The organism is Streptomyces similanensis, assembly GCF_039543625.1.
Lineage (GTDB): Bacteria > Actinomycetota > Actinomycetes > Streptomycetales > Streptomycetaceae > Streptomyces > Streptomyces similanensis.
This window is the reverse complement of sequence record NZ_BAABKC010000011.1, coordinates 114,215-170,659: the sequence shown is the minus strand read 5'-3', so window position 1 is coordinate 170,659 and position 56,445 is coordinate 114,215. Positions and strand designations below refer to the sequence as shown.

Sequence of the window (56,445 nt, the reverse complement as noted above, 5' to 3'; positions counted from 1 at the left end):
TGCCGGCCGACGTCGGCGATCACCCGGCGGCAGCCCGGGTCCCCGTCCCGGGCCAGCCGTACGACACCCTCCATGGTCAGGTCGGTGCCGTGACTGGGCTGGAGCAGCGGCAGGACGTAGCGGGCGGCGGTGAACGTCTCCAGGCAGCCGCGGTTGCCGCAGCGGCAGACCGGGCCGGACTCGTCGAGCGTGATGTGCCCGATCTCGCCCGCCGTGCCGCCGGGGCCGCGGTAGATCTTGCCGTTGATCACCAGACCGGCGCCCACGCCGCTGGCGATCTTGATGTAGGCCAGGTCGCGCACCCCGCGTCCGCTGCCCCAGACCAGCTCGCCGAGGGCGCCGAGGTTGGCGTCGTTGTCCACGTGCACCGGTACGCCGAGGCGCCCCCGCAGCTCCTCGGCGGGCTTGATCCCGCCCCAGCCCGGCAGGATGGCGGTGGAGCCGAGCGTGCCGGACTCCACGTCGATCGGGCCGGGCACGCCGAGACCGACGCCCGCGACCTTGGACCGGTCCACCCCGGTGGCCGAGATCAGGCGGTTGACCAGCTCCTCCGCCCGGTCGAAGCCCTGTACCCAGGAGGCGTCGACGTCCAGCGGCTCGGACTCCTCCGCCAGTACCTGGTGGGCCAGGTTCCCGATCGCGACCCGCAGGTGCGCGTGCCCGAAATCGACCCCGATCACGATGCCGGCGTCCCCGCTCAGGGAGACGCTGCGCGCCCGGCGGCCGCCCGCGGACGTGGGCGTGACCTGGACTGTTCCGCCGTCCTTCAGCTCCCGCACGATATTGGAGACGGTCGCCGCTGACAGACCGGTGGTCCGTGCGATCTCCGCCTGCGTGAGGGATCCGGCAAGGCGCACGGCACGTACGACCCGCTCCAGGTTGGCTCGGTGCAGCGATGACTGCGACCCTGGAGTCTCCACGACGACCTCCTGAGCGCGGGGCCGCTTCGGCGAGGCCCCGTCCATGTCCAACAAGTGAACTCTAAGATGAGCCGTTCGGGTTGCCTCCCGTCAAGAGGTTGAACCGTTTCGGGGCACACGGACCTGCCCGGACCCACCCGCGCGGGTGTGCTACGGACCCCTCGCCGACGGGCCCGTCGGCGCCCGGACCCGCCGTCGGCGGACCGCACGCACGCCGCAGCCGCCCCCGGCGGACCGGGGGCGGCTGCTGACGCACGAAGGGCGAAAAGGGCTGAAACGGTTCGGCGGGGCCGCCGCCGGTCCGGGCCGCTACTTCAGCGCGCCCGCCGTCAGACCCTGTACGACCTGCCGCTGGAAGATGATGTAGGCCGCCAGGACCGGCAGCATCGCCATCACCAGACCGGCGAAGAGTCCGGACCAGTCGCCCTTGTACCCCTGGCTGACGGCCAGCTGGACCAGCCCCTGGGTGAGCACGTGCTTGTCCGGATCGGTGTTGAGCACGGTGGGCAGCATGTACTGGTTCCACTGCCCCAGGAAGTTGAAGATCCCCACGCTGATCAGGCCGGGCTTGGCCATCGGCAGCATGATCTGGAAGAACGTCCGGGTGTGCGAGGCCCCGTCCACGAACGCCGCCTCCGCCACCGAGGCCGGCAGGGTGCGGAAGAACGCGGTCAGGAAGAAGACCGTGAAGGGCAGCGAGTAGGCGATGTACACCAGGATCAGGCCGTGGATGGTGTTCAGCAGCCCCATGTTGTTCACGACGTAGAACAACGGCACCAGCGCCAGCATCACCGGGAAGCTCATGCCGCCGACGAAGAGGTAGTAGATGAAGCGGTTGCCCGGGAAGTCGAAGCGGGCCAGCACGTACGCCGCCATCGACCCGAGCACCAGGGTGCCGATGAGCGAGCCGCCCACCACCAGGACGGTGTTGAGGAAGTAGTCGCTCATGTGGGCGTCGGTCCAGGCCCGCGCCCAGTTGTCGAAGTGCAGCTTGTCGGGCAGCGCCCAGGGCGAGCCGAAGATCGCCCCGTCGCTCTTGAAGGACGTCATCACCGCCCACACCAGCGGCATGACCACCATGATCGCCCAGATGATCAGGATGCCGTGCGAGAAGGCGTTGAGGACACCGCCCTCCTTCGCCTTGCGGGGCGCGGCGCCGGACGGCGGGCCGGCCTTGGCGACGGCGGTCCCGGACTCGGCCGGTACGGGGGCGGGGGGCTCGGTCGTTTTCATGCTCAGAACTCCAGCCGCTCGCGCCGGCCCAGCCGCATCACCACGGCCGCGAAGGCCAGGGTGACGAGCAGCAGGGCGACGCCGATCGTGGTGGCGTAGGCGGCCTGACCGTCACGGAACGCCTTCTGGTACACGTACAGGACCATGACGGTGGTCGAGTAGTCGGGACCGCCCGGGCCGGTCGTCATGATCTGTACGACCGCGAACGACTCCGCGCCGAGGGCGAGGATGCCCATGTAGACCCAGCCGGACTGCACGGTGTCCCACAGCAGCGGCAGGGTGATCCGGAAGAAGGTGGTGGCCCGCCCCGCGCCGTCCAGCAGCGCGGCCTCGTACAGGTCGGCCGGGATGGAGGCCATCCCGGCGGAGAAGAGGACCACGAAGAAGCCGACCTGGGACCAGACGAGCACGGCCATCACGCACCACAGGGCCAGGCTGGGGTCGCCCAGCCAGAGCGGCTGCACGCCGTCGAGGCCGAGCCCGCGCAGCAGCGAGTTGATCGCTCCGCTGTCCGGGTTGTACGCGAAAGCGAACAGCAGGGCGACGATCGCGATCGACAGCACCTGCGGGAAGAAGTAGACGATCTTGTAGAAGCCGGAGCCGCGGACACCGGTGATCACCGGTCCGCCCTTCCGGCGCCGGCCGCCGACGTTGATCATGAAGGCGAAGAACAGCGCCAGGCTGAGCGTCACCACCGGCAGCACCGCGGCGAACAGCAGACTGTGCTGGAGCGACTTCCAGAAGATCTCGTCGTCCCACAACCTCTGGTAGTTGTCGAAGCCGACCATCTTGAAGTCGGGACTCAGGCCGGTCCAGTCCGTGAAGGAGTAGTAGATGGACTGGATGAACGGCCAGACGACGAAGAGCGCGTACAGCCCCAGGGGCAGGGCCAGGAACCCCACGATGAACCGGTATTTGCCGTGCTGCATTGCTGGTGACCCCGATCTGAAGGGCGGACGGCGCCGCCAGGGACCGCCCGGCGCCGGCCGGACGGTCCCTGGCGGCGGACCCTCACTGGTGCTTGTAGTGCTTGATCGACGTGTCCTTGGCCGCCTCGTCGGCGAAGCCCTGGATCTTCTTGATGGTCTCCGCCGGGGTGGCGCGGCCGGCCATCATCTCGCCCAGACCGGACACACCGATCTTCTCCTTCTGGAGCTGCACGTACCAGTCCTGCATGCGCGGGTTCAGCACATTGGAGCCGGCCTTCTCCAGCGCCGCCACGCCCGACTTCAGACCGGGGGTCAGGTCGATGCCGTCGGTGCCGCCGTTGTAGGCGGACAGCGACTTCACCTTGGCGGTGAAGTTCTTGGAGGATGCCTCGCTGAGCATGACGCGCAGCTGCTCCATGCCGCCGGCCTGGTTGGCGGCCTTGGCCGGGACGATGAAGGGCTCGCCGCCGGAGGCCCAGATGGTGCCGAAGGGCATCTTGTCGGAGCCGTCCAGACCGGTGGGGGCCGAGACGGCGAGGTCGAAGTCGGCCGGGATGACGTTGGCGGACTCGTTCTCCACCCAGGAGCCGTTCGGGATGAACAGCGCCTTGCCCTTGGCCCAGGCGGTCTGCGACTGGATGTGGTCCAGGCCCGGGGTGCCCTTGAGGATGTAGCCCTTCTTGTACAGCTCGTAGTAGGCCTCGAAACAAGCCTTGACCGCCGGGTGCTTCCAGGCGTTCGGCTCCAGGTTGTCGATGGCGTCCAGGACCTGGCGGCCGCCGACCTTGCCGATCATCGGGTAGAGCGAGAAGGGGATGTAGTACGGGTACTTTCCGGCGTAGGTCCAGCCGGCCATGCCCTTCTTCTTGGCCTTCTCGCACAGCGCGAGCATCTGGTCCCAGGTCTCGGGGTACGTCGCGTCCAGCGAGTCCAGGGCCTTCTGCGAGTACCAGGTGCCGTAGACCGTGTAGGCGTAGTAGAGGATCCACACCGGCCGGCCGTCGAACTGGCCCATCTCCACGATGCCCGGCCGCAGCGTGTCCCGGACCTTCTTCTTCGGGTCGTCGTAGGAGGGCGCGTCCAGCAGCGGGGTGAGGTCGGCGAGCTGGTTCTTGCCGACCAGGACGCCCATGTCCATCTGCTCGGCGCCGGAGTTGTCGATGAGGTCCGGCGGGTTGCCCTGATTGAAGCGGGGCTGGAGCGTGGACTGGATCTTCTGGGTGGCGGCGAACTTCACCTTCGCCTTGGGGAAGTCCTTCTGATAGATCTTCGTGGCGTCCTCGGCGTACTCCTTGCCGAAACCGCCGTCGAACAGGACGAATTCCATCTGCGCGCTGTCATTGACACCGAGCGGATTCTTCGCGGTCTTCTTGCCCGCCTTGGCCTTGTCCTGCCCGTCGCCGCCACCGCTGGCGCACGCGGACAGGAGGCTCATCGCAGGTACGGAGATCAGCCCCAGGGCCGCGGACCTCTTGATCAGGTCGCGGCGGCCGACGCCCCCGTGGTGTGCGGCGGAAGTGGATCCCATGCGCAAGTCCTCGCCTTCTCCAGGACTCAGGCGGTGAACCGGATCCTCCCCGGCACCGCGGTAGGCCAAGCTGGGTCGTGCAGGAAGTACTTCGTGCGTCATCCACCGGGATCGCGGAGAAAACAAGGAGGCCGGCGCGTTTCGCACGCCGAACCACCTTTCCGGCTCCCCCCGGCACCGCACGCCGTCAGGTAGAACGGCTTCGCGGACGCCGACAGGTATAGTCCACTTTCGGGCGGCGGAGCAAGATCGAACACAAGGTTCCCCGTCGGTCTTTTCCGAGTTGAGACCTCGCGGAAATATGAGCCGCCTGTGGGCCTCCGCACGGAAATATCCATGACTTCACGCCCGAATGCCGCACCCAACACCCTTGACACCACTGGTCACTTGACTCCCTACTGGAGCTTGCGCCGAATCTGACAACGTTGTCCGGCACGTTGTCCGGTGCCTCGGGACCAGGGAGGGTGCCCTCGTATGCAACGCAGAGCACGGCACAGATGGAGTCCGGCGGTCGTCCTCACGGCCGCCTTCGTCATGGCCGCAGCATCCCAGGGGGCGGCGATCGCCCTGCCCGGCAAGGCCCCGGCGGCCGGCCGGGAGTTCAGCTCCTCGTTCGAGACGGGCGATCCGGCCCCCGACTGGCTGAGCACCGTCGACACCGCGCCCGGCGGCGCCAAGCGGGCCTCCGGCGTGGACGGCGGCTACAGCAGCGGCATCCCGGGCAATGTGGACGACCACGTCACCGACCTGCGGGCCAGCAACGAGAACACCAGCGGCGGCGAGGTCAAGGAGAACCTGGTCGACGGCGAGTCGGGCACCAAGTGGCTCACCTTCGAGTCCACCGGCTGGGTCGAGTTCGACTTCGACAAACCCGTCAAGATCACCCGATACGCCCTCACCTCCGCCAACGACTACGCCGAACGGGACCCCAAGGACTGGACCCTCCAGGCCTCCGCGGACGGCAAGGACTGGAAGAGCGTCGACTCCCGCACCGGCGAGACCTTCGCCGAGCGGTTCCAGACGAAGACGTACGACCTGGCCGCACCGGCCGAGTACCAGCACTTCCGGCTGGAGGTCACCCGGAACAACGGCGCCTCGGGCATACTCCAGCTCGCCGACGTCCAGTTCTCCACGGGCGACGGCGACGGCTCGGTTCCGAAGGACATGCTCTCGCTGGTCGACCGCGGCCCGAGCGGCTCGCCGACCGCGAAGTCGGGCGCCGGCTACACCGGCAAGCGCGCCCTGCGCTACGCCGGCCGGCACACCGCCCAGGGCCGGGCCTACTCGTACAACAAGATCTTCGACGTGAACGTCAAGGTCGACCGCGACACGGCCCTGTCCTACCGCCTCTACCCGTCGATGGCCGACGGCGAGCGCGACTACGACGCCACGAACGTCGCCGTCGACCTCGTCTTCACCGACGGCACCTCTCTGAGCCGGCTGGGCGCCACCGACCAGCACGGCTTCGGGCTCACCCCGCAGGCGCAGGGCGCGGCCAAGACGCTTTACGTCAACCAGTGGAACAACGTCGTCTCGCGCATCGGCTCGGTCGCGGCCGGCAAGACCGTCGACCGGATCCTGCTCGCCTACGACTCCCCCGCCGGCCCCGCGAAGTTCCGCGGCTGGCTGGACGACGTGACGATCCGGCACGCCGCCCCCGACAAGCCCAAGGCGCACCTGTCCGACTACGCGCTCACCACCCGCGGCACCAACTCCAGCGGCAGCTTCTCGCGCGGCAACAACTTCCCCGCCACCGCCCTGCCGCACGGCTTCAACTTCTGGACGCCGGTGACCAACGCGTCCTCGCTGAGCTGGCTGTACGAATACGCGCGTGCGAACAACACGGACAACCTGCCGACGATCCAGGCGTTCAGCGCGAGCCACGAGCCGAGCCCCTGGATGGGCGACCGGCAGACCTTCCAGCTGATGCCGTCCGCCGCCTCCGGAACGCCGACCACCGACCGCACCGCCCGCGCCCTCGCCTTCCGGCACGAGAACGAGACCGCGCGCCCCTACTACTACGGCGTCACGTTCGAGAACGGCCTCAAGGCCGAGATGACCCCGACCGACCACGCCGCCGCCCTGCGCTTCACCTATCCGGGCGATGACGCGAGCGTGCTGTTCGACAACGTCACCGAGCAGGCCGGCCTCACCCTGGACAAGGAGCACGGCGTCGTCACCGGCTACTCCGACGTGAAGTCCGGGCTGTCCACCGGAGCCACCCGGCTGTTCGTCTACGGCGTCTTCGACAAGCCCGTGACGGACGGCTCGGCTTCCGGCGTCAAGGGCTACCTGCGCTTCGCCGCGGGCCAGGACCGCACCGTCACGCTGCGCCTGGCCACCTCGCTGATCAGCGTCGACCAGGCCAAGGACAACCTGGCCCAGGAGATCCCGGCCGGCGCCTCCTTCGACACCGTCAAGGCGCGCGCCCAGCGCACCTGGGACAAGCTGCTGGGCAAGGTCGAGGTCCAGGGCGCCACGCCCGACCAGCTGACCACGCTCTACTCCAGCATGTACCGGCTGTACCTGTACCCGAACTCCGGCTCCGAGAAGGTCGGCGGCAAGGACCGGTACGCCTCCCCGTTCTCGGCGATGACGAGCCAGGACACCCCCACCCACACCGGCGCGAAGATCGTCGACGGCAAGGTGTACGTCAACAACGGCTTCTGGGACACCTACCGCACCACCTGGCCGGCGTACTCGCTGCTGACGCCGTCCCAGGCCGGGGAGATGGCCGACGGGTTCGTGCAGGGCTACAAGGACGGCGGCTGGACCTCGCGCTGGTCCTCCCCCGGCTACGCCGACCTGATGACCGGCACCTCCTCGGACGTGGCCTTCGCCGACGCCTACGTCAAGGGCGTCCCGATGGACGCGAAGGCGGCGTACGAGGCGGCCCTGAAGAACGCGACCGTGGTGCCGCCGTCCTCCGGCGTCGGCCGCAAGGGCATGAGCACCTCCCCCTTCCTCGGCTACACCAGCACCGCCACCGGCGAGGGCCTGTCGTGGGCGATGGAGGGCTACGTCAACGACTACGGCATCGCGAAGATGGGCGAGGCCCTCTACAAGAAGACGGGCCAGAAGCACTACCAGGACGAGTCGCAGTACTTCCTCAACCGCGCCCAGGACTACGTCAAGCTGTTCGACCCGAAGGCGGGCTTCTTCCAGGGCAAGGACGCGCAGGGCAACTGGCGCGTGGACTCCGCGAAGTACGACCCGCGCGTGTGGGGCTACGACTACACGGAGACCGACGGCTGGGGCTACGCCTTCACCGCCCCGCAGGACAGCCGGGGCCTGGCCAACCTGTACGGCGGCCAGAAGGCCCTCGGTGACAAGCTCGACGCCTACTTCGCCACCCCGGAGACCGCCTCTCCGGAGTTCGTCGGCTCCTACGGCGGCGTCATCCACGAGATGACCGAGGCGCGGGACGTGCGGATGGGCCAGTACGGTCACTCCAACCAGGTCGCGCACCACGTCACCTACATGTACGACGCGGCCGGCGAGCCCGCCAAGGCGCAGCAGAAGGTCCGCGAGGTGCTCTCCCGGCTCTACGTCGGCAGCGAGATCGGCCAGGGCTACCACGGCGACGAGGACAACGGCGAGCAGTCCGCCTGGTACCTGTTCTCCTCGCTCGGCTTCTACCCGCTGGTCATGGGCAGCGGCGAGTACGCCATCGGCTCCCCGCTGTTCACCAAGGCGACCGTGCACCTGGAGAACGGCCACGACCTGGTGATCAAGGCCCCGAGGAACAGCGCGAAGAACATCTACGTGCAGGGGGTGCGGTTCAACGGCCGGGCGTGGAACTCCACCAACCTGCCGCACTCGCTGCTGTCCAAGGGCGGCGTGCTGGAGTTCGCCATGGGCTCTGGGCCCTCGAAGTGGGGCACGGGCAAGAACGCCGCGCCGGTGTCGATCACGACCGGCGACAAGGCGCCGACGCCCCGGGCGGACGTGCTGAAGGGCGACGGCGCGCTGTTCGACGACACTTCGGCGACCCAGGCGGCGGTGAGCACGGTGGACCTGCCGGTGACCGGCTCCGCCAAGGCCGTCCAGTACACGCTGACCTCGCCGGCCGACCACTCCCAGGCGCCGACGGGCTGGACGCTCCAGGCGTCCTCGGACGGCACCCACTGGAGGACACTGGACCGGCGCTCGGGCGAGTCGTTCGCCTGGGACAAGCAGACCCGGCCGTTCACTATCGCCTCGCCGGGCGGCTACACCAAGTACCGGCTGGTGTTCGACGGCGCCGCCACGCTGGCGGAGGTGGAACTGCTGGCCTGACGCGCGCTCCCGAGTGACGAAGGGGCGGGTCCGCACCGGGACCCGCCCCTTCGGCGTGCTCAGCCGCTTCGGCCGCTCGGTGTGCCGGTCACTTCACCGCGAGGGCGAAGACGTGCAGGTCGGTGTCGGCCGGCAGCTTCACCGACGCGATCCGCTTGCCCGCCGGCGCATCGAAGGGCTGGGTGGCGAACACGTAGGTGGCCACCGGGTCCTTGTCGGCCCCGGCGACGTTGCGGTACGCCGCCTTGGCGACGACCCGGTTGCCGTACTGGACGGCGCCGCCGCCTCCGCCGACGGTCCAGTCGGTGAAGGCGAGCACGGCCTCGGCGGTGCTGCCGTCGGTGTAGGTGACGGTGGCCTTCGCCTGCTGGTCGCCGTTGACCGCGCTGCCGACGAAGGAGAGCGCGGCGGCCGGTGCGGGCAGCGTGACGCTCTGCCCGGCGGCGGAGGCGTTGTCCGGGCGGCCGGCCGGCGCGTCGGGCCAGGTGAAGGCGAGGCCGTCCACCGTGCCCTGCCCGCCCGGGGTGAGGCCGGCGGCGGCGAGGGCCTGGCGGGAGTAGCTCCAGCCGCCGCCGTCGTAGTCGGCCTCGTCGTGGTCGCCCTCGTCGTCGGAGACGCCGGTGTTGTCGCGGGCGGCGAGCAGGGTGCCGGGGGCCGCGACGGTCAGGGCGACGGGCTGCTCGTAGGACTGGGCGCCGGAGGTCACCGTGACCTTGACGTCGTAGTAGCCCTGGGCCGCGTCCGGTGCGGCGGCGAGGGTGATCTCCTGGGCGCCGCCGGTCACCGTGCCCTCGGCCGGGGTCGCCGTGACGCCGGCCGGCGCCTGGACGCGGAAGCGCACCTCGGGGCCCTGCCCGCCGCTCAGCGACAGGGCGCGGACGTCGAGCCTGGTGCGGTCGCCGGGCGCGAGCGTCGCCGTGGTCGGGCCCACGCCGATCTGGTACGGCTGCTCGCCCTGCCGGAAGGACGGCGGCGCGGCGGACGGGGCGCTGCCCCAGGCGGTGTCGGGGGTCGCGGAGAGGGTGTAGTCGAGCCGGCCGCCGTCGCGCACGAACGACGCGGGAAGCCATGGACGGTCACTGGTACGGCCGTTCACCTTCAGCGACTGGACGTACGGCGCACCGGCCGCCGCGCCGGTGGCGTGCACGGAGATGTCGTTGCCGCCCGGCCGCCGGATCTCGGCGCGCTCGAACAGCGGTGAGGCGAGGACGAGTTCGGAGCGCGAGGGCACCTGCGGGTACATGCCGAGCGCCGAGAAGACGTACCAGGCGGACATGGCGCCGAGGTCGTCGTTGCCGGGGATGCCGCCCGGCTCGGTGCTCCACAGCTGCCGCATGGCCGCGCGGACGGTCTCCTGCGTCTTGTAGGGCGCGCCCGCGTAGGCGTAGAGGTAGGGCACGTTGATCGAGGGCTCGTTGTCCAGGGCCGCCTTGTCGCCGCCGGCGCCGGTGAACGCCCAACTCCCGTCACTGTCGTGGAAGAAGGCGTCGAGACGGGCGAGCGCCTTGTCGCGGCCGCCCATCGCGGCGAACAGCCCGGCCGGGTCGTGCTGGACCATCCAGGTGTACTGGGCCGCGGTGCCCTCGACGAAGCCGTTGCCGGTGTCCGGGGTGAAGCCGGTGACCCAGCTGCCGTCGGCCTTGCGGTTGGCGATGTAGCCGCCGCTGCGGTCCGCGGCGATGTTGAAGTTGTTCTGCCACCACTGGGCGCGCTCGGCGAAGGTCGCGGCGGTCTTCTTCTGGCCCGCCGCCGTGGCGAGTTGGGAGAGGGAGAAGTCGGCGGTCGACATCTCCAGGGTCTCGGCCGCGCCGCCCCAGGCGTTGGAGACGGACGGCATGTAGTGCAGCTTCAGGTACTTGTCGAGGGAGGGCCGCTGGCCGGCCGACAGCACCGGCTTGCCCGCCGCCGACAGGTCCGCCGCGGTGGGCACGGTGGCCGCCTTCACCAGGGAGGCCAGCGCCCCCTTCAGGTCGAAGCCGGTGCCGCCGAAGGCGCGGATGCCGGCCAGGGCGGTGGGCGAGGGGTCGCCGTTCATGACGTGGGTGCCGCTCGCGCCGTGCAGCCAGCGGTCCCAGACACCGCCGTTCTGCCCGGCCAGCTCGTACAGCGACTGGGCGATGTCGGAGCCGGTGCGCGGACTGAGCAGGGTCAGCAGCTGCACCTGGTCGCGGTAGACGTCCCAGCCGGAGAAGGTGCCGTACTGCGCCTGGTGGCCGCGGGAGACGGTGTGCACCTCGCCGTCGGGGCCGCGGTAGCGGCGGTCGGCGTCGCTGATGACATTGGGGTGCAGCAGGGCGTGGTAGAGCGCGGTGTAGAAGGTGGTGCGGTCCTCGTCGGCGCCGCCGCCGACCCGGATGGCGGCCAGCCGGTCGCGCCAGGCGCGGCGGGCCGCCTTCTCGACGGACTCGAAGGTGCGCCGGGGCGGGTTCTCGGCGGCGAGGTTGGCCGCGGCGCCGGCCTGGCTGACGTAGGAGACGCCGACCTTGACGCCGACCGGGCCGGTGCCGGGCGCGAACTCGACGTAGCCGCCGGCGCCCTTGCCCGCCACCGGCCGTCCGCCCTGCGCGAAGCCGCCGGTGCCGCCGGTGGCGGAGGTGGAGCCGGGGCTCAGCCGGTCGTCCTGCCAGGTGCCGGTGGCCTGGAAGGGACGGTCGAAGCGGGCGGTGAAGTACAGGGTGTAGTAAGCGCGTTGGCCCTCGGGGTCGAGGTAGCCGCAGAAGTTGCCGGAGGTGACGGAGCCGGAGACGGTGCGGGTCTTCGGGTCGATGGTGACCGACGACGTGGTGGAGCCGACCTCGGAGTTGGCGGTGCGGATGAGCAGCGAGGCGGGTGTGCCGGCCGGGTAGGTGAAGCGGGCCGAGCCGGTGCGGGCGGTGGCGGTGAGGTCGGCGGTGACGCCGGAGGCGAGGCCGACCTTGTAGTGGCCGGGCTCGGCCGTCTCGTCGGCGTGCCGGAAGTCGGAGGCGTAGACGGCGTCCTTGGTGTCGGCGGCCGGGGAGGTGGTGACCTGTCCGGCGTAGGGGAAGAGCGGGATGTCGCCGCTGCCGCCCGCGCAGCCGGTGCCGGACATGTGGGTGAGGCTGAAGCCGCGGATGCGGGTGGCGTCGTACTGGTAGCCGCCGGGCGCGGTGGTCCGGGTGGCGTCGCCGCGGGTGTTCTCGGGGCTGAAGGAGAACATGCCGAACGGCGTGACGGCGCCGGGGAAGGTGTCGCCGCCGTTCTTGGTGCCGATCAGCGGGTCGACGTACGGGGTCGGGTCGTTCACCAGCGCGGGGCCGGCTCTGTCGGGCGCGGCGGGCGCCGCGAGGGCGGGGGTGGCTCCGCCGGCCGCGAGCACCGCGGCGAGCAGCAGGGACGTCGGACGGAAACGCATGGGAGGCGGCCCCTCCTTAGGGGACGGGTCGCGCACCACGGGTCGCACAAGCCTCGGAGACGGTAGCGCGCCTCGGGGGCACGCCGGAAGACCGCGTACCGCGGACGTACCGGAGCGGGAGCGCGTCCCACCCACATGGGTGGGACGGGGCCCAAGTGGGTTGACATCGTTGTCCGTTGGCGCGGTAGAGTCATGCACAGGCCATCAGACAACGTTGTCGCGCACCATGGTCGTCACAAGCCGGCACCACCCCGGACAGGCGTCTTCCCCCCTTCGCCCGCCCGGCTCGCGGACCCGGCGGCCACCCGCTCGTGGGGCCGCCGGGTCCGCCCCGAGCCCCCGTTCCCCCGTGGCCGGGACGCCCCTCCGCGCCGTGCGCGGCACGCGGGCGACGCGAGGCGGGAACGTCCGGACGGGGGGTTCCGGTCCACCGCCATTGGGAGCGCTCCCACCTCGCCGGTCGAACCTAGCGCGACCCGTGACCGCTGTAAACGCCTGGGACGGAAAACGGAGGGGCCGCATCCCCGTCGCCGGAGATGCGGCCCCACTGCCGTGTGCTGATCCCTACTTGCGGATCAGGCTGCGCAGCACGTACTGGAGGATGCCGCCGTTGCGGTAGTAGTCCGCCTCACCGGGGGTGTCGATGCGGACGACCGCGTCGAACTCGACACCGGTGTCGGTGGTGACCTTCAGCGTGCGCGGGGTGGTGCCGTCGTTCAGCTCGGTGACGCCGGTGATGGAGAAGGTCTCCTCGCCGGTCAGACCGAGGGCGAGCGCGGACTGGCCCTCCGGGAACTGGAGCGGCAGCACGCCCATGCCGATCAGGTTCGAGCGGTGGATGCGCTCGTAGGACTCGGCGATGACGGCCTTCACGCCGAGCAGCGCGGTGCCCTTGGCGGCCCAGTCGCGGGACGAGCCGGAGCCGTACTCCTTGCCGGCCAGGACGACCAGCGGCACGCCGGCCGCCTGGTAGTTCTGCGAGGCGTCGTAGATGAAGGAGACCGGCGCACCCCCGTCACCTTCGGCGGCCCGGGTGAAGTCGCGGGTGTAGCCGCCCTCGGTGCCCGGCGCGATCTGGTTGCGCAGCCGGATGTTGGCGAACGTGCCGCGGATCATGACCTCGTGGTTGCCGCGGCGCGAGCCGTAGCTGTTGAAGTCACGGCGCTCGATGCCGTGCTCGGTGAGGTACTGGCCGGCCGGGGTGTCGGCCTTGATCGCACCGGCCGGGGAGATGTGGTCGGTGGTGACCGAGTCGCCGAGCTTGGCCAGCACCCGGGCGCCGGTGATGTCCTCGACCGCGGACGGCTCCATGGCCATGCCCTCGAAGTACGGGGGCTTGCGGACGTAGGTGGACTCGCCGTCCCACTCGAAGGTGTCGCCGGTCGGGATCGGCAGCGACTGCCACTGGGCGTCGCCGGCGAACACGTCGGCGTAGGACTTGGAGAACATGTCCTCGCCGATGGCGTTGGCGACGACGTCGTTGACCTCGGACTCCGAGGGCCAGATGTCCTTCAGGTAGACCGGGTTGCCGTCCTGGTCGGCGCCGAGGGCGTCCTTGGTGATGTCCACCTTCATGGAGCCGGCGATCGCGTAGGCGACGACCAGCGGCGGGGACGCCAGGTAGTTCATCTTGACGTCGGGGTTGATCCGGCCCTCGAAGTTGCGGTTGCCGGAGAGCACCGAGGTGACGGCGAGGTCGTGGTCGTTGACCGCCTTGGAGACCTCCTCCGGCAGCGGGCCGGAGTTGCCGATGCAGGTGGTGCAGCCGTAACCGACCAGGTTGAAGCCGACCTTGTCCAGGTACGGGGTCAGGCCCGCCTTGTCGAAGTAGTCGGTGACGACCTTGGAGCCCGGGGCGAGGGTGGTCTTGACCCACGGCTTGCGGGTCAGGCCCTTCTCCACCGCCTTCTTGGCCACCAGCGCGGCGGCGACCATGACGTACGGGTTGGAGGTGTTGGTGCAGGAGGTGATGGCCGCGACGGTGACCGCGCCGTGGTCCAGCTCGTAGGTCGTGCCGTCGGGGGCGGTGACCTGGACCGGGTTGGAGGGGGCGCCGTTGGGGGCGACGGCCGGGGCGTCGGAGGCCGGGAAGGACTCCTTGCCCGCCTCGTCCACCACGTCCACGTAGTTGAGGACGTCGGACGCGAACTGCTGGGCGGCCTCGGCCAGGACGATGCGGTCCTGCGGGCGCTTCGGGCCGGCGATGGACGGCACGACCGTGGACAGGTCCAGCTCGAGCTTCTCGGAGAAGTCCGGCTCGGCCTGCGGGTCCAGCCAGAGACCCTGCTCCTTGGCGTACGCCTCGACCAGCGCGAGCTGCTGCTCCGGGCGGCCGGTCAGGCGCATGTAGTTGATGGTCTCGTCGTCGATCGGGAAGATCGCGGCGGTGGAGCCGAACTCCGGCGACATGTTGCCGATGGTGGCGCGGTTGGCCAGCGAGGTGGCGGCGACGCCCTCGCCGTAGAACTCCACGAACTTGCCGACCACACCGTGCTTGCGCAGCATCTCGGTGATGGTGAGCACCAGGTCGGTGGCGGTGGTGCCGGTGGGCAGCTCGCCGGTCAGCTTGAAGCCGACGACGCGCGGGATCAGCATGGAGACCGGCTGGCCGAGCATGGCCGCCTCGGCCTCGATGCCGCCGACGCCCCAGCCGAGGACGCCGAGGCCGTTGACCATGGTGGTGTGCGAGTCGGTGCCGACCAGGGTGTCGGGGTACGCCTTGCCGTCGCGGACCATGACGACGCGGGCCAGGTGCTCGATGTTGACCTGGTGGACGATGCCGGTGCCGGGCGGGACGACCTTGAACTCGTCGAAGGCGGTCTGGCCCCAGCGCAGGAACTGGTAGCGCTCGCGGTTGCGGCCGTACTCCAGCTCGACGTTCTGCTTGAAGGCGTCGTTGGTGCCGAACTTGTCGGCGATGACGGAGTGGTCGATGACCAGCTCGGCCGGGGCGAGCGGGTTGATCTTCGCCGGGTCGCCGCCCAGCTCCTTGACGGCCTCGCGCATGGTGGCGAGGTCGACGACACAGGGCACGCCGGTGAAGTCCTGCATGATCACGCGGGCCGGCGTGAACTGGATCTCCTGCGACGGCTGGGCCTGGGAGTCCCAGTCGCCGAGGGCACGGATGTGGTCGGCGGTGATGTTCGCGCCGTCCTCGGTGCGGAGCAGGTTCTCCAGCAGGACCTTCAGGCTGTAAGGCAGTCGGGCCGAGCCCTCGACCTTGTCAAGCCGGAAGATCTCGTACGACTCGTCGCCCACCTGCAGCGTGCTGCGGGCGTCGAAGCTGTTCGCCGACACGACAGTCTCCTTCATTGATGTGCGCGTACCACCACACCGCAAACCCTATGCGGCGACCACCGCATAGTGCCGCCACGGCGCTCGCCCCATCAGCTAAGGTAGGGCTAAGTTAGGTAACCCTTACCGGGGTGCGGCTGCGGTGCTCCTCGGCAGATATCTCGATGTCGAGATAACTCTAATACATGGGGGCCGGATGGTCATGCCCGGCCCGGCCCCGTCGCGCCCTCGCGCGGTCGCGGGTGACGCGTCCGCTCGGTCGCGGTGAGGCGCCCGCGCCGTGCGGCGCCCGGCTCGCCTCATCGAACCACGGGGCGGTGGGCGGCGCAGGGCCGGCCGCGGTCCGCGCGGCCCCGTGGAACCCCGGGCGGCGATCGCCTCTCTCACCGTCCGACGGGGGCAACGGAACAGGGGGCACACGCATGAAGATCACGACCCGGTACGCGTGCGTCGCGGCGGCGCTGGCCTGCTGCTGCCTCCCGCTGACCGCCTGCGGCGCGGAGCGGGCGGGGGCGGGGGCGGGGGCCGCGGGAGCGGGGGCCGCGGAGGCGGGGGCCGCCGCGACGGCGGGCGCGGGAAACACAGGAGACACGGAGGACTCGTCCGGGGCAGGCGACCCGGGCGGCACGGAGGACGCGGACACGACGAGCGACGACCAGGGCGAACTGCCCGACGCGACCAGCGACGACCAGCAGGACGCGGACGGCTCCCTCACGGACGAGACCACGGACGAGACCACGGACGACACGACCGACGGCGCGACCGATCGGACGACGGACGACACGACGGGCGACACGACCAACGACGGCTGGGACGAGGGCGTGCCGACGACCGGGCCGCACCGCTGGTTCCCGATGCTCCGCGAGTTCCGCGCGTACCTGAGGACGAGCGCGCCGAGGAAGTCGGACGCCGCCATCGCCGCCCACGTGACGAGCGTACGGACCCGCACGCTCCCGGGCGGTGCCCGGGTCGTGGCCGAGGTCCACGCCGACTACGGGGTGTGGGAGACGGACGAACTGGACCGCGCCGCCGAGGTCTTCGCCCACTGGCGGAGGTCCGTGTACGGCGACCACGGCCATGTGGCCGTACTGGCCCCGGCGAAGATGACGGCCGAGAAGGACTGGTGACGGACCCGCACCGGCCCGGCGGGCGACACGCCGGGCCGGGGGCCGGGGGCCGGGGGCCGGGAGCCGGTGAATCCGAGGGTCAACTCGGGGTATCCGAAGGGGACATGGACGCGTCCAGCAGCGTTCGGAAGGAGGCGCGACATGCCGCTCACATTCCGCAAGAGTTTCCGGATCCTGCCGGGAGTGCGCTTGAACATCAACCGGCATTCCTGGTCCCTCACCACCGGTGGGAAAAACGGCCCGCGACACACCCACAGCAGCACCGGACGTCATACGACATCGGTAGATTTGCCCGGACCTTTCGGGTGGCGTCGGACCCGTCGCTCCGGGGGGCATTGACAGCTCATCACCCGAATGGCCCCCCTCAAGAGGTGCCATCTCATATCTGAGATAACCTCAACCTCATGGCAGACGACTACCTCGTACGCATCGGCAAGCTCATCCGTGACGCCCGGCAGCACCGCGGCTGGACGCAGGCGCAGCTCGCCGAGGCGCTCGGCACCAGTCAGAGCGCCGTCAACCGGATCGAGCGCGGCAACCAGAACATCAGCCTTGAGATGATCGCCCGGATCGGCGAAGCCCTGGACAGTGAGATCGTGTCGCTGGGCTACGCGGGCCCGATGCACCTGAGGGTGGTCGGCGGCCGTCGCCTGTCCGGCGCGATCGACGTCAAGACGAGCAAGAACGCGTGTGTCGCGCTGCTGTGCGCGTCGCTGCTCAACCGGGGGCGCACGGTGCTGCGCCGGGTGGCGCGGATCGAGGAGGTCTACCGTCTGCTGGAGGTGCTGGGCTCGATCGGCGTCCGCACCCGCTGGATCAACGACGGCACGGATCTGGAGATCGTGCCGCCGGCCGACCTGGACCTGGACGCCATCGACGCCGAGGCGGCCGTCCGCACCCGCTCCATCATCATGTTCCTCGGCCCGCTGCTGCACCGCATGGACCGCTTCAAGCTGCCGTACGCCGGCGGCTGCGACCTCGGCACGCGCACCATCGAGCCGCACATGATCGCGCTGCGCCGGTTCGGGCTGGACGTGGCGGCGACCGAGGGGCAGTACCACGCCGTGGTGGACCGGGCGGTGCGCCCGGACCGTCCGATCGTGCTGACCGAGCGCGGCGACACGGTGACCGAGAACGCGCTGCTGGCGGCGGCGCGCCACGACGGCGTGACCGTCATCCGCAACGCCTCCAGCAACTACATGGTCCAGGACCTGTGCTTCTTCCTGGAGGCGCTGGGGGTGCGGGTGGAGGGCATCGGCACCACCACGCTCACCGTGCACGGCGTGCCGGTCATCGACGTGGACGTGGACTACTCCCCCTCCGAGGACCCGGTGGAGGCGATGAGCCTGGTGGCGGCTGCGGTCGTCACCGAGTCGGAGCTGACGGTGCGCCGGGTGCCGATCGAGTTCCTGGAGATCGAGCTGGCGGTCCTGGAGGAGATGGGCCTCGACCACGACCGCAGCCCCGAGTACTTCGCGGACAACGGCCGCACCCGGCTGACGGACCTCACGGTCCGGCCCTCCAAGCTGGAGGCGCCGATCGACAAGATCCACCCGATGCCGTTCCCCGGCCTGAACATCGACAACGTCCCGTTCTTCGCGGCCATCGCGGCCACCGCGCAGGGCCAGACGCTGATCCACGACTGGGTCTACGACAACCGCGCGATCTACCTGACCGACCTCAACCGCCTCGGCGGCCGCCTCCAGCTCCTCGACCCGCACCGGGTCCTGGTCGAGGGCCCGACCCGCTGGCGCGCCGCCGAGATGATGTGCCCGCCGGCCCTGCGCCCCGCGGTCGTCGTCCTCCTGGCGATGATGGCCGCCGAGGGCACGTCGGTCCTGCGCAACGTCTACGTCATCAACCGCGGCTACGAGGACTTGGCGGAGCGCCTGAACTCGATCGGCGCACAGATCGAGATCTTCCGGGACATCTGACCAACGGCTGCCGCCGCACCCTATGTGACCTGCACGAATGCGGGTCTGGAAGGGGTGCGGCGGCGCCTCTGGGACTTCGGGCCTGGCAGCGGACCGCGAGCCACGCTCCACGGGCTGGACCACGCGAAGAGGCACAGGGCGTGGAAGCCGTGTTCCCTGGACGCTCCCACTCGCGAGCACCGTCGGTACTGCCCCGCACGCAGCACGATCAGCCGAACGGGGGCGGGGATCGTCAGGGGGACTGTCGGCGGTCCGCCAACCGCGCCGGAGGGTACCGAGACCTGTGTGTACGGAATCGGACCCGCCGGGATCAACCCCGTCTGCAGCTGCCGTGACGGCCTCCATTTCGGTGGTCACGATCGGCTTCGGCGGGCGGACGTAGCTGCCCCGGCCCAGGACGGAGTAGATCAGCCCTTCGTCCTTGCGGAGCCGCAGGGCGTTTTGGGCTGCGGAGCTGCCGATGCCGAAGCGTCGTCGCAGCTCACGCGCGGCGGGGAGCCGTTCGCCTGGGCTCAGCTCGCCGAGGTGTCCACCCTCACCCGGGACTTCAACACGCTGCTCCACCAAGCCATACTCCGCTGCATCCGGGAGATCTCGGAGTTGCATCGCCAAATCTCCCCGAAGGCGCATTGCCTTCACGGAATCGAGCACATACATGTTTCTGGCGGAGGATTCTCCGCCCAACACGAATGGACGCTTCGGAATAAGGCGAAGCCCATCCTCAATCGAACCGTTCAGACTTTGCCACTCATGCGCTACAGGAAATCCAGTCAGAAACTCGTGGTCGCCTACCCATGCGGCCTTCAGCCGTAAAGTGCTCACTTACGCCCTGAACCCCGAGCGCTGGCCCCGCAAGCGAGATCAGCTTGTCCAATCGACTACCCATCAGTCACACACCACTATTCGCACCTTCGTCCCGTCAGGGAGGCCGCTGCAGTGGTTTCCTATTACGGAGCCTGCGCCTCGATTATCTCCAGGAGTGACAGGCCGCACGCTGGCGCCAGTTCCACCCTCCTGGAAAATTGCTGACGGGTACTCATCCCGGTCCTTGCTGGGCACCCGCGGATTGCCGCGCATCGAGTCCCTGCGGTTTGCTTTTGCGCCCCCACGGTCAATGGTCAATTCGGACGGGTGTCCCGCCACATAGTACGTGTGGAGTCGGTCGACCGTGAGGTTGTAGGTCACCGAGGTTCGGTGGTAGTTGCGTACGGCGGTGATGGTGCGGGTGGTGCCGTTGAGCTGGCGGAGGTGTTCGCCGGCCTTGAGGTCGGCTGCGTTGAGCACTGGTGGCGGGTGGTGTCCCAGTAGGGGTGGTGCTGGGTGGACGTGATGGTGCCGTCGCCGGTCTTGGTGCGGACGGTGAGGTCGGTGAAGTCCTTGTCCGTCTTGGTGACGATGACGTCGGTGACTTTCTCGGGCTCCGTCGTCCCCGAGACAGGGTCCGTGGCGAGGACCCGATCGCCGACCTTGACTTGTGCGATGTCTGTCTTCGTGCCGTCGGCGAGGAGCACATCGGCTGCGGGAAGGAAGCTGTTGCACGCGGAGCGTGCGGCGCGCACGGCCAGCTTTTCGGCGGCCAGTTCAGCCCCCATTGCGAAGGTGGCGCCCTCTGCGATCGCCTGGCCCTGTTCCTTCAGGGAATCGCTCGTGCTCGCTCCACCGCTCAGCCATTCCTGGGTGAGCGTGCCGGCGTCCGCGGCAGCGGCACCGCACAGGCCCACTCCGACCAGACTGGCTCCGCCCGATTCCGGGGCACCGGCGATCCGTTTCCGCTTCGGTGGCCGGTGCCGCTGGTCGAATCGCTGGGGTGGTCAGGAACGTGGTGGTAGCCGCCACCGCCGCCGCGAATGTCCTCCACCTTGGAGATGAAGCGGCCGAGAGTGGGGTCGTAGTCGCGGGCGCCGAGGTGGGTGAGGTTGGTGGTCTGGTCCTGGGTTCCGCCGACGAAGCCCTTGTCGCCGGGCCGGGTGGCGGGCTGGTTGCCGCAGGGGTCGAAGAGGCGGAAGGTCGGTGTCTGGGCGGTGGAGTTGAGGCTGGTGGTGCCGGTCGCCTGGTCGTTGGGGGCGACGTAGTTGTAGCCGGACCAGATCATGGCCGACAAGGCCTACAGTTCCCGCGACTTCCGCGCCTACCTCCGCCGCCGGGCCATCGCGTACGCCATCCCCGCGGAGAGCGATCAGCAGCGCCACCGCCGCAACCGAGGCCGTCGCGGCGTCCGGCCTCCCGCCTTCGACCGGCAGCTCTACCGTCGCCGCAACACCGTCGAGCGCTGCTTCAACCGGCTCAGAGGCTTCCCCGGCATCGCCGCCAGACGCACCCCAGTGGCACGCGGACGGGCCGGGACGGGATTCGCTCCCGTCCCGGCCCGTCGCGCGTCGCACCGCCGCTCCGCGGCCAGATCGGGAAACGGAGCGGCGGTGCGGGGTCAGTGGAGAACCTCGGGAAGGCCTTCGACCGCCAGCAGGCGGTTCTTGTACTCCCTGACTCCCGTGATCTCCGCTCCGAACCAGTCGGGGGGCGTGAAGGCCCGCGCCGCGTCTTCCGTCGCGAACTCCACCTCGACCGTGCGGAGCCCGGCCAGCTCATGGGCGTAGACGTCCACGGAGGCGACCAGGTCGCGGACGGGCACGGAGTAGCGCGTCTTCACCAGTCGCCGCCCCGCCGTGGCGGGCCAGAGCTCCTCGAACTCGGCATCCGTGAGCGGGCACTCCACCTCGGTGCGGGAGAGCCCGCCGTGACCGTGCTTGACCCCCAGGACGCACTGGCCCGCGATGCGTCGCAGGCGCACCTCCACACCCTCCTCGGTGACGGCCAGGTAGCCCTGCTCGATCGGTTCCGTGGCGGTGGTGGGCGGGAGTTCTCCCGGAACGAGCAGGAACTTGCGCTCGATCTCCAGCGGCACCGCTCACCCCCCGGCCTTCTGCTGCGCAAGCAGCTCAGGGAGCAGGCGCATGTCCGTCAGGACGACCGTGGCGAGCCCGGTCAGCCAGGAAGCAGGGGTGAGGCCCCCCGCGTAGCCGACGGAGCGCATTCCCGCGGAGTCGGCCGCCTGGACGCCGAACCTGCTGTCCTCCACCACGGCACAGCGTGCGGGGCTGACGCCCATCTGCCGTGCGGCGTGCAGGAAGAGGTCGGGGGCGGGCTTTCCGCGCTCGACCTCATGAGCACTGAAGATCCGGCCCTCGAAGCGCTCATACAGGCCCACCCTGCCGAGGGTGTGGCGCATCTTCTCGTGGTTGCCGCTGGATGCGATGCACCACTGCTCCGGAGCGATTCCGGCACGCTCGAGGCCGTCCAGGGCCTCGACGATGCCGTCCACCGGTGCCAGCTCCTCGTCCACGGCGGCCGCGTGCATCTCACGGAACCTCTTGTCCCACACGCGCGCGGTCTCGTCCCCCAGGCGCTCGGCGATCTGCTCGCCGATGGACGTGGTCGAGCGTCCGACGAAACGGTCCATGACGTCCGACTCGCTGAGTGTCCAGCCCAGTTCGGTGCCGAGGGCGACATGGGTGCGCACGGCGATGGGTTCGCTGTCCACCAGGACGCCGTCGCAGTCGAAGATGACCAGGTCGACCGGTTCGTGAGTGAAGTCGACGGCCGTCAACGGATGCAGCCCTGGCTGATGAGGAGCTGCCTGATCTCCTCCACACGCTCGGCCCCGAGGCGCCGGCGGGCCTGGTCCTCGGGCTTCTCGTTCTTCTGCCCGTACTGCCACCACGCCTCACCGCTGTCGCGGTTCATCACGACGAAGCGGTCCTTCTCGGAGGGACCGCGCACGATGAGGGACGTGGTGTTCGGCTCGGAGCTGACGGTGTGCACCATGGTGTGCCGGATGACGTAGCCCGTGCCCGCGACCTCGTCGCGCACCAGGGCGGGGCTTCCGATGCGGGTGTCGGTGTCCAGCTCCTCGTAGTCACCGAAGAGGTGGTGCTGGTAGCTGCCGTGCAGGATGCGCGAGCCGAAGCTCCAGCGGTGGTTGTGCGGACGGTCGAAGTCGCTGCCGGTGAAGACGTGCAGGCGGACCCGGACGTCACTGTCCTTGTCGTTGACGAGGACGACCCGGTCGAGCTCCTGGAGCCGCTCGCACTGGTTGAGCAGCTCCGGGGTGGCCAGGACGTGGTCGAAGGCGTCGTTGAGCCACGTGGGGTGCGACACCAGCTCTTCGAGGAGCTCCTCCATCGGCCGGTGCAGCGCGGGCATGTCGGACCAGTCGAGGGCGGCGAGCCTGGCCGGGTCGATCAGGGGCAACGGAGCGGTGGTCGTCATGGGTTGGACTTCTCCAGTTCTCGGGCGGCCAGCCACTTGCGGGCCTTCTCATGGTGTTTGGGAAGCATCTCCGGGGCGTCCAGGAAACGGGGCAGCAGGTGCGGCTCCGTGGTGAGTGCCCTGAGCATGTATCCGATGGTCACTCCGTGGCCGGGACGCCTGATCACCTCGATCGCATCCCCGGCGCCGACCGAGCCCTCCTGCAGGGTGCGCAGGTACGCACCGGGGGCGCCGTGCGCGATGAAGCGCTTGACCAGGTCGGGGACGTCCCAGAACCCAGCGAAGACCCGACAGGGTTTGCGGGCCCGGATGACCTCGAACACGGCGTCCCCGATGGCCCATTGCTCACCGACCTCCGCCCCGGTGACGTCCAGGCCCGTCGTCGAGAAGTTCTCGCCGAAGTTGCCCGGCCCCACGTCCCGCCCGAGTTCCTCCTGCCAGAAGACCGCGTCCTCGCGCGCGAAGGCGTACACGGCCTTGTCGGGGCCCCCGTGGACGCGCTTGTCGGCGATCAGGTCGCCCTCCAGCCCCCAGGTGCGGGCCTGCACGCGGTGGTCCACGGGGCGCTTGTCTATGCCGCTGCGGCCGACGCTGGTCCAGGGGCCGTGCCGTTCGACGCCCAGGTTGAGGGTGGCGAGCACCGCGGTCACGAGACTGCTCCCGCGAGGTGCCGCGGATCCCACGCCGCGGTGACGTTGGGCACCGCGGGGGTGACCCCGTCGACGTTCATCTCCGTCAGCAGGTGGGTGACCACGGTCAGCAGGTCCCAACGGTGCGGGCCGTCCAGCGGGGTCTCCCGCGTGAGTGCGAGCATCTCCTCGAGTCCGGGGCGTGAGGCGCACGCCCGGCCTAGCCGACCGGGCGCGTCAGCCAGTCTCCGCCAGCTGTTCTCGAGGTCGAAGTCGTGCTCCGGGTAGCGGTCCTCCAGCTCCTGGAAGACCTCGAGGGCCTCGGAGCGGGCGTCGTGGTCCTCCATGACGCGCCGACGCACCAGGTCGCGGCGCGGTTCGTCGCAGATGACGGCGAGTTCCCGCAGGACGTCCGCGGGCTCGTCCGAGATGTGCGTGAAGTTGAACAGTCCGTTGACGACGCCCAGTTGGTGGCGCAGGTGCTCGGGGCGGCGCAGGGCGGGGTCGGCCGGGCCCTTGAGCCCGTTCAGCCTGACCGCGGCGGGGGTGGCGCCCGGGTGCCACCGCTCGTCCTTGAGCACCAGTGCCACGGTCCGGGTGCTGGGCAGGATGACGTCCATGGCGTCGATGCGCTGGCGGCTGGCGATGTTGAACTGGTAGCGCCAGACCTCGCGGATGGTCAGCCGGTCGTGCGTGAAGGGAACGACGTCGACCGGGGTGAAGCCCGCCTCGCGCAGGATGCGCAGCGCGGGACGCAGCCTGCGGCCCGCGGTCGCCTCCGGCTTGAGCATGCACAGGGCGATGCCCAGCATCTTTGGCACGATGTCGCCGAAGGTCCCGACGGCCTCGCGGAAGTAGTGGTCGACCGCGTACAGGTCCGCCTTGCGCTCGGACCAGGTGACGGCGTCAAGCACGTCGGACGTGACCTCGCTCAACTGCGCGACGGGTGGACTGTCTGGATGCAGTCGTCTCATCTGTCGTGTCCTTACTGCCAGAATGCGGGCGCCCGGTGCGGCATGCCCGCCGGGGCGAAGACGTCGGCCAGGAACTCCGCCTCGGCGAGGCGCAGCGGCGTGTTGGGCTCGGCGTGCTCGGCCAGCGGCCAGGTCACGAGCCGCTTCGCCGCCGGGTAGCGGTCGTGTACGGCGTGTCCGGTGCTCGGCAGGCAGCGCAGGTCCTTGCCCGCGACGGAGAACAGCGCGGGACAGCGCCCGTGCACCGCCAGCTCGGCCACGTCGAACAGGCGCAACGTCCTGGACGCCCGGTCGGCGAGCGCCGGGTGGGATTCGGCGAAGCGCAGCAGCTCCCGGTACGGCTGCCGGTCGGGCACGTGCGTGAGAGCGGGCAGCGCCGCGAGGAAGGGCGACTCGACGAGCGACGCGGCGACCCGGGGGCTGAGGACGGCGGCGGCCAGCGCGAGCTGGCCCCCCTGGCTGCACCCGGCGGTCGCGATGCGGTCGGCGTCGACGCCCGGGAGCTGCGCGGCGGCCTCCACCGCGCGCACCGCGTCGACGTAGGCGTCGCGGTAGTAGTACGTCCTCGGGTCGAGGATGCCTCGGGTGGTGAACCCGGGTACCTGGGGGGACGTGGGGCCGACCGGGTCGGCGGTGGCGCCCGCGCGGCCGCCGGCGCCGCCCTGGCCCCGGGTGTCGACGACGAGGGTGGCGTAGCCGAGGGCGGGCCAGAGGAGGTGGTCCACGGGGTGTCCGCGGCCCGATTTGTAGCCGAGGAACTGGACCACGCAGGGCAGGGCGCCGCCGGGCGGACCGGCGGGCCGGACGTACCAGGCCGCGATGCGGTGGCCGTGGGCGCCGCCGAACGACACATCGAGGACGGTGCTGCCGGTGAGCGGTGTGTCCTGCGGTACGGCCTCGACGTCCAGCGGGTGGCCCGCGGCCTCGTCCAGCTCGGAGCGCCAGAACCGGGCCAGGGTGTCGTGCTCAGCCGAGGGCACGGCTCACCGCCAGGGAAGTGCCGTTGCCGGGGCCGCCCTCGGCGAAGTCCTCGATGAGCTCCTCCAGCATCTCGTGACAGTCGCCGCAGCCCTGTCCGGCCCCGCTGTGCTCGCCCAGCCCCTCGACCGTGGTGACGCCGCGCCGGATCCAGCCGACGAGCTCGTCCTCGGTCACCTGGTAGCACACGCAGATGTTGCCCGTGCTCATGACTGTTCCTGCCAGGCGCTGAGCAGGACGTTGGGGTAGATGCGCTCGATGCCGGGCACGTTGAAGCGCACGGTGTCGGTGAGGACGGCCAGCAGGTCCCAGAGGTCGCCGGGTTCGGCGTCCGGGTGGTGGGCCGCCCGCAGGAGCTGGGCGGCGGTGACGGTGTCCCCGCCCGCTCGGGCGCGGGCGAGCGCGCCCGCCGGCGCCCCCGACTCCTCCAGCCGTCGCCAGCTGCGCAGCGGGTCGAGGTCGTGCGCCGGGACGGAGCGCTCGACCTCCTCGCGGATGAGTTCCACCTCGGCGGACGCGTCGTGTCCCGCGAGCATGCGCTCCCGTACGCCTTCGCGGCGCCGGGTGTCGAGCAGGAGGCCGAGGTCGCGCATGACGTCGATCGGCTCGTCCGTGGTGTGGACGAAGTTGAACAGCCCGTTGAGGGCGCCCAGCCGTTGCCGCAGGTGCTCCGGCCTGCGCAGTTCAGCGGTGGCCGGCCCCTTGAGGGAGGCGAGCCGGACAGCGGCCGGTACCGCCCCCGGGCGGTACTCCTCGTCCCGCAGGACCAGCAGGACGCAGTCCAGGGAGCGCAGGTACAGCTCCATGGTGGCGACGCGCTCGCGATCGGCGAAGTTGAGCTGGAAGCGCCACGTCTCGCGGATCGTCAGCCGGTCGTGCCGGAAGGGCAGGACGTCCACCGGACGGAACCCATTGTCGCGCAGCGCCTGGAGAGCAGCGCCGTAGCGCCGCCCCACAGCGGCATCGGGCTTGAGTACGCACAGGGCGGTGCGCAGGAGTTCGGGTGCGTGTCCACCGAACGTCCAGGCAGCTTCCCGCGTGTAGGTGTCGATGCCGAACAGGTGCGCCTTGACGGACGACCTCGTGACGGCGGCCATCAGCTCGCGCGGGATGTCGTGGGGACGTTCGACGGAACCCTGTGTCTCCATTCCTGTGCTCCTCATGCCTCTCGGGTACCTGTGGTACGGCGTGTCAGATCAGTGCGCGCCGCTGGCGCTCGGCGTCGACGTGGCATCCCTGGCCGAACCGGGCCGCGGACAGGTCCATGTCGGGGAAGAAGGTCCGGTACGCGGTGAAGGAGACCAGGTTCCAGATGTCCGCCTCGGCCACGCCCAGGGCACGGACGTTGGCGATCTGCTGGTCGATGGGCTGGGTACCCGCGGCGACCACGCCCTTCTCCTGGTACCACAGGTCGCTGCCAGGTTCTTGGTGGAGGTCCTGGCCGGCCAGTCGGGCGACGTCGCTGCGGTCCGTCATCAGCATCATGTTCTGCGGGCCGACGATCTCGATGGCGCGCTTGGCGATGGCGAAGTCGACGTGCTCACCGTCGAAGTTGAGGCAGGCGGCGATGCGGCCGGCGTGGGCGCCGCGCATGATGGCGGCCGGCACCGGGCCGACCTGCTCGTGCAGGTCCGCCAGGTTCCACGACGGCAGGTCGTAGGCGGCGAGCAGGGCGTCGCGGTTGGCGCGCTGCTTCGAGGTGCGGAACGCGTGCTTGATCAGCAGCGGCATCTCGTTGAAGAGGTGGTCGGTGACGACGCGAACGCCGTTGTGCGGGCACTCGGCGGCTTCGGCCGTGGCCAGGACCTCCTCGACGCAGTCCGCGCCGAGCTGGGGGTCCTCCTTGGCGAAGTGGCCCAGGGCCGGGCGGATGCCGTTCTCCACCAGGCGGGTGACGATCCACTCCAGGGACGGGTGGTCCGGGGTGAACTGCGCGGCCAGGTAGGAGCTGGACTGCAGGGCGTCGGGCGAGATCATGATGTAGACGAGGCCGAGCGGGCCGCAGCTGGCGAGCTTCTCCCACTCCTCCTTGGAGGGCGCCCAGACCGAGCTGGCGGGCGTACCCCCGAAGCTGGCCACGAGGGGGCCCTCAAGGGCGATGGCGGGGACGAAGGGGAGCTTGCCGTCGGCCTTGAGGGCGGCGAAGCCCCGCATGAAGTCGACGAACCCGTCGAGGCGGTCCTGGCGCAGGTACAGGGTGGGGATGCAGAGCAGGCCCTCTGAGGCCGCGTGCTTGTCCACCTCGAAGAGGTCGATCTCGGCGAAGTTGGAGAAGTCGACGCTGCCCAGGCCGTGGCAGTGCACCTCGACGGGGAGGGACGGGACCAGGTACGGCTCGTTCGCGTCCAGCGGGGCGGCCTTGAGGTCGCCGGGGATGATCAGGCCGTCTTTGTGCTGGACCGGGCCGGCGAAGGTTCCGCGCGGGTCGATCCACGCGTTCGCGGACCAGGCGGACGTCTGGGGGCTGCTCACTTGTCTTCTTTCCCTTTCCGGGTGATGTTCAGGAGGTGCCGAGCGCGAGGCGTGCCGTCGCGCGGCGGGCGGCCAGGTGCACGAAGACGACACCGGCCAGGGCCCATGCGGTACCTATGACGAGTTCGGTCATCAGGGGCGCGCCGTACGCCCGCTCGGCGAGGAGGTTGTCGACGGCGTCCATGACGTGGCTGAGCGGCATGGCCGTGCTCAGCGGGACCAGGAAGCCCGGTAGCCGGTCCTGGGGAACGAGGGTTCCCGACAGGACCATGAGGACCAGTTCGGCCGTGTTGGGGCCGACGAAGAGGTCTTTCAGCAACAGGGCGAGTGCGGCGATCGACAGCCCGAATCCGGCGGTCGTGAGGACTCCGACGGCGAGGAGGGCCGCGTAGGCGGGGATGCTGATCGGGAGCGTCGTGTACAGCAGGCTGCACACGAGGTAGGTGCACAGGCCGCCGACGAAACCGTCCACGACGTGCGGCAGTGCGCGCTGGCAGGTGGCGGCGATCTTGTTCTGCGGCGAGGCGAGCCAGACACCGAGCGTGTCGAACGAGCGCTCGTTGCCGACGGCGAGGGCCATGCCGTAGACGACGGCACCGGCGCCCGCCAGCAGGCTGGACGCGATCAACATGCGGCCGGCGCCGGCGCCGTAGTGCGTCGCCAGCGAGGTGAAGGCGATGGCCATGCCGATGGGGCGTACGATGCGCGAGCTCAGGTAGCCCAGGGGGTTGAACCAGGTGAACAGGGCCCGGTAGGACAGCGCCGCGCCGCGCAGCGCGGCACGGACCGCGCCGCCTTCGGTGGCCGTTGTACGGGTCTGCATCTCAGGCCTCCAGCGGCAGGGCGTTCCGGCGCACGGTGGTCTCGAGCCGCTGGACGGCGAGGACGACCAGTGCGCAGAAGAATCCGGTCAGGGCGACCGCCTCGAGCAGTTGTTCCGGTCCCGCGCCGCGGATCCAGGACATCACGTGGGCCTGCGGCATGATCATGGCGAGCTTCTGCACCGGGGCCGGCAGGGCGGACTGGGGCACGATGAGCGCGCTGAGCGCCATCACCAGACCCGTCAGGCCGTTGGTCATCCCCGCGGAGAAGGGGAAGCGCAGGACGGCGAAGCCGAGGAGCCCGATCACGGACGCGGTGGCGAAGGACAGCATCACACCGCCGACGAGCCAGCGGACCCAGTCGAATCCGTCGTCGATGCCGAACAGCAGGCCCAGCACGATCAGCGTGCCGGGCAGCGCCGTCACCGACTGCAGGGCCGTGCCGGTCAGCCGGCCGAGGACGACGGGGACGAGGCCTCCCGGGCTGCCCAGGGCCGCGTACAGCGTCTTCCACTGCTTCTCGCCGAGCAGGCTGAACAGCAGCAGCACGATGACGGAGTCGAGCATGCCGATGCCCGCCGAGCCGACGGCCATGTCGCCGGTGGTGCGGCGCGAGAAGCCGTCCGTGGCGTTGGCGTGCACGACGAAGGCGAACACGCACGGCATGGCCAAGGTGGAGAAGATCGCCATCGGGCTGGTGGCGTGCATGCGCAGCTGGTCCACGACGGCCCGCGCGAAGGTCGCTCCGGTGCCCTGCCACGCGCCCTGGCGTCGCGGCACGGCGGTGCGTCCGGTGCGTACGGTGGTCATGACGCGGCCACCATGTCGAGGAAGACCTCTTCCAGGGTCGGCGGGGTGACGGCCACGCTGGTGGTCAGTCCGGGGAAGGCGGCGAGCACCCACTGCACCGCGGCGGCGCCGTCGGACACCCGCAGGGTGACGGCGGAGCCGTCCTGTTCGATGTTCATGGCACCCGGGCAGTCCTTGATGCCGTCCGGCACCTCGGCGGTGGAGAAGACCACGCTCACAACGTGCCCGAGGCGCCCCGCCGCGTTGAGCCGGAGCTCGCCTGCCGTGGACTCGACGTGGATGCGGCCCCCCTTCATGAGGACGACCCGGCTGCTCAGTTCCTCGGCCTCCCGCATGTCGTGGGTGGTCAGGAGGATGCTGCGGCCCTCCCCCGTGAGCCGGGCGACGAGCGCGCGCATAGCCGCGGCGGACTGCGGGTCCAGGCCGGCGGACGGCTCGTCCAGGATCAGGACGGAGGGCTCGTGCAGGAGGGCACGCGCGAGGTGCAGGCGCTGCTTCATGCCGCGCGAGAAGGAGCCCACCAGGTCGCCCGAACGGTCCGCGAGGTCGACCTCCTCCAGCAGCTCACCGGCACGGCGGGCGAGGCGCGAACCGCGCAGGCCGTACATCAGGCCGAAGAACTCCAGGTTCTGCAGGGCCGTCAGACGTGGGTAGAGGCCGGTGTCACCGCCGAGGCTGAAACCGCAGGCCATCGCCGCCCGGCGGCGGGAGCGCACGACATCGTGCCCGTCGATGAGCACCTCGCCCGCCGTCGGCAGCAGGAGGCCAGTGAGCATTTTGACCGTGGTGGTCTTGCCGGCGCCGTTGGGGCCCAGCACGGAGACGAGCTCACCCGGCCGCACGACCAGGTTGACGCCGTCGACCGCCCGCCGCACAGAGCCGTCCTTCGCTGTGAACTCGCGCACGAGTCCGCGGGCTTCGAGCCCTCCGTCTGTCAAGGTCATGATCCGATTGCCTTCGAGGTGATGCGGGTGAGGTCCATTTCCAGGTAGGCGCCACCGGCCGAGATCTGGCCCGGGAAGTAGGACACCGTGTCGCCGACCTGCGTGATCGACGCGAGGAAGTCGACGGCCGATCCCTCGACCGTCAGCGCCGTGTGCGCCGCCCGGGGCACGCCGTCCGTGGCACGGGCGGCCAGGAGCCGGAACGCCAGCTGGCCGCCGGAGCGGAACTCCTCGACCCCCAGGGTCCGGGCGTCGGTGACCACGCAGCGCTCGTCCGCGAGCAGGCCGTCGGCGGTGGTCCCGGCCGTGCGGGTCAGGCTGACGTTGTTCGCTGTCATCAGGGGGAAGTTCTTGAGCGGGTTCCACCAGGCGTGGCCGGTCAGCGGGGCCGGGACGCGCCGCTCGTGGCCGGCGAGCGTGGTCCTGCGGCTGGCGAGGGTGTGCTGACGACCGTCCCGCCCGATGAACTCGACGGTTCCGGTCGTGGTCCCCTCGCAGTCGAAGGACCGGGCACCGTAGCCGTCCGTACGAGGTCCCTCGTCGACGAGCGAGGTGGCGAGGGCCGCGGGCCCGACGACCGGATTGAGCAGCACGGTGTTCGCCAGCGCCCGCAGCAGCGCGGCGGTGGCGGACGGGGTGAGGACGACGCTCGTGCCTGTGTATGGCTGTCCGCCGGCAGCCGACGCCATGTGCAGGAGCGCGAGTTCGCGGCCCAGTTCCTCGGGGTCGATGTCGTCCAGCGTCCGCGCGTAGCGCGTGGCCGACACCATGGCCGAGCCATCCTCGCCGACCACGACGGCGGTGATCTCGACTCCGTACGCCTGGTCCTCCAGCCGCGTGCCGGGGCTGTCCAGGTAGACGGCTTCCCGCAGGATGTCGCTCACATGGATTCCCGCCACGACCTGTCCCGGTCGCAGGGCGGAGCCGACGGCCGCCATGAGCGCGCCGGTCCGGGAGGCGGCGGCCCCCATGTCGAGGCGGTCCCCGGTGGTGCACCAGGCGCCCGCCCCTGCGGGCCGCGCGGGCGGGTGGGCGTTGGGGCGCCCCCCGTCCGCGGCCGGGCTGCCCAGGGAGAACAGCGGGCGGCCGGTGGCCAGCAGCCGGGCCGCCGACGACGCGGTCAGCCGGCTCGCGTTGAGGTACAGCTCGCGTCCCTCGTGCTCCAGCCGTACGAATCCGCTGAAAGCGGGTTCCTCGACGAGGAGTTGCTTCTTCCCGGCGGCGTCGCACACGAGCCGGCGCCGCGCGGACCGCTCAAGGAACACGGCCGCGCTCTCCCCCGGCAGCAGGGCCGTCTGCACGCTGTCGGCGGCGGCGAACGCCTGGTCCGCCTTGCGCTGAAGGGTCTTCACGCTGCGCTCCAATCCAGTGCGGAGTAGCGCATCGACGGCGAGAACAGGCCGATGCCGAGCATCTGGCCCTGCTTCCCGCAGGTGACGCTGTCCCCGCCGAAGTCCGAACCGGTGCCCTCCACTCGGGCGAGGGTTTCCAGCGCGTCGCCGACGAGGCTGACGTCGCGCACCGGGACTCGGTGGCCGTCCGGGGTGATGTACGCGCAGTTGAGCGCCGCGAAGTGGAACTCTCCGCTGCGGAGGTTGATCATTCCGGCGCCCAGGCAGCCGACGTGGAGGAGGCCGTCGGACGATGGTGCCAGCAGTACGGCCGGGTCCTCGGTGCCGCGGGGCACCACGGTGTTGCTGGCACGGGGCAGCGGGAGGGCCCGGTAGTCGCGGCGGCGTCCGTTGCCGGTGGGACGGTAGTCGTGGCGCCGGGCGGTGCGGACGGAGGACAGCGGGTCACCGAGCTCGCCCTGTGACACCAGGACGGTGGTGGTGCCCGCGATCCCCTCGTCGTCGATGTCGTAGGAGCCGTATCCGTCGGGGAGCGTCGCGTCGTCGTACATGGTCAGCGACGCGGGGAGGGCGCCCGGCCTGCGGAGTTCGGCGATGTAGTCGCTCTGCATGGCGAAGTTGTCGCCTTCGAGGGCGTGCCCGACGAGCTCGTGCAGCAGTGCGACCGCGGCGGAGGGCGCGAAGACGACGGGGGTGCGGTGACGCCCCCCGAGTTCGGCCCGCGCGGAGTCGTGCGCGTGCTCGACCGCGACGCGCGCCACGTCCTGCGGCACGGCGTCCCGCTCGGCCCCGCCGGCCAGCGGGCCGCGCTCCAGCCAGCGGTTGAGGCCGCGGTACCGGTTCCCGCCGGATTCGACGGTGGCCTCCACACGACGCCGTACGAACCGGGAGTGGCCCGAGGCGCGTACGCCGGCGGTGTCGACGACCGCGATGGCGCGGGTGGTGAAGTCCTCCATGGTGCGCAGCGAGTGGGCCGGTGCCGCCCCCTGGACCAGCCAGTCCTGCGGGGACACGGGCGTGAACCCGGTGGCGTGGGGCTCGGGCCAGGCGAGGGCTTCGCCGGCGGCCGGCGTCCCTTCGGCCCCCAGCCACCGGGGCAGCGACGGCAGTTCGGCGACGGAGAAGGCCCGGTGGCGCCAGCGGCCGTCCTGGAGGACCATGCACGCCAGCCCCTCCCGGGGCTCGACGCAGGTGGCCAGCACCTCGCCGTCCAGGCACTCCACGCGGACCTCGACGGTACGTTCCGCGTAGGCCTGTACGTACTGCGCTGACGTGCCGGCCTGCTCGACCGCCCACTGGGCCATGCCGAGCAGGTCCTCGGTCGCACCGGCCGAGGCGTTCTGCTGGGTCGTCGTCACTGCCATGGTTCTTGCTGCCGATCAGATGGTGTCGAGCACGGAGTACGCCTCATCGCTGACGAGGTCGCGCGAGCGCAGGGACTCGATGAGCCGCTCGATGCGCTCGGGGGTCAGGGCCTTGAGCGCGGGGACGTGCTCGGCCAGCTGCCGCACGGCGTCGGCGACGCCCTGGGCGCTCCGGCCGTCGCACAGCGCCCAGACGAAGGCGGCGGGGTCGCGCAGCATCAGCTGGCGGCGCAGCTCCCAGTGGAGCAGGATGCCGTCGCTCTGCCCGAGGACGTTGTATGAGGGGTTGCGCCACAGGCGGCCCTCGGTTCCCTCCTGCGGCGCGCTCCACGGCCAGACGTCCAGGGACACGCCCTGGCGGCTCAGCAGCTGGCTGGCGGCGACGCAGGTCTGCACGAAGAAGACCAGCTCCTCCGCGGCGCGGGTGCCGCGCTCGACCCAGGTGCCCCGCTGGAAGTCGACGAAGGTGTCCTTCGGGAACCCCGCGACAGGGGTCCGCTCAAGCTGCTTGTAGACCCACTTCTTGCTGTAGTACAGGTCTCCGGACGCCGCCACGACGGCCTTTCCGGCGAAGGCGGTGAGTTCCTGCCCGACGAGCGCCGCGGTCTCGAAGTCGCCGTCCACGGAGGCGCCGAGGAAGTCCTCGAGGTGTCCGTTGACCGCGATGGCCGAGTAGTTGACGGCGACTTGGCGGATGGTGGCGATGGAGGAGTCGATCCGCTGCTTGAACCCGCCGAGGGCCGGCGAGGGCGCGACCGTCTCGGAGGTGTACAGGCGGCAGACGAAGTCCAACTGCCCCGGCAGTTTGTGGAGTTCGGTGAGGTTGTCGCGACGCAGGTCGAAAGACGTGACGGTTTCCACGGCGTTCTCGACGTAGTCGAGCGTGTAGCGCTCGACGTCGACCCGGTGGCCGTTGACGTTGTACTGGGTGACGTCATCGCCCATGGCCGACTCATCGACGTAGAGGACGAAGAGGTCGGCGTCGCTCGTTGGGTTACCGAGACCCGCCGTCAGGCTTCCCGCTATGTACATCGAATCAATGGATCCGTTGTTGTCATCGGCGGCCAGCGCTTCCGCCAACATGCGGGCCGCTTGCAGCTTTTCTTCGATCACCGAGCGCGCCACAGTTACTTTTGCCTTTCGACTTCGTCATGGTGTGTGTTTTGGCAGAAGACAGGGTGGCAGGAATTCCTTCCCACCACCCTGTCTCAACTAGACGTTGGCCACGTTGGCCACGTTGGCCACGTTGGCCACGTTGGCCACGTTGGCCACGTTGGCCACGTTGGCGACATTGGCCACGTTGGCGACATTGGCCACGTTGGCGACATTGGCCACGTTGGCCGCGTTGTCCTCTGCGGCCTCGAACTCAACGATGTCGTCCTCGAGCTCGATGACGTCGATGTTCTCCATTTGATCCACCTCCCTCCCTCACCAAGTCACCCCGTTCGGAGCGCTGTTGGGGACCCCTGAGCGGGTATCCCCTTCCGGGGCGCTGCGCGGAGATACGGGCACCGCGCAACGCCACCGAAACCCAGAAAATATTCCGCAACACAGGATCGTGGCGCTGCAAAAGCGACGGACCTGTCGAATACGAGCGGGAGGCGGCAAGCGCGACCCCAAGTAATGTCTCTCAGAAAATCGGAATCAAGTCCCCCTGAATGGGAAGACGTTCCGAAGTTAATGCCCCCGTTTTACTCCGCCCCCGTCCGGGGAGTACGGGAAGAACTTAACCAGCCCACCGGAGAGCGTCAAGATCCCTTGACCTTTTCATTGCCTTCGACCTCACCCTGAGCAAGCAGGCTCTCACGTTATGCCCTGTTTTTCCATGAGCTGGAATCGACCACGCGTCAGGTGTTTGAGGTTCTGCTGAGGTTTTCAGAACCTTCGCGTGGCTTACTTTTCAGACCTTTCCGGCCAGGGGCCACGACCCACTCCGCTGCTCGGCGTACGCGGAACCGAACGGAAGAGGCCGTGGGGCCGAGGTCTTCACGCCCTCGCCCTGGGGCACCCCCACGGCCCAGGCCGTCAGGCACCCACGTTCGCCACGATCCAGCACACAGCCGGCAGCGCCCAACGGCCGCTGGGCTTGGGGTACTCCACGTTGCTCACCATCAGCCAGGCCACCGTCACCACGCCCAGCAGGACCAGGAAGAACGGCAGGTCGAGGAGCACCACGCTGAACACCGTGAGCGCCGCGAACGGGATCGGCATCCCCTGGAACACGCCGTCACGCATGGTCGTGCAGGAGAAGCGGGCCAGCCGCAACAGCCCCGCCAGCAGCACGGCGACGGCCGCCGCCACCAGCCCCAGGTGCGACGTCTCGTTCGTGATGCCCCGCACCACGACGAAGCACGCGGGCGAGAGCCCGAAGCTGATCAGGTCCGAGAGGTTGTCCAGTCCGGCTCCCATGCCGGAGCTGCGAAACCTCCTACCAGGGTCGGGGGATGACTCATGACCCTAGGGGCGCGGAGGCGGTCACGCCGGAGATGGCTGCGCAGATCCGTGTGTGGCGGATCGACGGGGAGTACTCCTGGCGCGCCGTGGCGCAGGCCGCGTCCGAGCTGTGGGGCACGGGGCGCGGCGGCAACCAGCTCTACGGTGAGGCTCTGTGCGTGGCCGCGGCGAGGGTGCTGGGCGAGAACCCGTACCAGGAGCCGTGGAATTGACGCCTGTCCACGACACACGGAAGGGCTCCCCGGGCACGCCGCCCGGGGAGCCCTTCGCGTCACCCCGGGGTCAGGGGGCGAGCAGGAGGCTGTCGCCGTGCTCCTTGGCGGCGGCGTAGCGCTTGGCCACGTCCTGCCAGTTGACGACCTGCCACATGGCCTCGATGAAGTCCACCTTCTGGTTCTTGTACTGGAGGTAGAAGGCGTGCTCCCAGGCGTCGAAGACCAGGATCGGTGTGGAGCCCTGGCCGGCGTTGCCCTGGTGGTCGTAGACCTGCTCGACGATCAGGCGGCCGCTCAGCGGCTCGTAGGCGAGGACGCCCCAGCCGGAGCCCTGGGTGGTGGCCGCCGCCTTGGTGAGCTGGGCCTTGAAGCCGGCGTAGGAGCCGAAGGACTCGGCGATGGCGTCGGCCAGCTCGCCCACGCCGTCCTTCTCGTGCGGCTCGCCGCCGCCGTCACCGGTCATGTTGTGCCAGTAGATGGAGTGCAGGATGTGGCCGGAGAGGTGAAAGGCGAGGTTCTTCTCCAGGCCGTTGATCGAGCCCCACGACTCCTTGTCCCGCGCCTCCGCGAGCTGCTCCAGCGTGTCGTTCGCGCCCTTCACATAAGCCGCGTGGTGCTTGTCGTGGTGCAGCTCGATGATCTCGGGGCTGATGACGGGGGCCAGCGCCGCGTAGTCGTACGGGAGTTCGGGGAGCGTGTAGAGCGCCATGTGCGACGTCCTCCTTATTGCCAAAGGTATGCAGCTGCACGCTAACAGCAAGAACGGTAACTCGCCGTCGGACGTTGGACCTAGGACCCCCTCCCGTGTCGGCGCGCCCAGGCCGGGGGCTGGGTATGCTCGCCGCCATGTCCACGGCTGATCCCCGTCCGAACCGACGGCGAGCGCCCTGAGCCGTACGACGACCGAGAGCAGTGGGAAGACCCGGTGACGAGCTACGACTACGAGAAGGACGGCGCGGCCATCTACCGCCAGTCCTTCGCCACCATCCGCGCCGAGGCGGACCTGACCGGCCTGCCCGCCGACGTCGGCCAGGTCGCGGTGCGGATGATCCACGCGTGCGGCATGGTCGACCTCGTACGCGACCTCGCCTACACCCCGGCCGTGGTGGCCCGCGCCCGGGAGGCGCTGCGCGCGGGCGCGCCGATCCTGTGCGACGTGCGGATGGTGGCCAGCGGGGTCACTCCCCGGCGGCTGCCCGCCGGCAACGAGGTGCTGTGCACCCTCTTTGACCCCGCCGTGCCGGAGCTGGCCGCGAAGCTGGGCACCACGCGCAGCGCCGCCGCGCTGGAGCTGTGGCGGGACCGGCTGGAGGGCGCCGTGATCGCGGTCGGCAACGCGCCCACCGCCCTGTTCCGGCTGCTGGAGATGATGGACGAGGGGGCGCCCCGGCCCGCCGCGGTCATCGGGGCGCCGGTCGGGTTCGTCGGCGCCGCCGAGTCCAAGGACGCGCTGATCGCGCACCCGTCAGGACTGGAGCACCTGGTCGTGCGCGGCCGTCGCGGGGGCAGCGCCATCGCCGCCGCCGCGCTCAACGCGCTCGCGAGCGAGGACGAGGTGTGAGGGGGCGGCGGCCGTAGGGCCGTGGGGGTGTGCGGAGAGCCCTCGGGCGCCGGGCACCTCGCCCGGTGCGGCGTGGCCGTTCGGCTCAGGCTCCGTCCCCGGTTTCGCCGGGGACCTCCCGGTCGCGCCGTGCCGTCAGCCATGCCGCCGCCCGTTCGGGGGTGGGCACGACCGGCAGGTCCGCCGGGACCGGCGGGCGGCGGACCACCAGCGCCGGCAGCCCCGCCTCGCGCGCGGCGGTCAGCTTGGGCGCCGTGGCCGCTCCCCCGCTGTCCTTGGTCACCAGCACGTCGACGCGGTGGCGGCGCAGCAGCTCGCGCTCGCCGTCGAGGGTGAACGGTCCCCGGTCGAGCAGTACCTCCATGCGGGCCGGGTGCGGAGGCTCGGGCGCCTCGACCGACCGGACGAGGAACCACAGGTCGTCCAGTCCGGCGAACGCGGCCAGGCCCGTCCTGCCGGTGGTCAGGAACACCCGGCGGCCGAGCGAGGGCAGCAGGGCGGCGGCCTGCGCCAACGAGCCGGCCTCGTGCCAGCGGTCCCCGGCCATCGGGGTCCAGCCGGGGCGGCGCAGGACGAGCAGGGGAACGTCGGCGACGGCGGCGGCCCGTGCCGCGTGACGGCTGATCCTCTCGGCGAAGGGATGTGTGGCGTCGACGAGTGCGTCCACCCGGTGCTCGCCCAGCCACCCGGCCAGGTTCTCGGCGCCGCCGAAGCCGCCGACGCGGACCTCTCCCGGAGGCAGCCGGGGGCCGGCGACCCGTCCGGCCAGGGAGCTGGTCACCCGCAAGTCCGGCACCGCGTCCAGCAGTTCGGCCAGGCGGCGGGCCTCCGTGGTGCCGCCGAGGATCAGTACGCGCATGGGGCGGCCGGTCCGTCCGTGAGCGGCGAAGGGTGCGCCGAGGGGGCCGTGGCCAGGGCGGCCAGGGCCTCCGGCGCGCCCGGCTGGTCGCGGACCCCGGGGAAGGCGTTGACGTCCACGATCAGCGGGGCGCCGTCGCCCGTGTCGATGACGTCCACGCCGTAGACGTCCAGGGCGAAGACCTCGCCGACCCGGCGGACCAGGGCGGACCAGCCGGGCGGCAGGCGGTCGGGGGCGAGCGGCAGGGTGGGGCCGCGGCCCTCGGGGGAGAGTTCGGAGCGGCGCAGCGCGGCGAAGACCCGGTCCCCGATCGCCCACAGTTTGTGGTCCCAGCCGCTGTTGGGCGCGAAGTCCTGGACGACGACCTGCTCTTCGGGGTGTGCGGCGGCCAGTTCGCGCAGTCGCGCGGCGCTGTCGACGCGGGCCACCAGGTCGTGCTTGCGGCTGTGCCGGCTCTTGACCACCACGGGGGCGTGCAGACCGAACGGCAGGCTCTCGTCCGCGAGTTGGGTGAGTGAGGGATGGGTGCGGGTGGCCGCGAACGGCAGTCCGGCGCGCAGCGCGCGCTCCGCCATCGCCGTACGGTCCTGGCACAGCTCGGTCGCGGCGGCCGAGTTCAGCACCCGGGCCCCGCGGTCCTCCAGTGCGCGGGCGAGGGCGATCGCCCGCGGGGTCCGCGCCTTGAGGAGATACACGTCGGCGGGCGGCTCGGCCGCCTCGGCGGACTCCGCCGCCGTCTCCGGGTCCAGCGTGCGCACCGTGTGCTCATCGCCGAGCAGCGCGGCGGTGGCAGCCAGCAGCGGATGGCCGGGGTCGGAGGTGATCAGGCCGATCCTCATACGGTCTTGCCCGCCGCCACCGGAACCTGGGCCGGACCGGGACGCAGCGCGGACGCGGCGGGCGCGGACGGCGCTGCCGACGGCACGGACGGGACAGGCGATACGGACGGGACAGGTGATACGGCCGGGACAGGTGATACGGCCGGTCCGGACGGCACTGCCCGCACTACCGGTCCGGACGGCACTGCCTGCACCACCGGTCCGGACGGTCCGGGCGGTCCGGGCTGCCCGGCAGGCGACGCGGCGGTCAGGGACCGCTCGCGCTGTTCCGGCATGCGCGGCCGCGCGCGTTCGGCCGGTTCGGCCGGCTCGGCGGGCCGGCCGCCGCGCGCCGCCAGGCCGAGGACGGCCCGCGCCACCCGGGCGGCCGCGTCGGGGACCTGGCGGAAACTGGGGAAGTCGTTCACGTCGACCACCACGGGGCCGTCCGGGCCCAGGACCACGTCCACTCCGTACAGATCGAGGCCGTAGACCACCCCGGCCTGGGCGGCGACGGCGGCGACCTCGTCCGACAGCGGCACCCGGCGTTCGGGCACCGCGTGGTCGGGGTGGAGCGGGGAGCGGCGCTCGGTCGCGTACAGCTCGCCGCCGACGCCGTACACCTTGATGTCGACGCCCGAGTTGGGGACGTACGGCTGGGCGATGAGCATGCCCTCGCCGGCCAGCGCGGGGGCCATGGCGGTGAGCCGGTCCGGCGAGGTCACCAGGTGCACGGACCGCCCCGAGCTGCCGTCGGCGGGCTTGACGACGATCGGGTACTCCGACTCCGGGATCTCGGCGAGCAGTTCGGGTCCGGCAGCGGCGTAGGTGGGCGGCAGCGGGAGGCCGCGGGCGCGGCCGATCGCGGCGGCCAGCGCCTTGTCCCGTACGCCGCGGATGGCGCGGGCGTCGTTGACCGTCGTCGTCCCGGCCGCGGCCGCGGCCTCCAGCAGGGTGAGCCCGGGGCCGCCGGAGACCGTCTTGAGCACCCAGGCGTCGTGGGCGGCGTCCTGGAGCGCCTCGGTCATGCGCAGCAGCGAGCCGCCCGGCCGCAGCACGTCCACCTGGTGCCCCCAGGACGTCAGTTGGCGGATCACCTCGACCGGCATGCCGTCGTGGCGGTACTGCTCCTCCACCAGAAAGCAGAGCTTCATCGATCTACCCCGACCCTCCGGACGCCCGCCCTCGTCGTCCGGCATTCCGTGACGTCCTGTGGCGACACAGGATGTCATGCCCGTCCGGGAAGCCGCCGGGCGGCGGCCCGCACGCCCAACGTCCCTGCCGGGCGGGCCCGCTGGGCATCGCGGACGGAGCGCCGGGACCGCGCTCCCGCGGGCCGCCGCGCCGTGCGTCCCGGGGCGCCGCGCCGTGCGTCACGGGGCGCCGCGGTCCGTTGCGCCGTGACCGCGCCATCCTTCACAGTGACGTGCATGAGCGATCATTACGATGTCGTGGTTCTCGGCGCGGGGCCCGGCGGCTACACCGCCGCGGTGCGCGCCGCCCAACTCGGCCTGTCCACCGCCGTGGTCGAGGAGAAGTACTGGGGCGGGGTGTGCCTGAACGTGGGCTGCATCCCCTCCAAGGCCCTGCTGCGCAACGCCGAATTGGCGCACACCGTCACCCGGCGGGCCGAGACGTTCGGGATCCGGTCCGACTCCCCCATCACGTTCGACTACGGCGCGGCCTTCCGGCGCAGCCGGGACGTGGCGGAGGGCCGGGTGGCCGGCGTCCACTACCTGATGCGCAAGAACAAGATCACCGAGTACGACGGCCGCGGCACCTTCACCGACGCGCACACCCTCCAGGTCGCCCTGTCCGACGGCACCGCCCGGACCGTGACGTTCGACCACTGCGTGATCGCGACGGGCGCCACCACGCGGCTGCTGCCCGGCACCGAGCTGAGCGAGCGGGTCGTCACCTACGAGGAGCAGATCCTCACCGAGGAACTGCCCGGCAGCGTCATCATCGCCGGGGCCGGCGCGATCGGCGTCGAGTTCGCCTACGTGCTGCACAACTACGGTGTGAAGGTGACCGTGGTCGAGTTCGCCGACCGGGTCGTGCCCGCCGAGGACGCCGACGTGTCCAAGGAGCTGGCCAAGCACTACCGCAAGCTCGGCATCGAGGTGCACACCTCCACCCGGGTCGAGTCCATCGACGACTCCGACCCGGCGCGTCCGGTGCGGGTCACCGTCGACAAGAACGGCGCCCGGCAGGTGCTGGAGGCCGACAAGGTGCTCCAGGCGATCGGCTTCGCCCCGCGGGTGACCGGGTACGGCCTGGAGGCGACCGGGGTGCGGCTCACCGAGCGGGGCGCCATCGAGGTCGACGGACGCGGCCGCACCCATGTGCCGAGCCTGTACGCGATCGGCGACGTCACCGGCAAGCTGATGCTGGCGCACGCGGCCGAGGCCATGGCCGTCATCGCCGCCGAGACGATCGGCGGCGCGGAGACCATGGAAGTCGACTTCCGCATGATCCCGCGCGCGACGTACTGCCAGCCGCAGATCGCCAGCTTCGGCCACACCGAGGCGCAGGCACGCGAGGCGGGCTTCGACGTGAAGGTGGCGAAGTTCCCGTTCACCGCGAACGGCAAGGCGCACGGGCTCGGCGAGCCGGTCGGCTTCGTGAAGGTGATCAGCGACGGCGCCCACGGCGAGCTGCTGGGCGCGCACCTGATCGGGCCCGAGGTGACCGAGCTGCTGCCGGAGCTGACCCTGGCCCAGCAGTGGGACCTCACGGTCCACGAGGTCGCCCGCAACGTCCATGCCCACCCGACGCTGGGCGAGGCGGTCAAGGAAGCGGTGCACGGGCTCGCGGGGCACATGATCAACATGTGACGGGTGTGACCCGTGGCCAGGGCGTGCGACGTGTGACGTGGGCGCGTCCTGGTGACCCGTACCTTCCGGTCGCGTCCCCGATCGGGAAGGTACGGCGCCATGGACGAACCCCTGTTCACCTTCGGGCACGGCACCGCCGGGCGCGCGGAGATCACCGGGCTGCTGCGCGGGGCCGGCGTCGCCGCGGTCGTGGACGTGCGCACCGCGCCGGGCAGCCGCCGCGATCCGGACCTGCTGCGGGACCGGCTCGCCCGATGGCTGCCGGACGACGGGATCGCCTACCGGTGGGAACCCGGTCTCGGCGGGTTCCGCAAGCCGGCCCCGGACAGCCCGGACACCTTCTGGCGCAACGACTCCTTCCGCGGCTACGCCGGGTACACGCGCACGCCCGAGTTCGTCGCGGCGACGGACCGGCTGCTCGGCGAGGCGGCCGGGCGGCGGACGGCGGTGATGTGCGGTGAGGCGGTGTAGTGGCGCTGCCACCGCCGGCTCATCGCCGACTTCGCGGAGCTGGCGCGCGGGGTGCCGGTACGCCACCTCCCGCACGACGGGCGGATCGTCCCGCACGTCCCGGCGGACGGCGCCCGGCTGCGGCCGGACGGCCTCCTCGTCCACGACGGCCCGCCGGGGTGAGGCGGGTGCGTCCGGTCAGGCCCTGGCCACGGTCACATCCTGGTCGCGCAGCGCGTGGAACGCGGGCACCAGCAGGATGCCCTGCGGGACCAGCTCGGTGATGATGGCCTGGACGTGCGCGGGGCCCTTGGCGAAGGTGTGCAGAGGGTTGCCGCTGTTGGCCCAGCGGTGCGCGGCGCCGTCGCAGACGGCCTGGGTGCCGCCGATGGAGTGGGTGTTCTCCGAGTCGCCCTGGCTGATGGCGGAGCTGATGAAGACGGCGCCGGTGGCGCCGGTGCAGCGGTAGGCGCCGGAGATCGTGACGGTGCCGTCCGCGTTCTGCCGGACCGTCCGGTCGACGGTGACGGTCTCGGCCGCGTCGGCGGCCACGGTGGTGGCGGCGGTGGCGGCGGTGGTGGCGGCGGCGGTGGCCGCAGTGGTGGCGGCCGGTGCGGCCGGTGCGGCGATGAGCAGCGCGGCGGCGACCGCGCCGAGGGTGCCGAGCACACGGCGGGCTGATCCGAAGGACGCTGGCGCTACGGACATGAGAGCCTCCCGGAGAAGTGGAATGCAGGGTTCCACTGGATACCGGGCGCGTGTCCCTGTTCGTCGGCGTTCCCCGACCGCGCGACGGCGAGTCCACCCCGACTTCCGTCTAACGGCCCACGCGGCACACCTGCCGACGGCCCCGGCGGACGGGCGGCGCGGCGGCGGTCGAGCGGCGGGGACGGCGGGCGGGCGCCGCGGTGACGGTGGAGCGGGTACGGCGGGCGACCCACCGGCCCGTGGGGGCCAGGCCGGTGAAGGCCAGGCTGGTGGGGTGATGCGCGTCGCCGCCGGGTCGTCGGGAGCCTCAGGGCAGTACCGCGAAGCCGTCCAGTTCCAGCAGCGCCTCCTCGTCCCACAGCCGGACGACCTGCACGACCGCCATCGCCGGAAAGTCGCGGCCGGCCAACTCCCGCCAGAGGCGGCCCAGTTCCCGGGCGTGCGCGCGGTAGGCGGCGATGTCGGTGGCGTAGACCGTGACGCGGGCCAGGTCGGCGGGGGCGCCGCCGGCGGCGCGCAGCGCGGTGAGGAGGTTGGTCAGGGCGCGGGCGAACTGCTCGGGAAGGGTGTCGCCGACCACCTTCCCGTCGGCGTCCAGGGCGGTCTGGCCGGCCAGGAACAGCAGCCGCGAGCCGGTGGCGACGACGGCGTGCGAGAAGCCGGCGGGCGGGGACAGCTCGGGCGGGTTGACGCGCTCGGTGGTCACGGGGCCTCCCCGGTCGGTGGCGGCGCGGCGGCGTACAGCTCCTTGGCGATGATGCCCCGCTGCACCTCGCTCGCACCCTCGTAGATCCGCGGCGCGCGCACCTCGCGGTAGAGGTGTTCCAGGAGGTGGCCGCGGCGCAGGGCGCGGGCGCCGTGCAGCTGGACGGCGGTGTCGACGACGTACTGCGCGGTCTCGGTGGCGAGCAGTTTCGCCATCGCGGCGCGCCCGGGAACACCGGGGGCGCCGGCGTCGTACGCCGTCGCCGCCGCGTAGACCATCAGGCGCGCGGCCTCGGTGCGCAGGGCCATCTCGGCGACCTGGTGGGCGACGGTCTGCAGGTCGCTCAGCTTGCCGCCGAAGGCGTCGCGGCGGGCGGTGTGGGCGAGGGTCGCCTCCAGCGCGGCCTGCGCCATGCCGACGGCGAAGGCGCCGACACTGGGCCGGAAGAGGTTGAGGGTGTCCATCGCGACCCGGAAGCCGCGGTCCGCCTCGCCGAGCACGTCGTCCGCCGTGACGGGGACGCCGTCGAAGGCGAGGGCGCCGATCGGGTGCGGGGAGAGCATCTCCAGCGGGCCGCCGGTGAGGCCGGGGCGGTCGGCGGGGACCAGGAAGGCGGTGATGCCGCGGGCGCCGGCGCCGGGTGTGGTGCGCGCGAAGACGGTGTAGAAGTCGGCCTCGGGGGCGTTGGAGATCCAGCACTTCTCCCCGGTGAGCCGCCAGAGCGCGCCGGAATCCGGGCCCGGGGCGGGATCGGCCCGCAGGGTCAGGGCCGCCGCGTCCGAACCCGCGGCCCGCTCGCTCAGGGCGAAGGCGGCCACCGCGCCGCCGTCGGCGACCGGGGGCAGCCAGCGGGCGCGCTGGGCGGGGGTGCCGTGGGCGTGCACCGGGTGGGCGCCGAGGCCCTGGAGGGCGAGGGCGGTCTCGGCCTCGGTGCAGGCGAAGGCCAGGGACTCCCGCATGAGGCACAGCTCCAGGGCGCCCGAGGTGAACAGGCGGGCGAGCAGGCCCAGTCGGCCCAGTTCGGCCAGCAGAGCGCGATTGACGCGGCCCGGCTCGCCCTTCTCGGCGAGCGGCCGCAGCCGCTCGGCGGCCAGGGTGCGCAACCGCGCGCTCCAGGCCCGCTGTTCCGGTTCGAGTGAGAATGCGGGCATACGCCGGTCCTCCCTCTCCCGCGGCCGCCGGGGCCGTCGGGGGTTCGCCGCCCACCGTATCGCGTACCGTTGACTGTCGTCACCAAGGCGCTACGCTCCAGGTGCGAGCCCACCACACCAAGGGGGCGAACCGCCATGGACCACCCGTCCGCCCATGTCTCCCCTCACGTCTCCGCCCACGTCGACACCTTCGCGCGCGACCACCTCCCGCCCCCGGACCAGTGGCCCGAGCTGCGGTTCGACCTGCCGGAGCTGCGCTACCCGGCCCGGCTCAACTGCGCCGCCGAGCTGCTGGGCCCGGCCGGCGGGGAAGACGCCGGCCGGCCGGTGTTCCGCACCCCCGGCGGCGGCGCCTGGACCTACGGCGACCTGGCCGCCCGCGTGGACCGCCTCGCGCACGTTCTCACCGCCGATCTCGGCGTGGTGCCCGGCAACCGGGTCCTGCTGCGCGGACCCACCACCCCCTGGCTGGCCGCCTGCTGGCTCGCCGTGCTCAAGGCGGGCGCGATCGCCGTCACCGTACTGGCCCAGCAGCGCCCCCACGAGCTGAGCACCGTCTGCGAGATCGCCCGCGTCCGGCACGCGCTGTGCGACATCCGGTCGGTGGACGACCTGGTCAAGGCGGAGGTGCCGGGGCTGCGCCTGGCGGCCTACGGCGGTGACGCCCCCGACGACCTGCTGCGCCGCCCGGCGCCCGGCGTCCCGTTCCCGGCGGTGGACACCGCGGCGGACGACGTGGCGCTGATCGCGTTCACCTCCGGCACCACCGGCCGCCCCAAGGGCTGCGTCCACTTCCACCGGGACGTGCTGGCGATCGCGGACACCTTCTCGGCGCGGGTGCTCGGTCCCCGCCCGGACGACGTGTTCGCGGGCAGTCCGCCGCTGGGATTCACCTTCGGCCTCGGCGGACTGGTCGTCTTCCCGATGCGGGCCCGCGCCAGCGCCCTGCTGCTCGAAGAGGCCCGTCCCCGGCAGCTGCTGGCCGCGATCGCCGAGCACCGGGTGACCGTGCTGTTCACCGCCCCCACCGCCTACCGGGCGATGCTCGACGCGCCGGCCGCCCACGACACCTCCTCGCTGCGGCGGTGCGTGTCGGCCGGCGAGAACCTGCCCGCCGCCACCTGGCACGCCTGGCACGAGCGGACCGGCGTGCGCATCGTCAACGGCATCGGCGCCACCGAACTCCTGCACATCTTCATCTCGGCGGCCGGCGCGGACATCCGGCCCGGCGCCACGGGCGTCCCGGTGCCGGGCTGGCGGGCACGGGTGCAGGACGCGGACGGCAGGCCGGTGCCCGACGGGACGCCGGGGCTGCTCGCCGTCCAGGGCCCGGTCGGCTGCCGCTACCTGGCCGACCCGCGCCAGCGCGACTACGTGCGCGACGGCTGGAACATCACCGGAGACACCTATGTCCGCGACGGCGACGGCTACTTCCGCTACGTCGCCCGCGCCGACGACATGATCATCTCAGCGGGCTACAACATCGCGGGGCCGGAGGTCGAGGACGCGCTGCTGCGCCACCCGGACGTGGCCGAGGCGGCGGTCGTCGGCCGGCCCGACGAGCTGCGCGGCCAGGTGGTGGTGGCGTACGTGGTGGTACGGGAGGGTGCGGCGCGGGACGCGGAGGCGCTGCGCGCGTATCTCAAGTCGGAGCTGGCGCCCTACAAGTGCCCGCGTGCGTTCGTTTTTCGGAGCGCGCTGCCGCGCACCGCCACCGGCAAACTCCAGCGGTTCAGACTGCGCGACCCGGGCACCCGTGACCAGCGGTGATACCGACGACCTAAAATGATCAACGTGTCCGAACAGCCCGTGCAACCCGCCCCGAGGTCCCTCATCGTCACGCTGTACGGCGCGTACGGCCGCTTCGTCGCGGGTCCGGTGCCCGTCGCGGAGCTGATCCGGCTGCTGGCCGCGGTGGGCGTGGACGCGCCCTCGGTGCGCTCCTCGGTCTCCCGGCTCAAACGGCGCGGGCTGCTGCTGCCCGCCCGCACCGAGCGGGGCGCGGCCGGGTACGAACTCTCCGATCAGGCGAGGGAGTTGCTGGAGGACGGCGATCGCCGGATCTACGCGGACGCGCCCTCGGCGGACGAGGGCTGGGTGCTGGCGGTGTTCTCGGTGCCGGAGTCGCAGCGGCAGAAGCGGCATGTGCTGCGCTCCCGGCTGGCCGGGCTCGGCTTCGGCACGGCGGCGCCGGGGGTGTGGATCGCCCCGGCCCGGCTGCACGAGGAGACCCGCAACACCCTGCGGCGGCTGGATCTCGACGTGTACGTGGACTTCTTCCGCGGCGAGCACCTGGGGTTCGCGCCGACGGCCCAGGCGGTCGCCCGCTGGTGGGATCTCGCGGCCCTGGCCGAGCAGCACGAGGCGTTCCTCGACCGGCACGCGCCGGTGCTGCGCGCCTGGGAGCGGCGCGCCGGGACCCCGCCCGAGGAGGCGTACCGGGACTACCTGCTCGCGCTGGACTCCTGGCGTCATCTGCCCTACACGGACCCCGGTCTGCCCGCGCGGCTGCTGCCCGCGAACTGGCCGGGCACCCGCTCGGCCGCCGTGTTCCGGGCGCTGCACGCGCGGCTGCACGAGGCCGGGGCGCTCTACGCGGGTGTGTCCGTCCCCGCCCGCCGGCTGTGATCCGCCGCAGCCCCGCCGGGGGGCGGCGTGCCGGGCTCAACGTTCTAGTGTCAGGCGGGGTTTGGGGCTGTCCGTGCGGCCGGTCCGCGGTGGGCGGCTGCCCGCGCGGTAGGGCGGGGGCCAGACGGCGGCGGGGCCCTCGTAGCCCTGCTCGGCGGCGGCGTGCAGCGTCCAGTGCGGGTCGTACAGGTGGGGCCGGGCCAGCGCGCACAGGTCGGTGCGGCCGGCCAGGATCAGGGAGTTGACGTCGTCCCAGGAGGAGATCGCGCCGACCGCGATCACCGGGACGCCGACCGCGTTGCGGATGCGGTCGGCGAACGGCGTCTGGTACGAGCGCCCGAACTCCGGCCGTTCCCCGGCCACCACCTGCCCGGTCGACACGTCGACGGCGTCGGCGCCGTGCGCGGCGAAGGCGCGGGCGATCGTCACCGCCTCCTCGGCCGTGGTGCCGCCCTCGGCCCAGTCGGTGGCCGACAGGCGGACGGTCATCGGCCGTTCCTCCGGCCACACCGCGCGCACCGCGTCGAACACCTCCAGCGGGAAGCGCAACCGCTTCTCCAGCGAGCCGCCGTAGGCGTCGGTGCGGTGGTTGGTGAGCGGGGAGAGGAAGCCGGAGAGCAGATAGCCGTGGGCGCAGTGCAGTTCGAGGAGGTCGAAGCCGGCCCGGGCGGCCCGCCAGGCCGAGGTGGCGAACTGTTCGCGGATGTCGGTGAGTTGGGCGCGGGTCACCTGGCGCGGAACCTGGCCGCCGGGGCGGTGGGGCAGCGGGGAGGCGGCCACCAGCGGCCAGTTGCCCTCGGGCAGCGGCTCGTCCATGCCCTCCCACATCAGCCGGGTGGAGCCCTTGCGGCCGCTGTGGCCGAGTTGCACGCCGATCGCCGTGCCGGGCGCCTGCCGGTGGACGAAGTCGGTGATCCGGCGCCATGCCTCGGTCTGCCGGCCGGTCCACAGTCCGGCGCAGCCGGGCGTGATCCGGCCCTCGGGGCTCACGCACACCATCTCGGTCATCACCAGTCCCGCGCCGCCGAGCGCGCGGGCACCCAGGTGGACGAGGTGGAAGTCGCCGGGCACGCCGTCGGCCGCCGAGTACATGTCCATGGGCGAGACGACGACCCGGTTGCGCAGGGTCAGGCCGCGCAGCCGGAAGGGGGTGAACATCGGCGGTGTGCCGGGCGGGCAGCCGAACTCCCGCTCGACGGCCCCGGTGAAGCGGGCGTCGCGCAGCCGCAGGTTGCCGTGGGTGACCCGGCGGCTGCGGGTGAGCAGGTTGAAGGCGAACTGGCGGGGGCGCTGACCGACGTACAGGTCCAGGTCCTCGAACCACTCCAGGCTGGCGCGGGCGGCCCGCTGGGTGGAGGCGACGACCGGCTTGCGTTCCGTCTCGTAGGCGCTCAACGCCTCGGGCAGCGTGGGCTGTTCGTCCAGGCAGGCGGCGAGGGCGAGGGCGTCCTCGACGGCGAGCTTGGTGCCCGAGCCGATGGAGAAGTGGGCGGTGTGGGCGGCGTCGCCGAGCAGGACGAGGCCGCCGTGCGACCAGTGCTCGTTGACCACGGTGCGGAAGGTGGTCCAGGCGCTGTTGTTGGAGCGCAGCGGGCGGCCGCCGAGGGCGTCGGCGAAGATCTTGGCGCAGCGGTCGACGGAGCCCTGTTCGTCCAGGTCGGCGAAGCCGGCGGCCCGCCACACCTCCTCGCGCATCTCGACGATCACGGTGGAGGCGTCGGCCGCGAAGGGGTAGCCGTGCAGTTGCATCACGCCGTGCTCGGTCTCGGCGATCTCGAAGCGGAAGGCGTCGAAGGCGAAGTCGGCGGCGAGCCAGATGTAGCGGCAGCGGTGGTCGCTCACCCGCGGCCGGAACACGTCGGCGTGTGCGGCGCGGATGGCGCTGTGCACGCCGTCGGCGGCGACGACCAGGTCGTACGCCCCGGTCAGCCGGGCCGGGTCCGGCGCCTCGGTGCGAAAGCGCAGCGCGACGCCGAGCGAGCGGCAGCGCTCGTGCAGGATGTCCAGCAGCCGGTGCCGGCCGAGCGCGGCGAAGCCGTGGCCGCCACAGGTGTGCCGGGCGCCGCGGTGCACGATGTCGATGGCGTCCCAGCGCACGAACTCCCGTTGCAGGGCCGCGTACACCACCGGGTCGGCGTGCTCGATCCCGCCGAGCGTCTCGTCCGAGAGGACGACGCCGAAGCCGAAGGTGACGTCGGGCGCGTTGCGTTCGAAGACGGTGACCTCGCGGGCCGGGTCGAGCCGTTTGAGCAGGGCCGCCGTGTACAGGCCGCCGGGGCCGCCGCCGACGACCGCGACGCGCGGGGCGCCGGTCATCGCGCGCTCACCGCCCCTGCCACTTCGGCGGCCGCTTCTCGGTGAAGGCGGCGTGGAACTCGGCGTAGTCCGCGCCGTTCATCAGCAGGGCCTGGGTGGCGGCGTCCAGCTCGACGGCGGCCGACAGGGGCATGTCCAGTTCGGCGGTGAGCAGGGCCTTGGTCTGGGCGTGGGCGAGGGCCGGTCCGTCGGCGAGGCGGCGGGCGAGGGCCTGGGCCTCCTCGTCGGCGTGGCCCTCGTCGGTGAGCAGGCTGACCAGGCCGATCCGCTCGGCCTCCGGCGCCCGCACCGGCTCGCCCAGCATCAGCAGCCGGGTGGCGTGGCCGAGGCCGACCACCCGGGGCAGCAGATAGGCGGCGCCCATGTCGCCGCCGGACAGTCCGACGCGGGTGAACAGGAACGCGAACCGGGCGCTCGGGTCGGCCACCCGGAAGTCGGCGGCCAGCGCGAGGACGGCGCCGGCGCCGGCGGCGACGCCGTGCACCGCCGCGATCACCGGGAACGGGCATTCGCGCACCGCTCGCACCACCTGCCCGGTCATCCGGTTGAAGTCGAGCAGTTCGGCGGTGTCCATGGCCAGGGTGGCGCCGATGATCTCGTCCACGTCGCCGCCCGAGCAGAAGCCGCGCCCCTGACCGGCCAGCACCAGGGCGCGTACGGCCCGTTCGCGGGAGAGTTCGGCGAGCAGGTCGCGCAGGTCGGCGTAGGCGCCGAAGGTGAGCGCGTTGAGCTTGTCGGGGCGGGCGAGGGTGACGGTGGCGACGCCGTCGTCGTGGGCGACCCGCAGATGGCGCCAGTCGGCGGTGCGGGCGGCGGAGCCGGTGAAGGGACTCATGACGTGCGGCCTCCTCGGCCGAGGCCCCAAGTGCCTCTGTCGGTGCGCGCTCAGCTCTCCCCGACGAAGTTATCACTCATCTGTGACCGTCGTCACGAGTGCGCGACAGGGGCCGTGACAATGTGGCCGGGACCCGTCGCTTCCGGCGCTCCGGTCACAGCTCGGCGATGGCCGGGTAACGGCGGGCGCGGGAGACGGGAGCGGGGCGGCCGGCGCGGGTAGTCCCGCCGGTGCCGGGGCCGGAGCGCCTCGGACGGAGGGCGCCGCGCACCGCCGGCGGCGGCCCCCGTACCATTCCTCGGGTCGAAAGCAGGACAGCCTCATGGCGACCACTGGGACGTTCTGCGTCACGAACGGACACACGGTGCCCCACTCCCCCTCCCCCTCCTGGCACGTCGCGCTGCCGCACTCGGCCGGCGCCGTGCCGGTGGCCCGCGCCCTGGTGCGCGCCGCGCTGGCCGAACGGGAGCACTCGGCCGACAGCGACACGGCGGAGCTGCTCACGGCGGAACTGGTCGCCAACGCCGTCGAGCACACGGCGGCAGGCGGGCCGATAGAACTGCTGGTGGAGCTTTTGCCGAGCGGCTGCCACGTCGAGGTGCGCGACCCGGACCCGGCGCCGCCCGGCGATCTGACCCGCCCCGACCTCACCCCGCCCGACCCGTGGCGGGAGGACGGGCGCGGACTGCTGCTGATCCGCGCCCTCAGCTCCTCCTGCGGGCACCGCCCGACCGAGACGGGCAAGGCGGTGTGGTTCAGACTGCTTGCGGCTCCCGGGCTGCCGGGTCCGGCGTGACCTCGGGCGCGGCCGCGAGCCGGGAGTGGCGGCGGCCGTAGAGGACGTAGACCAGCGCTCCGGCGGCGAGGAAGCCGGCGAACTGGAGCCAGGTCGTCCAGCCCGTCTCGTACATCAGGTACAGGCAGCAGGCGACGCCGAGCAGCGGCACCACGGGGTACAGCGGCACCCGGAAGCCGCGCGTCAGGCCCGGTTCGCGGCGGCGCAGCGCGATCACCGCGACGTTGACGACGGCCATGGTGGCCAGGGTGCCGATGGTGCAGAGGTTGACCACCGCGTCCAGTGAGGCGAAGGCGGCGGGCAGCGCGAAGACGACGGCGACGATGAGGGTGCCGGCGACCGGCGTCGAGGTCTTGGGCGAGACCTTCTCGAAGACGCGCGGCACGAGGCCGTCGCGGGACATCGACAGCAGGATGCGGGTCTGCCCGTACATCACGGCGAGCACCACGGAGGCGATGGCGACGACCGCGCCGAAGGCGATCACCGCGCCGCCGACGGAGGAGCCGGTGACGACGTCGACGACGTGGCTGAGCGCGGCGGGCCGGTCGCCGACCTGGCCGCCGCCGATGGCGCCGATCGCGGCGAGCGCGACCGCGCAGTACAGCACGGTGACCACGCCGATGCAGACGAGGATGGCGAGCGGGATGTCGCGGCGGGGGTTCTTGGCCTCCTCGCCCGCGGTGGTGATCGCGTCGAAGCCGATGTAGGAGAAGAACGCGGCGGTGGTGCCCGCGCCGATGCCGCCGAGTCCGGCCGGGGAGAACGGGGTGAGGTTGCCGTGCTTGAAGGCGGTGAAGCCGATGGCGCAGAACGCGACGAGGATGACGAGCTTGAGGACGGCCATCGCGGCGGTGGCGCGGGCGCTCTCGCGCACTCCGCGCACCAGCAGCACGGCGGCCAGCGCGATGACGACGACGGCGGGCAGGTTGACGACGCCGCCGTCACCGGGGCCGGCCGACAGGACGGCCGGGAGCTGGAGGCCGGTGAGGCTGTGCAGCAGTTCGTTGACGTACTGGCTCCAGCCGACCGCGACCGCGGAGACCGAGACGCCGTATTCGAGCAGCAGGCACCAGCCGACCAGGAAGGCCGTGGACTCGCCGAGGCCGGCGTAGGCGAAGGAGTACGACGAACCGGAGACGGGGATGGCGCCGCCCAGCTCGGCGAAGGCGAACGCGGTCAGCACGCAGGTGACGGCGGCGAGCACGAAGGAGACGACGACGGCGGGTCCTGCCTGGGCGACCGAGTCGGACAGGCCGACGAAGATGCCGGTGCCGACGATCGCTCCGACGCCGAAGCAGACGAGCTGGAAGAGGCCCATCGTGCGCTTGAGGCCGTGGCCCTCGCGGTCGGCGCCGGACTCGGCCAGCAGGCGCTGGGGGGACTTGGTGCGGGGAGCGGGCATGGGGGGTGTGGTGCTCGTTTCTGGTGGTGCGGGGCGACTGGATGGGGTCGCGCGACGGGGCGGAATGGGTGGTTCCGCTCCGTCGGTCAGGATACGGCCTGGTCGGCCCGTGGGACAGGGCCGACGTCCGGGGCGGCGGTCAGGCCAGGGTGGCGACCAGGACGGCCTTGATGGTGTGCAGGCGGTTCTCCGCCTCGTCGAAGACGACCGAGTGGGCCGACTCGAACACCTCGTCGGTGACCTCCAGCGAGTCCAGGCCGTAGCGCGCGTGGATGTCGCGGCCGACCTCGGTGCCGAGGTCGTGGAAGGCGGGCAGGCAGTGCAGGAACTTCACGTCCGGGTTGCCGGTGGCGCGCAGCACGTTCATGGTGACGGCGTACGGCGCGAGCGCCTTGATGCGCTCCTCCCAGACCTCCTTGGGCTCGCCCATGGAGACCCACACGTCGGTGGCGACGAAGTCGGCCCCGCGCACGCCGTCGGCCAGGGACTCGGTGAGGGTGACGCGGGCGCCGCTGGCCTCGGCCAGCTCCCGCGCCCGGTCGACGATCTCCTGGGCGGGCCAGTAGCTCCTGGGCGCGACCAGCCGGACGTCCATGCCGAGCAGGGCGCCGGTGATCAGGTAGGAGTTGCCCATGTTGAAGCGGGCGTCGCCGAGGTAGGCGAAGGCGATCTCGGTGAGCGGCTTGGCGCTGTGCTCGGTCATCGTCAGCACGTCGGCGAGCATCTGGGTGGGGTGCCAGTCGTCGGTGAGACCGTTGTAGACGGGGACGCCGGCGTGGGCGGCCAGCTCCTCGACGGCGGCCTGGCTGTCGCCCCGGAACTCGATCGCGTCGAACATCCGGCCGAGGACCCGGCCGGTGTCCTTCAGGGACTCCTTGTGCCCGATCTGCGACCCGGACGAGTCGAGGTACGTGGTCGAGGCGCCCTGGTCGGCGGCGGCGACCTCGAACGCGCAGCGGGTGCGGGTCGAGGTCTTCTCGAAGATCAGCGCGATGTTCTTCCCGGTCAGGCGCCGCGTCTCGGTCCCGGCCCGCTTCGCGGCCTTCAGCTCGGCGGCCAGCTCGATCAGACCGCGGAACTCCTCCTCGGTGAGGTCCAGCTCCTTGAGGAAGTGGCGGCCGGCGAGGGCGGTCGGGACTGTCGCCATGGGGGCGCTCCAACGGGTGAGTGACAAGGACACTGGAATTCTATACGACTCTCAGAATTTCTATGCAAGAGGGCGGCGAGTGCGCGGGGCGGTGACTAGGCAGATGGGGTCGGTGCGGAGACCGGGACGGCGCTCGGCCTCCGCACCCGGGCCTCACCCGGTGCCCGGCCTCCGCACCCGGGGCTCCCCCGGCGGGCGGTCTCCGCACCCAGATCTCACCCGGCGGGAGGTCCGCCCACCGGGTCCCGCTCGACCGGGCAGCTCATGCAGCGCGGGCCGCCGCGGCCCCGGCCCAGCTCGCTGCCGGGGATCTCGATCACCTCGATGCCCTGCTTGCGCAGGTGTGTGTTGGTGGTGGCGTTGCGCTCGTAGGCGACGACGACGCCCGGCTCGACGGCGAGGACGTTGCAGCCGTCGTCCCACTGCTCCCGCTCGGCCGCGTGCACGTCCTGGGTGGCGGTCAGCACCCTGATCTCGCTCAGCCCGAGCGCCGCGGCGATCGCCCGGTGCATGTGCTCGGGCGGATGGTCGGTGACCTTCAGCTCGTTGTCGGCGGAGCCCGGCTCGATCGTGTACGAGCGGAGCATGCCGAGCCCGGCGTACTGGGTGAAGGTGTCGCCGTCGACCATGGTCATCACCGTGTCCAGGTGCATGAACGCCCGCCGCTTCGGCATGTCCAGCGCGACGATGGTGCGGGCCGACCCGGCGGCGAACAGCTTGTTCGCGAGCATCTCGACGGCCTGCGGGGTGGTGCGCTCGCTCATCCCGATGAGCACCGCCCCGCTGCCGATGACCAGCACGTCCCCGCCCTCGATGGTGGACGGGTAGTCGGCCTGCCCCTCCGACCACAGGTGGAAGGGCCCGCTGCGGAAGAGCGGGTGGTGGCGGTAGATCGCCTCGAAGTGCACGGTCTCGCGCTGCCGGGCGGGCCAGCGCATCGCGTTGATCGAGACGCCGTCGTAGATCCAGGCGGAGGTGTCCCGGGTGAACAGGTGGTTGGGCAGCGGTCCGAGCAGGAAGTCGTCCAGCTCCATCACGTGGAAGCGCACGGAGGCCGGCTCCGGGTGCGCCTGGAGGAACTCGCGCTTGGTCATGCCGCCGATCAGCGCCTCCGCCAGCTCCGGCGCGGGCAGGGTGTCGAAGGCGGCCCGCAGGTGGTCGGTGGCCAGCGGGCCGTACTCCTTCTCGTCGAAGACGCGGTCCAGGACGAGCGACCGGGCCGACGGGATCTCCATCGTCTCGGTCAGCAGGTCGCCGAACAGGTGGACGGCGACCCCGCGGTCGCGCAGCACGTCGGCGAACCCGTCGTGCTCGGCGCGCGCCCGGCGCACCCAGAGCACGTCGTCGAAGAGAAGGGCGTCCTTGTTGCTGGGGGTGAGCCTTTTGAGCTCGAGATCGGGCCGGTGCAGGATGACGCGGCGCAGCCGCCCGGCCTCGGAGTCGACATGGAATCCCATGCCTCCATCCTGACCACCGAAGCCGGACTTCACCCACCGCTTCCCGGTTTCCGCGCCCGTACGTTCCCTTTCCGCACGCGTGTACGAGTTCCTGTCGGCGCGCGTACGGGTTCCTGCCGGCGCGCGTACGGGTCCCTACAGGCGGGGGTCCACCGGCTCCGACTCCAGGGCCAGTACGGCGAACACCGCCTCGTGCACCCGCCACAGCGGCTCGCCGTCGGCGAGGCGGGCCAGCGCCTCCACGCCGAGGGCGTACTCGCGCAGCGCCAGCGACCGCTTGTGGTTCAGGGACCGCTGCCGCAGCCGGGCCAGGTTGTCCGCACGGGTGTACTCGGGACCGTAGACGATCCGCAGGTACTCGCGGCCGCGGCACTTGATGCCGGGCTGGACCAGCCGGCCCTGCTCGGTGCGCGCCAGTGCGCCGAGCGGCTTGACGACCATGCCCTCACCGCCGCGCCCGGTCATCTCCAGCCACCAGTCGACACCGGAGCGGACCGACTCCGGGTCGGCCACGTCGACGTAGAGGCGGCGGGTGATCTGGAGCAGGCCGGTGGCGTCGTGGTCGACCAGCCGGTCGATCAGCGCCAGCTGCTCGTCGTGCGGCACGTCGGCCAGGCTGCGGCCCTGGGCGGCCAGGACCTGGAACGGCGCCAGGCGCACCCCCTCCAGACCGTCGGTGCTCCAGCAGTAGCGGCGGTAGGCGGCCGTGAACGCGGCGGCGTCCGCGGCCCGCTCCCGCTGGCGGCCCAGCAGCGCCGAGACGTCCACGCCCCGCGCCCCGGCGGCCGTCAGCGCGGCCAGCGCGCCGGGGAAGACCGCGCCGGCCGCCGCGCCCACCGCCGCGTACTGCCCCCGCAGCAGGCCGGAGGCCTTCAGCGA

Annotated in this window: 47 protein-coding genes and 4 pseudogenes (2 of these 51 only partly in view); 12 read left to right on the top strand and 39 right to left on the bottom strand. The window is 71.5% G+C overall.

Annotation, left to right across the window (positions count from 1 at the left end):
- From ABEB07_RS04070 to ngcE, 4 genes are all read right to left on the bottom strand, one after another.
- Nucleotides 1-920, bottom strand: the 5' portion of a protein-coding gene (locus ABEB07_RS04070; protein WP_164582205.1) for an ROK family protein. It extends 280 nt beyond the left edge of the window; the window shows 920 of its 1,200 coding nt (coding positions 1-920); its start codon is at nt 918-920; the stop codon falls past the left edge of the window.
- A gap of 309 nt (nt 921-1,229) precedes the next feature.
- Nucleotides 1,230-2,153, bottom strand: coding sequence for a carbohydrate ABC transporter permease (locus ABEB07_RS04065; protein WP_176150907.1), 924 nt, complete (start codon nt 2,151-2,153; stop codon nt 1,230-1,232).
- Between the two features lie 2 nt (nt 2,154-2,155).
- Nucleotides 2,156-3,082, bottom strand: coding sequence for a carbohydrate ABC transporter permease (locus tag ABEB07_RS04060; protein WP_345667040.1), 927 nt, complete (start codon nt 3,080-3,082; stop codon nt 2,156-2,158).
- Nucleotides 3,083-3,164: 82 nt separating this feature from the next.
- Nucleotides 3,165-4,610 carry an N-acetylglucosamine/diacetylchitobiose ABC transporter substrate-binding protein gene (ngcE, locus tag ABEB07_RS04055; RefSeq protein WP_176150905.1) on the bottom strand — a complete coding sequence of 482 codons (1,446 nt, stop codon included), beginning with the start codon at nt 4,608-4,610 and terminating at the stop codon, nt 3,165-3,167.
- A 474-nt stretch (nt 4,611-5,084) separates the two neighbouring features.
- Here ngcE and ABEB07_RS04050 point away from each other — a divergent pair, with 474 nt between their 5' ends.
- Nucleotides 5,085-8,888: a GH92 family glycosyl hydrolase gene (locus ABEB07_RS04050; RefSeq protein ID WP_345667039.1), complete on the top strand. Its 3,804-nt coding sequence runs from the start codon at nt 5,085-5,087 to the stop codon at nt 8,886-8,888.
- A gap of 88 nt (nt 8,889-8,976) precedes the next feature.
- Here ABEB07_RS04050 and ABEB07_RS04045 read toward each other — a convergent pair whose 3' ends face one another.
- Together ABEB07_RS04045 and acnA are read right to left on the bottom strand one after the other, a co-directional pair.
- Nucleotides 8,977-12,261 carry a GH92 family glycosyl hydrolase gene (locus ABEB07_RS04045; RefSeq protein WP_345667038.1) on the bottom strand — a complete coding sequence of 1,095 codons (3,285 nt, stop codon included), beginning with the start codon at nt 12,259-12,261 and terminating at the stop codon, nt 8,977-8,979.
- Between the two features lie 564 nt (nt 12,262-12,825).
- Nucleotides 12,826-15,558, bottom strand: coding sequence for an aconitate hydratase AcnA (gene acnA, locus ABEB07_RS04040; RefSeq protein ID WP_345667037.1), 2,733 nt, complete (start codon nt 15,556-15,558; stop codon nt 12,826-12,828).
- Between the two features lie 419 nt (nt 15,559-15,977).
- On the opposite strand from acnA, the gene ABEB07_RS04035 reads away from it, so the two are divergent.
- The 3 genes from ABEB07_RS04035 to ABEB07_RS04025 all read left to right on the top strand — a co-directional run bounded on the left by ABEB07_RS04035 (nt 15,978) and on the right by ABEB07_RS04025 (nt 18,616).
- Nucleotides 15,978-16,682 (top strand): hypothetical protein, encoded by a 705-nt coding sequence (locus ABEB07_RS04035; RefSeq protein ID WP_345667036.1) that lies wholly within the window; start codon nt 15,978-15,980, stop codon nt 16,680-16,682.
- A 141-nt stretch (nt 16,683-16,823) separates the two neighbouring features.
- The gene (locus tag ABEB07_RS04030; protein WP_164589418.1) at nt 16,824-17,021 is read left to right on the top strand and encodes a DUF4236 domain-containing protein; all 198 of its coding nucleotides are present in this window, start codon (nt 16,824-16,826) and stop codon (nt 17,019-17,021) included.
- A gap of 65 nt (nt 17,022-17,086) precedes the next feature.
- A complete protein-coding gene (locus ABEB07_RS04025) occupies nt 17,087-18,616 on the top strand; it encodes a helix-turn-helix domain-containing protein (protein WP_176150900.1) in 1,530 nt (509 codons plus the stop codon).
- Between the two features lie 387 nt (nt 18,617-19,003).
- Here the strand turns inward: ABEB07_RS04025 and ABEB07_RS04020 are convergent.
- The 3 genes and pseudogenes from ABEB07_RS04020 to ABEB07_RS04010 form a co-directional block, all read right to left on the bottom strand.
- Nucleotides 19,004-19,222, bottom strand: a pseudogene (locus ABEB07_RS04020) (GntR family transcriptional regulator); the annotation flags it as partial.
- A gap of 575 nt (nt 19,223-19,797) precedes the next feature.
- Complete coding sequence (locus ABEB07_RS04015) at nt 19,798-20,337, bottom strand: Hint domain-containing protein (protein ID WP_345667035.1); 540 nt, start codon at nt 20,335-20,337, stop codon at nt 19,798-19,800.
- A complete protein-coding gene (locus ABEB07_RS04010) occupies nt 20,280-20,717 on the bottom strand; it encodes an RHS repeat-associated core domain-containing protein (protein WP_345667034.1) in 438 nt (145 codons plus the stop codon). Before ABEB07_RS04010 ends, ABEB07_RS04015 begins: the two co-directional genes overlap by 58 nt.
- Here ABEB07_RS04010 and ABEB07_RS04005 point away from each other — a divergent pair.
- Nucleotides 20,707-20,847 (top strand): annotated as a pseudogene (locus ABEB07_RS04005) (IS5 family transposase); the annotation flags it as partial. The gene ABEB07_RS04010 and the pseudogene ABEB07_RS04005 sit on opposite strands and share 11 nt — an antisense overlap.
- Before the next feature lie 194 nt (nt 20,848-21,041).
- Here the strand turns inward: ABEB07_RS04005 and ABEB07_RS04000 are convergent.
- The 17 genes and pseudogenes from ABEB07_RS04000 to ABEB07_RS03920 all read right to left on the bottom strand — a co-directional run.
- Complete coding sequence (locus ABEB07_RS04000; RefSeq protein WP_176150897.1) at nt 21,042-21,518, bottom strand: CYTH domain-containing protein; 477 nt, start codon at nt 21,516-21,518, stop codon at nt 21,042-21,044.
- Nucleotides 21,519-21,521: 3 nt separating this feature from the next.
- Nucleotides 21,522-22,220 carry an HAD family hydrolase gene (locus ABEB07_RS03995; protein ID WP_176150896.1) on the bottom strand — a complete coding sequence of 233 codons (699 nt, stop codon included), beginning with the start codon at nt 22,218-22,220 and terminating at the stop codon, nt 21,522-21,524.
- On the bottom strand, nt 22,217-22,882 hold the full coding sequence (locus tag ABEB07_RS03990) for a hypothetical protein (protein ID WP_176150895.1): 666 nt from the start codon (nt 22,880-22,882) through the stop codon (nt 22,217-22,219). Before ABEB07_RS03990 ends, ABEB07_RS03995 begins: the two co-directional genes overlap by 4 nt.
- A complete protein-coding gene (locus ABEB07_RS03985; RefSeq protein WP_176150894.1) occupies nt 22,879-23,532 on the bottom strand; it encodes an MOSC domain-containing protein in 654 nt (217 codons plus the stop codon). The genes ABEB07_RS03990 and ABEB07_RS03985 overlap by 4 nt, the downstream gene beginning before the upstream one ends.
- Nucleotides 23,529-24,485 (bottom strand): nucleoside-diphosphate kinase, encoded by a 957-nt coding sequence (locus tag ABEB07_RS03980; protein WP_345667033.1) that lies wholly within the window; start codon nt 24,483-24,485, stop codon nt 23,529-23,531. The genes ABEB07_RS03985 and ABEB07_RS03980 overlap by 4 nt, the downstream gene beginning before the upstream one ends.
- 11 nt (nt 24,486-24,496) lie before the next feature.
- The gene (locus tag ABEB07_RS03975) at nt 24,497-25,465 is read right to left on the bottom strand and encodes an acetylxylan esterase (protein ID WP_345667032.1); all 969 of its coding nucleotides are present in this window, start codon (nt 25,463-25,465) and stop codon (nt 24,497-24,499) included.
- Nucleotides 25,452-25,673 (bottom strand): (2Fe-2S)-binding protein, encoded by a 222-nt coding sequence (locus ABEB07_RS03970; RefSeq protein ID WP_176150891.1) that lies wholly within the window; start codon nt 25,671-25,673, stop codon nt 25,452-25,454. Before ABEB07_RS03970 ends, ABEB07_RS03975 begins: the two co-directional genes overlap by 14 nt.
- The gene (locus tag ABEB07_RS03965; protein WP_345667031.1) at nt 25,670-26,611 is read right to left on the bottom strand and encodes a nucleoside-diphosphate kinase; all 942 of its coding nucleotides are present in this window, start codon (nt 26,609-26,611) and stop codon (nt 25,670-25,672) included. Before ABEB07_RS03965 ends, ABEB07_RS03970 begins: the two co-directional genes overlap by 4 nt.
- 43 nt (nt 26,612-26,654) lie before the next feature.
- On the bottom strand, nt 26,655-27,935 hold the full coding sequence (locus ABEB07_RS03960) for a hypothetical protein (RefSeq protein ID WP_345667030.1): 1,281 nt from the start codon (nt 27,933-27,935) through the stop codon (nt 26,655-26,657).
- Nucleotides 27,936-27,963: 28 nt separating this feature from the next.
- Nucleotides 27,964-28,758: an ABC transporter permease gene (locus ABEB07_RS03955; protein WP_345667029.1), complete on the bottom strand. Its 795-nt coding sequence runs from the start codon at nt 28,756-28,758 to the stop codon at nt 27,964-27,966.
- Nucleotide 28,759: 1 nt separating this feature from the next.
- Nucleotides 28,760-29,566, bottom strand: a complete 807-nt coding sequence (locus tag ABEB07_RS03950) for an ABC transporter permease (RefSeq protein WP_176150887.1) — start codon at nt 29,564-29,566, stop codon at nt 28,760-28,762.
- On the bottom strand, nt 29,563-30,510 hold the full coding sequence (locus tag ABEB07_RS03945; RefSeq protein ID WP_176150886.1) for an ABC transporter ATP-binding protein: 948 nt from the start codon (nt 30,508-30,510) through the stop codon (nt 29,563-29,565). The genes ABEB07_RS03950 and ABEB07_RS03945 overlap by 4 nt, the downstream gene beginning before the upstream one ends.
- Nucleotides 30,507-31,862, bottom strand: coding sequence for a metallopeptidase TldD-related protein (locus ABEB07_RS03940; RefSeq protein ID WP_345667028.1), 1,356 nt, complete (start codon nt 31,860-31,862; stop codon nt 30,507-30,509). The genes ABEB07_RS03945 and ABEB07_RS03940 overlap by 4 nt, the downstream gene beginning before the upstream one ends.
- On the bottom strand, nt 31,859-33,220 hold the full coding sequence (locus ABEB07_RS03935) for a TldD/PmbA family protein (protein WP_345667027.1): 1,362 nt from the start codon (nt 33,218-33,220) through the stop codon (nt 31,859-31,861). The genes ABEB07_RS03940 and ABEB07_RS03935 overlap by 4 nt, the downstream gene beginning before the upstream one ends.
- 21 nt (nt 33,221-33,241) lie before the next feature.
- Nucleotides 33,242-34,309 (bottom strand): PqqD family protein, encoded by a 1,068-nt coding sequence (locus ABEB07_RS03930; protein ID WP_345667026.1) that lies wholly within the window; start codon nt 34,307-34,309, stop codon nt 33,242-33,244.
- Nucleotides 34,310-34,438: 129 nt separating this feature from the next.
- Complete coding sequence (locus ABEB07_RS03925) at nt 34,439-34,636, bottom strand: hypothetical protein (RefSeq protein ID WP_345667025.1); 198 nt, start codon at nt 34,634-34,636, stop codon at nt 34,439-34,441.
- Nucleotides 34,637-35,219: 583 nt separating this feature from the next.
- Nucleotides 35,220-35,656, bottom strand: a pseudogene (locus ABEB07_RS03920) (CDP-alcohol phosphatidyltransferase class-I family protein); the annotation flags it as partial.
- A gap of 14 nt (nt 35,657-35,670) precedes the next feature.
- Here ABEB07_RS03920 and ABEB07_RS03915 point away from each other — a divergent pair.
- Nucleotides 35,671-35,892, top strand: coding sequence for a hypothetical protein (locus ABEB07_RS03915; RefSeq protein WP_345667024.1), 222 nt, complete (start codon nt 35,671-35,673; stop codon nt 35,890-35,892).
- A gap of 70 nt (nt 35,893-35,962) precedes the next feature.
- Here ABEB07_RS03915 and ABEB07_RS03910 read toward each other — a convergent pair whose 3' ends face one another.
- Entirely contained in the window at nt 35,963-36,604 is a 642-nt protein-coding gene (locus tag ABEB07_RS03910) for a superoxide dismutase (RefSeq protein ID WP_164589420.1), read from the bottom strand.
- A gap of 216 nt (nt 36,605-36,820) precedes the next feature.
- Here ABEB07_RS03910 and ABEB07_RS03905 point away from each other — a divergent pair, with 216 nt between their 5' ends.
- Nucleotides 36,821-37,456, top strand: coding sequence for a precorrin-8X methylmutase (locus tag ABEB07_RS03905; protein WP_345667023.1), 636 nt, complete (start codon nt 36,821-36,823; stop codon nt 37,454-37,456).
- Between the two features lie 85 nt (nt 37,457-37,541).
- Here ABEB07_RS03905 and ABEB07_RS03900 read toward each other — a convergent pair whose 3' ends face one another.
- From ABEB07_RS03900 to ABEB07_RS03890, 3 genes are read right to left on the bottom strand one after another with little or no spacing between them, the layout of a single operon-like run.
- Nucleotides 37,542-38,315, bottom strand: a complete 774-nt coding sequence (locus ABEB07_RS03900) for a cobalt-precorrin-6A reductase (protein WP_345667022.1) — start codon at nt 38,313-38,315, stop codon at nt 37,542-37,544.
- Complete coding sequence (locus ABEB07_RS03895; RefSeq protein ID WP_345667021.1) at nt 38,303-39,154, bottom strand: ATP-grasp domain-containing protein; 852 nt, start codon at nt 39,152-39,154, stop codon at nt 38,303-38,305. Before ABEB07_RS03895 ends, ABEB07_RS03900 begins: the two co-directional genes overlap by 13 nt.
- Entirely contained in the window at nt 39,151-40,287 is a 1,137-nt protein-coding gene (locus ABEB07_RS03890) for an ATP-grasp domain-containing protein (protein ID WP_345667020.1), read from the bottom strand. The genes ABEB07_RS03895 and ABEB07_RS03890 overlap by 4 nt, the downstream gene beginning before the upstream one ends.
- Before the next feature lie 276 nt (nt 40,288-40,563).
- Between ABEB07_RS03890 and lpdA the strand changes: the two genes are divergently transcribed.
- Both lpdA and ABEB07_RS03880 read left to right on the top strand, forming a co-directional pair.
- Nucleotides 40,564-41,970: a dihydrolipoyl dehydrogenase gene (lpdA, locus tag ABEB07_RS03885; RefSeq protein ID WP_345667019.1), complete on the top strand. Its 1,407-nt coding sequence runs from the start codon at nt 40,564-40,566 to the stop codon at nt 41,968-41,970.
- Nucleotides 41,971-42,069: 99 nt separating this feature from the next.
- Nucleotides 42,070-42,603 (top strand): annotated as a pseudogene (locus ABEB07_RS03880) (DUF488 domain-containing protein).
- Nucleotides 42,604-42,618: 15 nt separating this feature from the next.
- On the opposite strand, the gene ABEB07_RS03875 reads toward ABEB07_RS03880, so the two are convergent.
- The 3 genes from ABEB07_RS03875 to ABEB07_RS03865 all read right to left on the bottom strand — a co-directional run bounded on the left by ABEB07_RS03875 (nt 42,619) and on the right by ABEB07_RS03865 (nt 44,985).
- A complete protein-coding gene (locus ABEB07_RS03875) occupies nt 42,619-43,089 on the bottom strand; it encodes a DUF6299 family protein (protein ID WP_345667153.1) in 471 nt (156 codons plus the stop codon).
- A 346-nt stretch (nt 43,090-43,435) separates the two neighbouring features.
- Nucleotides 43,436-43,834 (bottom strand): RidA family protein, encoded by a 399-nt coding sequence (locus tag ABEB07_RS03870; RefSeq protein ID WP_345667018.1) that lies wholly within the window; start codon nt 43,832-43,834, stop codon nt 43,436-43,438.
- On the bottom strand, nt 43,831-44,985 hold the full coding sequence (locus ABEB07_RS03865) for an acyl-CoA dehydrogenase family protein (protein WP_176150873.1): 1,155 nt from the start codon (nt 44,983-44,985) through the stop codon (nt 43,831-43,833). The genes ABEB07_RS03870 and ABEB07_RS03865 overlap by 4 nt, the downstream gene beginning before the upstream one ends.
- 135 nt (nt 44,986-45,120) lie before the next feature.
- On the opposite strand from ABEB07_RS03865, the gene ABEB07_RS03860 reads away from it, so the two are divergent.
- Nucleotides 45,121-46,755, top strand: coding sequence for an AMP-binding protein (locus ABEB07_RS03860; RefSeq protein ID WP_345667017.1), 1,635 nt, complete (start codon nt 45,121-45,123; stop codon nt 46,753-46,755).
- 15 nt (nt 46,756-46,770) lie between these two features.
- Entirely contained in the window at nt 46,771-47,613 is an 843-nt protein-coding gene (locus tag ABEB07_RS03855; protein ID WP_164584076.1) for a PaaX family transcriptional regulator, read from the top strand.
- A gap of 36 nt (nt 47,614-47,649) precedes the next feature.
- Here the strand turns inward: ABEB07_RS03855 and ABEB07_RS03850 are convergent, their stop codons facing one another.
- On the bottom strand, nt 47,650-49,929 hold the full coding sequence (locus tag ABEB07_RS03850) for a bifunctional salicylyl-CoA 5-hydroxylase/oxidoreductase (protein ID WP_345667016.1): 2,280 nt from the start codon (nt 49,927-49,929) through the stop codon (nt 47,650-47,652).
- A 7-nt stretch (nt 49,930-49,936) separates the two neighbouring features.
- A complete protein-coding gene (locus ABEB07_RS03845; RefSeq protein ID WP_345667015.1) occupies nt 49,937-50,764 on the bottom strand; it encodes an enoyl-CoA hydratase family protein in 828 nt (275 codons plus the stop codon).
- 322 nt (nt 50,765-51,086) lie between these two features.
- Between ABEB07_RS03845 and ABEB07_RS03840 the strand changes: the two genes are divergently transcribed.
- Nucleotides 51,087-51,560 (top strand): ATP-binding protein, encoded by a 474-nt coding sequence (locus ABEB07_RS03840; RefSeq protein ID WP_164584073.1) that lies wholly within the window; start codon nt 51,087-51,089, stop codon nt 51,558-51,560.
- On the opposite strand, the gene ABEB07_RS03835 is transcribed toward ABEB07_RS03840, so the two are convergent.
- The 4 genes from ABEB07_RS03835 to ABEB07_RS03820 all read right to left on the bottom strand — a co-directional run.
- Nucleotides 51,520-52,962 carry an amino acid permease gene (locus ABEB07_RS03835; RefSeq protein ID WP_345667013.1) on the bottom strand — a complete coding sequence of 481 codons (1,443 nt, stop codon included), beginning with the start codon at nt 52,960-52,962 and terminating at the stop codon, nt 51,520-51,522. The two genes, ABEB07_RS03840 and ABEB07_RS03835, sit on opposite strands and share 41 nt — an antisense overlap.
- Before the next feature lie 139 nt (nt 52,963-53,101).
- Nucleotides 53,102-54,109 carry an ornithine carbamoyltransferase gene (argF, locus tag ABEB07_RS03830; protein ID WP_345667012.1) on the bottom strand — a complete coding sequence of 336 codons (1,008 nt, stop codon included), beginning with the start codon at nt 54,107-54,109 and terminating at the stop codon, nt 53,102-53,104.
- A gap of 215 nt (nt 54,110-54,324) precedes the next feature.
- Complete coding sequence (locus ABEB07_RS03825; RefSeq protein ID WP_164584070.1) at nt 54,325-55,566, bottom strand: arginine deiminase; 1,242 nt, start codon at nt 55,564-55,566, stop codon at nt 54,325-54,327.
- A 135-nt stretch (nt 55,567-55,701) separates the two neighbouring features.
- Nucleotides 55,702-56,445, bottom strand: the 3' portion of a protein-coding gene (locus ABEB07_RS03820) for a polynucleotide kinase-phosphatase (protein WP_345667011.1). It continues 1,809 nt past the right edge of the window; only the last 744 of its 2,553 coding nucleotides appear in the window; its start codon lies off the right edge, out of view — the gene reads right to left on this strand; it ends in the stop codon at nt 55,702-55,704.

Excerpts from the sequence above, each read along its gene's own strand:
- ABEB07_RS04025 (WP_176150900.1), top strand. The coding sequence starts at position 17,087 with ATGGCAGACGACTACCTCGTACGCATCGGCAAGCTCATCCGTGACGCC.
- ABEB07_RS03925 (WP_345667025.1), bottom strand. The coding sequence starts at position 34,636 with ATGGAGAACATCGACGTCATCGAGCTCGAGGACGACATCGTTGAGTTC.
- ABEB07_RS03890 (WP_345667020.1), bottom strand. The coding sequence starts at position 40,287 with ATGAAGCTCTGCTTTCTGGTGGAGGAGCAGTACCGCCACGACGGCATG.
- ABEB07_RS03950 (WP_176150887.1), bottom strand. The coding sequence starts at position 29,566 with ATGACCACCGTACGCACCGGACGCACCGCCGTGCCGCGACGCCAGGGC.
- ABEB07_RS03980 (WP_345667033.1), bottom strand. The coding sequence starts at position 24,485 with ATGAGACGACTGCATCCAGACAGTCCACCCGTCGCGCAGTTGAGCGAG.
- ABEB07_RS03845 (WP_345667015.1), bottom strand. The coding sequence starts at position 50,764 with ATGAGTCCCTTCACCGGCTCCGCCGCCCGCACCGCCGACTGGCGCCAT.
- ABEB07_RS03910 (WP_164589420.1), bottom strand. The coding sequence starts at position 36,604 with ATGGCGCTCTACACGCTCCCCGAACTCCCGTACGACTACGCGGCGCTG.
- ABEB07_RS03855 (WP_164584076.1), top strand. The coding sequence starts at position 46,771 with ATGATCAACGTGTCCGAACAGCCCGTGCAACCCGCCCCGAGGTCCCTC.
- ABEB07_RS03835 (WP_345667013.1), bottom strand. The coding sequence starts at position 52,962 with ATGCCCGCTCCCCGCACCAAGTCCCCCCAGCGCCTGCTGGCCGAGTCC.
- ABEB07_RS03865 (WP_176150873.1), bottom strand. The coding sequence starts at position 44,985 with ATGCCCGCATTCTCACTCGAACCGGAACAGCGGGCCTGGAGCGCGCGG.
- ABEB07_RS03840 (WP_164584073.1), top strand. The coding sequence starts at position 51,087 with ATGGCGACCACTGGGACGTTCTGCGTCACGAACGGACACACGGTGCCC.
- argF (WP_345667012.1), bottom strand. The coding sequence starts at position 54,109 with ATGGCGACAGTCCCGACCGCCCTCGCCGGCCGCCACTTCCTCAAGGAG.
- ABEB07_RS04065 (WP_176150907.1), bottom strand. The coding sequence starts at position 2,153 with ATGAAAACGACCGAGCCCCCCGCCCCCGTACCGGCCGAGTCCGGGACC.
- ABEB07_RS03895 (WP_345667021.1), bottom strand. The coding sequence starts at position 39,154 with ATGAGGATCGGCCTGATCACCTCCGACCCCGGCCATCCGCTGCTGGCT.
- ABEB07_RS03965 (WP_345667031.1), bottom strand. The coding sequence starts at position 26,611 with ATGGAGACACAGGGTTCCGTCGAACGTCCCCACGACATCCCGCGCGAG.
- ABEB07_RS03945 (WP_176150886.1), bottom strand. The coding sequence starts at position 30,510 with ATGACCTTGACAGACGGAGGGCTCGAAGCCCGCGGACTCGTGCGCGAG.
- lpdA (WP_345667019.1), top strand. The coding sequence starts at position 40,564 with ATGAGCGATCATTACGATGTCGTGGTTCTCGGCGCGGGGCCCGGCGGC.
- ABEB07_RS03970 (WP_176150891.1), bottom strand. The coding sequence starts at position 25,673 with ATGAGCACGGGCAACATCTGCGTGTGCTACCAGGTGACCGAGGACGAG.
- ABEB07_RS04035 (WP_345667036.1), top strand. The coding sequence starts at position 15,978 with ATGAAGATCACGACCCGGTACGCGTGCGTCGCGGCGGCGCTGGCCTGC.
- ABEB07_RS04030 (WP_164589418.1), top strand. The coding sequence starts at position 16,824 with ATGCCGCTCACATTCCGCAAGAGTTTCCGGATCCTGCCGGGAGTGCGC.
- ngcE (WP_176150905.1), bottom strand. The coding sequence starts at position 4,610 with ATGGGATCCACTTCCGCCGCACACCACGGGGGCGTCGGCCGCCGCGAC.
- ABEB07_RS03990 (WP_176150895.1), bottom strand. The coding sequence starts at position 22,882 with ATGACGACCACCGCTCCGTTGCCCCTGATCGACCCGGCCAGGCTCGCC.
- ABEB07_RS04050 (WP_345667039.1), top strand. The coding sequence starts at position 5,085 with ATGCAACGCAGAGCACGGCACAGATGGAGTCCGGCGGTCGTCCTCACG.
- ABEB07_RS03955 (WP_345667029.1), bottom strand. The coding sequence starts at position 28,758 with ATGCAGACCCGTACAACGGCCACCGAAGGCGGCGCGGTCCGTGCCGCG.
- ABEB07_RS03915 (WP_345667024.1), top strand. The coding sequence starts at position 35,671 with ATGACTCATGACCCTAGGGGCGCGGAGGCGGTCACGCCGGAGATGGCT.
- ABEB07_RS03900 (WP_345667022.1), bottom strand. The coding sequence starts at position 38,315 with ATGCGCGTACTGATCCTCGGCGGCACCACGGAGGCCCGCCGCCTGGCC.
- ABEB07_RS04060 (WP_345667040.1), bottom strand. The coding sequence starts at position 3,082 with ATGCAGCACGGCAAATACCGGTTCATCGTGGGGTTCCTGGCCCTGCCC.
- ABEB07_RS03825 (WP_164584070.1), bottom strand. The coding sequence starts at position 55,566 with ATGGGATTCCATGTCGACTCCGAGGCCGGGCGGCTGCGCCGCGTCATC.
- ABEB07_RS03850 (WP_345667016.1), bottom strand. The coding sequence starts at position 49,929 with ATGACCGGCGCCCCGCGCGTCGCGGTCGTCGGCGGCGGCCCCGGCGGC.
- ABEB07_RS03860 (WP_345667017.1), top strand. The coding sequence starts at position 45,121 with ATGGACCACCCGTCCGCCCATGTCTCCCCTCACGTCTCCGCCCACGTC.
- ABEB07_RS04045 (WP_345667038.1), bottom strand. The coding sequence starts at position 12,261 with ATGCGTTTCCGTCCGACGTCCCTGCTGCTCGCCGCGGTGCTCGCGGCC.
- ABEB07_RS03930 (WP_345667026.1), bottom strand. The coding sequence starts at position 34,309 with ATGTTGGCGGAAGCGCTGGCCGCCGATGACAACAACGGATCCATTGAT.